General features: G+C 62.2%; 38 protein-coding genes (1 of these 38 running past the window's edge). 17 read left to right on the top strand and 21 right to left on the bottom strand.

Annotated elements, in window-relative coordinates; translation table 11 throughout:
- Positions 1-384 precede the first annotated feature (384 nt).
- Positions 385-3,363: a hybrid sensor histidine kinase/response regulator gene (locus RY831_RS16910; RefSeq protein ID WP_326507555.1), complete on the top strand. Its 2,979-nt coding sequence runs from the start codon at positions 385-387 to the stop codon at positions 3,361-3,363.
- A 30-nt stretch (positions 3,364-3,393) separates the two neighbouring features.
- Here RY831_RS16910 and RY831_RS16915 read toward each other — a convergent pair whose 3' ends face one another.
- Both RY831_RS16915 and glnE read right to left on the bottom strand, forming a co-directional pair.
- Positions 3,394-3,681 (bottom strand): cupin domain-containing protein, encoded by a 288-nt coding sequence (locus RY831_RS16915; RefSeq protein WP_326507556.1) that lies wholly within the window; start codon positions 3,679-3,681, stop codon positions 3,394-3,396.
- 64 nt (positions 3,682-3,745) lie between these two features.
- Positions 3,746-6,487: a bifunctional [glutamate--ammonia ligase]-adenylyl-L-tyrosine phosphorylase/[glutamate--ammonia-ligase] adenylyltransferase gene (gene glnE, locus RY831_RS16920; protein WP_326507557.1), complete on the bottom strand. Its 2,742-nt coding sequence runs from the start codon at positions 6,485-6,487 to the stop codon at positions 3,746-3,748.
- Positions 6,488-6,801: 314 nt separating this feature from the next.
- On the opposite strand from glnE, the gene RY831_RS16925 reads away from it, so the two are divergent.
- The 3 genes from RY831_RS16925 (at position 6,802) to tldD (ending at position 13,439) form a co-directional block, all read left to right on the top strand.
- On the top strand, positions 6,802-11,004 hold the full coding sequence (locus RY831_RS16925; RefSeq protein ID WP_326507558.1) for a YhdP family protein: 4,203 nt from the start codon (positions 6,802-6,804) through the stop codon (positions 11,002-11,004).
- A gap of 4 nt (positions 11,005-11,008) precedes the next feature.
- Entirely contained in the window at positions 11,009-11,824 is an 816-nt protein-coding gene (locus RY831_RS16930; RefSeq protein WP_437126283.1) for a carbon-nitrogen hydrolase family protein, read from the top strand.
- Between the two features lie 154 nt (positions 11,825-11,978).
- Positions 11,979-13,439 (top strand): metalloprotease TldD, encoded by a 1,461-nt coding sequence (gene tldD, locus RY831_RS16935; RefSeq protein WP_326507559.1) that lies wholly within the window; start codon positions 11,979-11,981, stop codon positions 13,437-13,439.
- 344 nt (positions 13,440-13,783) lie between these two features.
- Here tldD and RY831_RS16940 read toward each other — a convergent pair whose 3' ends face one another.
- From RY831_RS16940 to RY831_RS16990, 11 genes are all read right to left on the bottom strand, one after another.
- Positions 13,784-15,718, bottom strand: a complete 1,935-nt coding sequence (locus RY831_RS16940) for a DUF4142 domain-containing protein (protein ID WP_326507560.1) — start codon at positions 15,716-15,718, stop codon at positions 13,784-13,786.
- Between the two features lie 385 nt (positions 15,719-16,103).
- Positions 16,104-16,469: a hypothetical protein gene (locus tag RY831_RS16945; protein WP_326507561.1), complete on the bottom strand. Its 366-nt coding sequence runs from the start codon at positions 16,467-16,469 to the stop codon at positions 16,104-16,106.
- Between the two features lie 136 nt (positions 16,470-16,605).
- The gene (locus tag RY831_RS16950) at positions 16,606-16,788 is read right to left on the bottom strand and encodes a 4-oxalocrotonate tautomerase (protein WP_326507562.1); all 183 of its coding nucleotides are present in this window, start codon (positions 16,786-16,788) and stop codon (positions 16,606-16,608) included.
- Between the two features lie 19 nt (positions 16,789-16,807).
- Complete coding sequence (locus RY831_RS16955) at positions 16,808-17,587, bottom strand: class II aldolase/adducin family protein (protein ID WP_326507563.1); 780 nt, start codon at positions 17,585-17,587, stop codon at positions 16,808-16,810.
- A 246-nt stretch (positions 17,588-17,833) separates the two neighbouring features.
- Positions 17,834-18,937, bottom strand: a complete 1,104-nt coding sequence (locus RY831_RS16960) for a porin (protein WP_326507564.1) — start codon at positions 18,935-18,937, stop codon at positions 17,834-17,836.
- A 245-nt stretch (positions 18,938-19,182) separates the two neighbouring features.
- Positions 19,183-20,532, bottom strand: coding sequence for a guanine deaminase (gene guaD, locus RY831_RS16965; protein ID WP_326507565.1), 1,350 nt, complete (start codon positions 20,530-20,532; stop codon positions 19,183-19,185).
- A gap of 47 nt (positions 20,533-20,579) precedes the next feature.
- Positions 20,580-21,638: a xanthine dehydrogenase accessory protein XdhC gene (xdhC, locus tag RY831_RS16970; protein WP_326507566.1), complete on the bottom strand. Its 1,059-nt coding sequence runs from the start codon at positions 21,636-21,638 to the stop codon at positions 20,580-20,582.
- A 16-nt stretch (positions 21,639-21,654) separates the two neighbouring features.
- Positions 21,655-24,027: a xanthine dehydrogenase molybdopterin binding subunit gene (gene xdhB / locus RY831_RS16975; RefSeq protein WP_326507567.1), complete on the bottom strand. Its 2,373-nt coding sequence runs from the start codon at positions 24,025-24,027 to the stop codon at positions 21,655-21,657.
- Positions 24,028-24,069: 42 nt separating this feature from the next.
- Complete coding sequence (xdhA, locus tag RY831_RS16980; protein ID WP_326507568.1) at positions 24,070-25,539, bottom strand: xanthine dehydrogenase small subunit; 1,470 nt, start codon at positions 25,537-25,539, stop codon at positions 24,070-24,072.
- A 428-nt stretch (positions 25,540-25,967) separates the two neighbouring features.
- Positions 25,968-26,252, bottom strand: coding sequence for a DUF378 domain-containing protein (locus tag RY831_RS16985; RefSeq protein WP_326507569.1), 285 nt, complete (start codon positions 26,250-26,252; stop codon positions 25,968-25,970).
- Positions 26,253-26,436: 184 nt separating this feature from the next.
- Entirely contained in the window at positions 26,437-27,738 is a 1,302-nt protein-coding gene (locus RY831_RS16990; protein WP_326507570.1) for an NCS2 family permease, read from the bottom strand.
- Here RY831_RS16990 and RY831_RS16995 point away from each other — a divergent pair, their 5' ends adjacent.
- The 5 genes from RY831_RS16995 (at position 27,739) to RY831_RS17015 (ending at position 33,380) form a co-directional block, all read left to right on the top strand.
- Positions 27,739-28,332 (top strand): hypothetical protein, encoded by a 594-nt coding sequence (locus RY831_RS16995; protein ID WP_326507571.1) that lies wholly within the window; start codon positions 27,739-27,741, stop codon positions 28,330-28,332. It abuts the gene before it with no gap.
- A 77-nt stretch (positions 28,333-28,409) separates the two neighbouring features.
- Entirely contained in the window at positions 28,410-29,942 is a 1,533-nt protein-coding gene (locus tag RY831_RS17000) for an ABC transporter ATP-binding protein (protein ID WP_326507572.1), read from the top strand.
- Positions 29,935-30,996 carry an ABC transporter permease gene (locus RY831_RS17005; protein ID WP_326507573.1) on the top strand — a complete coding sequence of 354 codons (1,062 nt, stop codon included), beginning with the start codon at positions 29,935-29,937 and terminating at the stop codon, positions 30,994-30,996. Before RY831_RS17000 ends, RY831_RS17005 begins: the two co-directional genes overlap by 8 nt.
- A complete protein-coding gene (locus tag RY831_RS17010; RefSeq protein WP_326507574.1) occupies positions 30,996-31,910 on the top strand; it encodes an ABC transporter permease in 915 nt (304 codons plus the stop codon). Before RY831_RS17005 ends, RY831_RS17010 begins: the two co-directional genes overlap by 1 nt.
- A 381-nt stretch (positions 31,911-32,291) precedes the next feature.
- Positions 32,292-33,380, top strand: a complete 1,089-nt coding sequence (locus tag RY831_RS17015) for a BMP family ABC transporter substrate-binding protein (protein WP_326507575.1) — start codon at positions 32,292-32,294, stop codon at positions 33,378-33,380.
- A gap of 168 nt (positions 33,381-33,548) precedes the next feature.
- Here RY831_RS17015 and RY831_RS17020 read toward each other — a convergent pair whose 3' ends face one another.
- Entirely contained in the window at positions 33,549-34,190 is a 642-nt protein-coding gene (locus tag RY831_RS17020) for a glutathione S-transferase family protein (RefSeq protein WP_326507576.1), read from the bottom strand.
- Positions 34,191-34,585: 395 nt separating this feature from the next.
- Here RY831_RS17020 and RY831_RS17025 point away from each other — a divergent pair, with 395 nt between their 5' ends.
- Both RY831_RS17025 and RY831_RS17030 read left to right on the top strand, forming a co-directional pair.
- Positions 34,586-35,005, top strand: coding sequence for a hypothetical protein (locus RY831_RS17025; RefSeq protein WP_326507577.1), 420 nt, complete (start codon positions 34,586-34,588; stop codon positions 35,003-35,005).
- Between the two features lie 227 nt (positions 35,006-35,232).
- Positions 35,233-35,661, top strand: a complete 429-nt coding sequence (locus RY831_RS17030; protein WP_326507578.1) for a hypothetical protein — start codon at positions 35,233-35,235, stop codon at positions 35,659-35,661.
- Positions 35,662-35,676: 15 nt separating this feature from the next.
- Here RY831_RS17030 and RY831_RS17035 read toward each other — a convergent pair whose 3' ends face one another.
- Both RY831_RS17035 and RY831_RS17040 read right to left on the bottom strand, forming a co-directional pair.
- Complete coding sequence (locus tag RY831_RS17035) at positions 35,677-38,442, bottom strand: protein kinase domain-containing protein (RefSeq protein ID WP_326507579.1); 2,766 nt, start codon at positions 38,440-38,442, stop codon at positions 35,677-35,679.
- A 498-nt stretch (positions 38,443-38,940) separates the two neighbouring features.
- The gene (locus tag RY831_RS17040; RefSeq protein ID WP_326507580.1) at positions 38,941-42,309 is read right to left on the bottom strand and encodes a 7TM diverse intracellular signaling domain-containing protein; all 3,369 of its coding nucleotides are present in this window, start codon (positions 42,307-42,309) and stop codon (positions 38,941-38,943) included.
- A 170-nt stretch (positions 42,310-42,479) separates the two neighbouring features.
- On the opposite strand from RY831_RS17040, the gene RY831_RS17045 reads away from it, so the two are divergent.
- The 5 genes from RY831_RS17045 (at position 42,480) to RY831_RS17065 (ending at position 49,450) form a co-directional block, all read left to right on the top strand.
- Positions 42,480-44,249: a GMC family oxidoreductase N-terminal domain-containing protein gene (locus RY831_RS17045; RefSeq protein WP_326507581.1), complete on the top strand. Its 1,770-nt coding sequence runs from the start codon at positions 42,480-42,482 to the stop codon at positions 44,247-44,249.
- A 124-nt stretch (positions 44,250-44,373) separates the two neighbouring features.
- Positions 44,374-46,119 (top strand): alpha/beta fold hydrolase, encoded by a 1,746-nt coding sequence (locus tag RY831_RS17050; protein ID WP_326507582.1) that lies wholly within the window; start codon positions 44,374-44,376, stop codon positions 46,117-46,119.
- A complete protein-coding gene (locus RY831_RS17055) occupies positions 46,112-47,653 on the top strand; it encodes a hypothetical protein (RefSeq protein ID WP_326507583.1) in 1,542 nt (513 codons plus the stop codon). The genes RY831_RS17050 and RY831_RS17055 overlap by 8 nt, the downstream gene beginning before the upstream one ends.
- Before the next feature lie 123 nt (positions 47,654-47,776).
- Positions 47,777-49,072: an EAL and HDOD domain-containing protein gene (locus tag RY831_RS17060; protein ID WP_326507584.1), complete on the top strand. Its 1,296-nt coding sequence runs from the start codon at positions 47,777-47,779 to the stop codon at positions 49,070-49,072.
- A 117-nt stretch (positions 49,073-49,189) separates the two neighbouring features.
- Positions 49,190-49,450 (top strand): hypothetical protein, encoded by a 261-nt coding sequence (locus tag RY831_RS17065; RefSeq protein WP_326507585.1) that lies wholly within the window; start codon positions 49,190-49,192, stop codon positions 49,448-49,450.
- An 18-nt stretch (positions 49,451-49,468) separates the two neighbouring features.
- Here RY831_RS17065 and RY831_RS17070 read toward each other — a convergent pair whose 3' ends face one another.
- Genes RY831_RS17070 through RY831_RS17085 form a run of 4 tightly spaced genes read right to left on the bottom strand, consistent with a single transcriptional unit; the run spans position 49,469 to position 55,503 of the window.
- Positions 49,469-50,053, bottom strand: a complete 585-nt coding sequence (locus tag RY831_RS17070; protein WP_326507586.1) for a DNA-3-methyladenine glycosylase — start codon at positions 50,051-50,053, stop codon at positions 49,469-49,471.
- 60 nt (positions 50,054-50,113) lie between these two features.
- Positions 50,114-53,437, bottom strand: a complete 3,324-nt coding sequence (locus RY831_RS17075) for a carboxyl transferase domain-containing protein (protein ID WP_326507587.1) — start codon at positions 53,435-53,437, stop codon at positions 50,114-50,116.
- Between the two features lie 18 nt (positions 53,438-53,455).
- Complete coding sequence (locus tag RY831_RS17080) at positions 53,456-54,721, bottom strand: branched-chain amino acid ABC transporter substrate-binding protein (protein ID WP_326507588.1); 1,266 nt, start codon at positions 54,719-54,721, stop codon at positions 53,456-53,458.
- A gap of 41 nt (positions 54,722-54,762) precedes the next feature.
- Positions 54,763-55,503 carry a TetR/AcrR family transcriptional regulator gene (locus RY831_RS17085; protein ID WP_326507589.1) on the bottom strand — a complete coding sequence of 247 codons (741 nt, stop codon included), beginning with the start codon at positions 55,501-55,503 and terminating at the stop codon, positions 54,763-54,765.
- A 242-nt stretch (positions 55,504-55,745) separates the two neighbouring features.
- Between RY831_RS17085 and RY831_RS17090 the strand changes: the two genes are divergently transcribed.
- Positions 55,746-57,347 (top strand): AMP-binding protein, encoded by a 1,602-nt coding sequence (locus RY831_RS17090; RefSeq protein WP_326507590.1) that lies wholly within the window; start codon positions 55,746-55,748, stop codon positions 57,345-57,347.
- Positions 57,348-57,454: 107 nt separating this feature from the next.
- Here RY831_RS17090 and RY831_RS17095 read toward each other — a convergent pair whose 3' ends face one another.
- On the bottom strand, positions 57,455-57,671 hold the 3' end of the coding sequence (locus RY831_RS17095; RefSeq protein ID WP_326507591.1) for an acyl-CoA dehydrogenase family protein. It continues 920 nt past the right edge of the window; only the last 217 of its 1,137 coding nucleotides appear in the window; its start codon lies off the right edge, out of view; its stop codon occupies positions 57,455-57,457.

Below are 57,671 nucleotides of genomic sequence, written 5' to 3' on the forward strand. Positions count from 1 at the left end.
GCCGCCTGGTGAAAGTTTCATCCTGGTACGACAACGAGTGGGGCTTCTCCAACCGCATGCTCGACACCACCATGGCGCTGATGTCGGCGAAATAAGCGCCGCTCAGCTCTGAAGTCAGTCAGCTATACGCTGCTGAAAATTGCCCCGCTGCCCGCGGGGCTTTTTTTTGGACGCGTGCCTGAAAACCCGCCATGAACCGATTGGACCGCAAGTCCCGGGTCGCAGGCGCACGTCGCATATTGTTGCAGTCTGCAGTTACAATTCCTGCTGCTTCACATCAAGCTGATGGGGTTTCATGCGGTTCAATCGGTTCGGTGGTTCGGTGGTTAAATTGATTCCAGGCGAAAGACGCTCATTGTGACTCATGTACTTGCAGGCAGACCCGTGAAGTCCCCATCCGATTTTCTCTCCGGAGGCGGAGAAATGGGCGCCCTGATGCGCGCCCACGACTGGAGCGCGACGCCGCTTGGCCCTCCGGACACCTGGCCGTCCCTGCTCAAGTCCACGATCCGCCTGCTTCTCACGTCCAATCATCCGATGTTTATCTGGTGGGGCCCGGATCTGCTGCAATTCTATAACGATGCCTATCGCGCGACCATGGGGAGGGAGCGTCATCCGTCGGCATTGGGCCAGCCCGGGCGGGAATGCTGGGCGGAGGTATGGGACATCATCGGACCTGAAATCGAGCTGGTCATGTCCGGTAGGGGCGCCACCTGGCATGAGGATGCGCTCGTTCCTCTCACACGTAACGGCAGGCAGGAAAACGTGTGGTGGACTTACGGTTACAGCCCGATCGAAGATGAAACCGGGGTGCATGGCGTACTCGTCATCTGCAACGATGTCACGAAGGACCATCTCAACAAGGAAAGCCTGCGGCGGCTGAACGAGGAACTCTCCGAAGAGGTCCAGGTACGGAAGCAGGCCGAGGCCGCGTTGGCCTCCGAACGCGACCGCATCGATGCGGCGCTGGAAAAGTCCCGGGCCGACCTGGCGGTTCAGATCCTGGATTGGCAGCGATTGCATGCCATGAGCTGCGAATTGCTGCAGGCACGAACCAGGCAGGCGCAGTTCGAAGTCATCCTGAAAACCATCGCCGATCTGCACCGGTCCGGCAAGGGTGTCATTTCCCTGCATGATCCCAAGCGCAATGCCCTTGTCACGGCGGCCAGCATCGGTCTCGGCGCCGATGCCAACGCGCTGCTTGCCTGTGTCCCGCTGGGCAAGGGGGCTTGCGGTACCGCATTCGAAACTCGCGAGCGCATCATCATCGCCGACACCGAAACCGATCCGATTTATGCGGATTACCGCCAGTTCGCAAGAGACGAAGGCATTCGGGCACTATACAGTTCGCCGTTCTATACCCGCAGCGGCGAACCGCTGGGCGTGCTCAGCGTGTACTTCGATGCACCGCGCCGCCCGGAGGCGCGTGAACTGCGGATCAGCGATATCTGCCTGGGCCAGATCGCCCTCGTCGTCGAACGGGAGCAGGCGGAAAGCCGGCTTCACCTGGAGCAGCAGCGCAGCCACAAGATCCTGGAGACGATGAAGGATGGCTTCATCATGTTCGACGCTGCATTCCGCGTGTTGCATATCAACTCCGAGGGCTTGCGGATGGATGGCCGTCCGCTATCGGAGCTTCTCGGCCGCACCCATTGGGAATTGTGGCCGGATACCTATAACCTGCAGGTAGGAAGGGAATTGCGGCGCGTCATGAGTGAACGGGTTCCCGCCAGGTTCACGCATTGCTACGACTATTTCGGACGCATTACCTGGTTCGACGTCTCGGCCTATCCGCACGACGACGGGATAGCCGTCATCTACCGCGACATCAGCGAACAGAAGAAGGTCGAACAGGAACTCGCAAGAGTGGTTGACGAGTCGGAGCGCCGCCGCCGCCTCTATGAAACCTTTCTGGCGAACAGTCCCGATCTGGCCTATGTCTTCGATCTCGATCATCGATTCATCTATGCCAACGAAGTGCTGCTCAAGATGTGGGGCAAGACTTGGAATGAAGCCATTGGCAAGAATTGCCTCGAGCTGGGCTATGAACCCTGGCATGCGGAAATGCATGACCGCGAAATCGAGCAGGTCAAGGCGACACGCAAGCCGATACGCGGCGATGTTCCCTTCCACGGAACCTTCGGCCGGCGCATCTACGATTACATTTTCGTGCCGGTGCTTGGGCCGGACGGCGAGGTCGAGGCAATTGCCGGCACGACCCGCGACGTGACGGAAAGCAGGCAGAATGAAGCGGCATTGCGCGAAGCCAACCAGCGCAAGGACGAGTTCCTGGCGATGCTCGCGCATGAACTGCGCAATCCGCTCGCGCCTATCAGCGCGGCGGCCGAGCTCATGGACATGGTGCAGCTCGACGGTAAGCGACTCAAGGATACCAGCCGTATCATCAGCCGCCAGGTGAAGCACCTGACCGAACTGGTGGACGATCTGCTGGATGTGTCCAGGGTAACGCGCGGCCTGACCTCAATCACGAAGACTCCGCAGGATGTGAAAGGCATCGTCGCCGATGCCATCGAACAGGTCATGCCCCTGGTCGAGGCAAAGCGCCATCACCTGACGCAAGACATTGCCGCCGGTCCGGCGCATGTCATGGGCGACCGGAAGCGGCTGGTGCAGATTCTTACCAACCTGCTCAACAATGCCGCCAAATATACGCCGGAAGGCGGCAGGATTCATCTCTCGGCGCAGAGTGATGGCGCGACGGTGTCGCTTGCGGTGCGGGACGACGGCATCGGCATTGCGCCCGAGATGCAGGCCCGGATATTCGACCTCTTTACCCAGGCCGACCGCACCGCCGACCGTTCGCAGGGCGGTTTGGGCATCGGCCTGGCGCTGGTTCGCAGCCTGACTGAATTGCATGGCGGCAGCGTCACCTGCAGCAGTGAAGGATTGGGCAAGGGCAGCGAATTTACCATCAGCCTGCCGAGGCTGGCGTGCGGCCAGCCAAAAGGGGACGGCAAGGATGCAGCACAATCAACCGCACCAGTCCGGAAGCGGCGCATCCTGCTTGTGGACGACAATGAGGATGCGGCTCGCATGCTCGCGATGTATCTCTCCGCCCAGGGCCATGAAGTCATTACCGAGCAAACATCGCAGCAGGCGTTCGAACGGGCGCAACGGGAAACTCCGGAGATCTGCATTCTCGATATCGGTTTGCCCGAGATCGACGGCAATCAACTTGCGGGAATGCTGAAGGGCCGCAAGGAGACCGCCGAAGCCTTGCTGATCGCAGTCACCGGCTATGGACAGGAACAGGACCGGCAAGCCGCGATGGCCGCCGGCTTCGATCATTATTTCGTCAAGCCGGTCGACCTGGGCAAACTTGCACGCTTGCTGGAGCAATGATTCGATCAGGTCCGCTAGCGGTCAGGGCGTCTACGAAGGCGTGACCGCCGAGTTTTTTCGCCCGACGAGATAAATCACACCATCGGGGCCGTAACTCTCCCGATGCGGCTCGTTGGCGCGCAGGTGGAATACTTCCCCGGCCCGGAACACCTGCTCCGCTTCGCCGATCCGCAAGCGTATCTCGCCATTGAGAATGAGAGCCTTCGCTTCGAACGGATGGGCGTGCAAATCGATCGATCCGTGCGCTTCACGTTCGACGGTGGCCACTTCCGAATAGCCTTCATCGGAAAGAAGACTGAGAAAGTCCGCGCGTTCCATTTCGCTTCCTGTCAGGTATATGAAAGATTGCGCAAGACGCGCCGGATCCGGCTGGCCGGCCGCATCACGTTTCCTGGCTGCGGCCCAGCGTTGCCGCCCACAGTTCCCTTACGCGTGCCGCCTCCAGCTGGACTTTCTCGGCATCGACCCGCGCGCGCTCATGTCCCTGCAGCCGGATCTGGTGCTGCAGCTTGCGCAACTTGCGGTAGGCGTCGGCAACGTCGCCGGCCAGCGTCTTGTCGATCAGTTCCAGCTCGGCGCACAGCTTGAGCAGTGCGATGTTGCCGATGTCCGCCGTCAGCTGCGGGTAGGCGGCGGCATTGCACAGCACCAGATACTGGACGATGAACTCGATGTCGATCATGCCACCGGCGTCGTGCTTGAGGTCGAACTGCTCGGAACGGTTGGGATGCGCGTCATGCAGTTTCTTGCGCATGGCCGCCACTTCGCGCCGAAGCTTGTTCTCGTCGCGCGGCTGGCGCAGCACGTTCTCGCGGATGGTCTCGAAGCGGCTGCCGATCTCCGCATCGCCGGCGCAGAAGCGCGCGCGGGTAAGCGCCTGGTGTTCCCAAACCCACGCACTCCCTAGCTGGTATTTCTCGAAAGCGGCCACACGGGACACCATCAGGCCGCTGGCGCCGTCCGGGCGCAGCGCCACGTCGATGTCGAACAAAATGCCAGACGGCGTATGGCTGGTCATCCAGGTAATGAAGCGCTGCGCCAGCCTCGCATACAGGGCGGGCGCTTCCTGGTCGTCGTCGTCGAACAGGAAGATCACGTCGAGGTCGGATGCGTATCCCAGTTCCTTGCCGCCCAGTTTTCCATAGGCGATCACGGCAAAACGCGGCACTTCGCGATGGCGGTTGTGAATGGATTTCCATACCGCGCCGATCGTGGCCTCCACCAGGATGTCCGCCAGCGATGACAGATGATCGGCCAGGCGCTCGACGGTCAGCGCGCCTTCCAGGTCCTGTGCCAGCAGGCGGAACAGCTGGGCGTGGTGCAGGTCGCGCAGCACGTTCATCTGCAGCTCGGTGTCGTCTTCGGCCGCCGCAAGCTGGCGCTGCACTTCCTGCTGGAACGCCGACCAGTCGGGGGCGGCGTTGAGGCTGCGGTCATCGAGCAGCTCGTCGAGCAGGATGGGGTGCTGGGTGAGATATTTCGCAGCCCAGTCGCTCGCATTCATCATGCGGATGACGCGGCCCAGCGTGGTCGGATATTCGGTCAGCAGCGCAAGGTAGGCGGCGCGGCGCGCGATGGTTTCGAGAAAATCGAGCAGTCGGCCGAGGGTTTCGTTGCGCGAATTGGCGGTGGCCGCGATCAGGGGCAGGGCCGCATTGACAAGCGCCATCAGCTTGCCCCTGCTGGTCTCCGGGAGCGACTGCAGCCGCGGCGACTGGGCCGTTGCCTGCAGGCGCTTCGAGGCGGACGCCGGGTCCTCGAAACCGAGCGTGTTCAGGTGCGCCCGAATGGCGTCGCCGCCATCGGGCTCGGTCAGCGACTGCGTGACTGAAATCGACTGCTCGCTCTCCGGCGTGGCCGAAGCGCCGCAGCTCTTGTCGGCGAATATGGCATCGAACTGTCCGGCGACCACGGCGCGGTGGGCATCGAGCTGCGCCAGCATCGACTCGGTATCCGCGTAACCCATCATCTGCGCAATGCGCAGCTGGTCTTCTTCGCCGGCCGGGAGGTTGTGCGTCTGTGCATCGTCGACATACTGCAGGCGATGTTCCAGGTTGCGCAGAAACGCATAAGCTTCCTGCAGCTGCGCCACTTCCTCGGGCAGCAGCAGATTCTTTTCCGCAAGAGTATTCAGCGTGATCCGGGTCGAGCGGTCGCGCAAGGCGGGATCGCGGCCGCCTCGGATCAGCTGGAAGACCTGGGCCAGGAATTCGACTTCCCGGATGCCGCCGCGGCCGAGCTTCACATTGTTGGCGCGGCCCGGATGGCGCGCTTCCTGCCGCTTCACCTCGGCCCGGATCTGACCATGCATGTTGCGCAAGGCCTCGATGGCGCCGAAGTCGAGATAGCGCCGGTACACGAAAGGGCGCACGATCTGTTCCAGCGCCGCGATGTCTTCCGCGTTGCCCGTGATCGCCCGTGCCTTGACCCATGCGTAGCGTTCCCATTCCCGGCCCTGCACCAGCAGGTATTCTTCGACCATCGCCAGGCTGGCGGCGAGCGGTCCGGAGGCGCCGTTCGGACGCAGTGCCATGTCGACCCGGAAGCTGAAGCCGTCTTCGGCGATCTCGGAGATGGCGCCGATCAGTTTCTTGCCGAGCTTGATAAAGAATTCATGGTTCGAGAGCTGCCGCTGTTCGGCCGAACCGACTTGCGTCTCGCCGTTTTCCGGGTAGATGAAGATCAGGTCGATGTCGGACGAGACGTTCAGTTCATGGCCGCCCAGCTTTCCCATGCCCAGCACGATCATTTCCTGCGGCTGGCCGGACTCCGCGCCGGTCGGCACGCCGTGCATCTGCTGCAATTCGGCCGTGAGTTCCCGCAGGTGCGTCTGCACCACGAAGTCGGCGAAGGCACTGATGGTAGCCAGCACTTCGGCCAGGTCGGCTCGCCCGCTCAGGTCGCGCTCGATCAGGGTGGCTACCACCAGGTTGCGCACGCGCCGCATTGCCCGCGGCAAGGGCATGCCGGCCGCTGTTTCCTTTTGTAAAAGGCGAGCAAAAAGCTCCGGGCTCATGGATAATTCGGCAAGCTCCGCGACCATGCCTGCACGAACCGGATCGGCATTCAGCCATCTGGAATAGAACCTGGAAGCAACGTCGGTGGTCAAAAGGGAGGGAGTCACGGTATGAGGAGTCGTCTGGGGCCGGGGTAGGAGGCCAGGTTATCAGGCTGCATTGACTGCAGGGGAAGTTGCCGCATTATCGCCCATGGCCGGTCATGGATGCCCATGGCTGTCAGATGATATCCGTGCGAACATATGCCTTGCAATCCGATTCATGCGTACCGGGCGGCAAGCGGCATCGACGCTCCCTCGCTCTTCACCGGCCGGGCTCCTGCATGCAGGGGGCTGGGCGCCATGCGGTGCGGGATGCGGAACGGCATCGCTTGTTCGTTCCGAAGCTGTTTTTTATTTTACGCCGCTGGCTCTTATCATTGATGTCGATCGATCCAAACATTCCCCCGCCTTCCAGGACAGCCTTGGGCCAGTGCTGGCAAGCGACCAGGAAATGTTATCGAATCGCCAATGCCCTGACCCATCACGCATTGGGTGCTCTGCTCAAGACCGCTCTCGTCATCTATTTCCTCTTCTGCGCGCTCATTCTCGGTCTGCGCTATGTGGTTCTTCCCAATATCGACGCCTACAAGCCGGAAGTCGAACGCATGGCTTCGCGCGCGATCGGCAACCAGGTATCGATCGGAAGCATCAACGCATCCTGGTCGGGGCTGCACCCGCAGCTGGCGATCGACAGGCTGGTCATCCATGACAAGGCAGGCAATGCCGCCCTGACCTTGCCCGAAGTATCGGCCCGGCTGTCCTGGCTGACGCTGGTGGTAGGCGATTTGCGCCTGGATCAGCTGCTGGTATCCAATCCCGACCTGGAAATCCGGCGCGACGGCGAAGGGCGGATTCACGTCGCCGGCATTCCTGTCGCAAGCGATGCGAAAGGCGGCAGCCGGGGCGCGGACTGGGTGCTGTCGCAGCACCATATCGTCATCCGCGGCGGCAAGGTGCGCTGGACGGATGAGCTGCGCGCCGCGCCCGAACTGCCGCTCGACAATGTCGATTTCGTGCTGCGCAGTCAATGGCGGAGCCATCGGTTCGCACTGAAGGCGACACCGCCGCCCGCCCTGGCCACGCCGCTCGATGTGCGCGGCGTGTTCGAACATCCGCATTTTGCGCGCAGCATTTCCAACCCGGCGATGTGGACGGGACAGTTGTATGCCGACCTGCGCGACACCGATCTGGCCGCATGGAAAACCTATGTCGATTATCCGATCGACATGCAACATGGCAAGGGCTCGGTCCGCGCCTGGCTGGATTTTGATCGAGCCCGGCTGGCTAATTTCACAGCCGACCTTACCCTGTCCAATGTATCGGCCCGGTTGCGTCACGATCTCGAACCACTGAAGCTGGTGAAAGCCGACGGCCGCATTTCGGTGAGCGAACAGTTCAATGCGCAGGCACAGGACGGCAAGCCCACTTTCGGGCAGTACGGCCATGCGATTTCCCTGACCGACTTCTCGCTGCAGACCGATGACGGCGTATTTTTGCCGCGCACCACGATCAGCGAACGCTATCTGCCGGCAAGCGCCGGCAGGCCTGCTCGAACCGAGTTTGCGGCAAAGCTGCTGGACCTGAAGATCATTGCCGGTTTCGTTGAACGCCTGCCCTTGCCCGAAGATCAGCGCAAGATCCTGGCCGACCTCGAACCGCGCGGCATTCTCAAGGACTTTTCCGCGCAATGGCAGGGCAGCTATCCGGAGATCTCCGCATATAGCGTCAAGGGCGATTTCGCGGGGCTGTCGCTCAAGCCCCAGCCTGCGCGCGAAGCCAGGCCAAAGACTGCCGCCGCGCCGGCGCAGGCCGCGATACCGGCGATCCCCGGCTTCGAGAACCTGACCGGGCGGATCGATGCCACCGAACGGGGCGGTTCATTCGAGCTGGCATCCAGCCGCTTGCAGCTGCAGCTGCCCGGCTACTTCGCCAAGCCGGAGATTCCCTTCGATCGCCTGGACATGCAGGCCAGCTGGTCGTTCCAGAGCAATAATCGCCTGCTGATGGACGTGCAGAAGGTGGATTTCGTGCAGGACAAGCTGGTCGGTTCGTTCAGCGGCAAGCACCTGATGCCGCTGTCCCGCCAGAAAGAAAAGTCACCCGGCACGGTGGAACTCAGCGGCAAGCTGAATAGACTCGAACTGAAGGATATCGGCCGCTACCTGCCGTTGCAGACGCCGGAATCGCTGCATTCCTGGCTGGCCGGCGCCCTTGCCGGCGGTACCGTCAATGACGTGCGGCTCAAGCTCAAGGGCGACCTTGCGCAATTCCCCTTTCAGCAGCAGGCGGCCGGCGACAAGCCGAAAGGCGAGTTCAAGATCACCGGCAAGATTGAAAACGGGACACTGAATTACGCACCCGACATGTTTGCCAAGGATGGCAAGACGCCTCTATGGCCGGTGATTCACGATATCGACGGATTCATCGCGTTCGACCGGGCGCGCATGGAAATCACGGCCGACAAGGCCCAGACATCGGGCATGCGCCTGGCGCAGGTGAAGGCGGTCATTCCGGATCTTTCCAGGCACGACATGGTGCTGGAAGTGAATGGCGGCGCGGCCGGTCCGTTCGAAAATTTCCTGCGCTTCACCAACGACAGCCCGGTGGCGAACTGGATAGATCACTTTACCGACGAGACGAAAGCCAGCGGCAACGCCAGCCTGGCGCTGAAGCTGCAGATCCCGCTGAATAACATGCGCGATGCCAAGGTCAAGGGCAGCCTGCAGTTCGCCGGCAATAACATCACCCTGATGAGTGCGCTGCCGCCGCTGCAGAATACCCAGGGCAAGCTGGAGTTTCACGAGAAAGGCTTCAGCCTGGCCGGCATCAGGTCCAACTTCCTCGGCGGACCCGTCACCGTGTCCGGCGGCAGCCAGCGCGACGGCTCTATCCTGGTCAGGGGGGAAGGGACGCTTTCCGCCGACGGCATCAGGAAGACCTATGGGGCGCCGGCCATGCAGGGCGCGCTCGCGCGCATCAGCGGCAGCACCCGGTACAGTACCTCCATCAGGGTGAAGAACAAGGCGCCGGAGATCATCGTCGAATCCAACCTTGCAGGCATCGGACTCGACTTCCCGGCACCCTTGCGCAAGGAGGCCAATGAAAGCCAGCCCTTCCGCTTCGAACTCGCCGGCGTGCCATCCGGCGACGCCGCGGTGGTGCGCGATGAAATGAAGCTGGCACTCGGATCGACCATCTCCGCCCGCTATGAACGGGAAAAGAGGGCCGACAAGGACGCGGCGTGGCGCGTGGTTCGCGGAGGCATCGGCGTGAATGTGCCCGCACCGCTGCCTGATGACGGTTTGATCGTCAACGTCAGCCTCAAGTCGCTGGATATCGATGCGTGGCGGCGCACCATGGCTACCGTTTCGCCGGGGCCGTCCGCAGCTTCAGCCCAGCCCGGCGATGCCGTCAAACAGGGCGATTCCCTCGACATCGAGCAGTACATCGATCCCCAAGTGCTGGCTGCGCGCACGACGGAACTGATCATCATGGACCGCAAGCTCGACAATGTCGTGGTCGGCGCTTCGCATCAGGACGGCTTTTGGCAGGCCAATATCGATTCCGAACAGGCATCGGGTTACCTGTCCTGGAGCGAGCCGCGCTTCGGCCGCAGCCTGGGACGCGTGACCGCGCGCCTGGCCTCCCTGATCATTCCCAAGTCGGCGGCGTCGGATGTCAATGACCTGATCGAAGGCAAGAGCACCGCTACCCAGTTGCCGGCGATCGACATCGTCGCGGAAAATTTCGAACTGTTCGGCAAGAAATTCGGACAGCTGGAAGTCGTCGCACAGAATGCGCGGGTCTCCGGCAACCGGGAATGGCGTATCAACAAGCTGTCCCTAACCAACAGCGATGGAGAGCTGAAGGCCTCAGGTAAATGGAGCAGCCGCAACGGGGAAAACCTGTCGACTCTGGCATACACCCTCAATATCGCGGATGCCGGCAAGCTGCTGGAGCGCTTCGGCTTCCAGCATGTGCTGCGTGGCGGCAAGGGGGAAATGAAGGGCGACATCAGCTGGACCGGATCGCCCTTTGCATTCGATATCCCCTCGATGAACGGTCAGATCCAGTTGCAGATCGCCTCGGGACAGTTCCTGAAGGTCGATCCGAGCGCCGCCAAGCTGCTCGGCGTGCTTAGCCTGCAGTCGCTGCCGCGCCGCCTTGCGCTCGACTTCCGCGACGTCTTTTCCGAAGGATTCGCGTTCGACAGTGTGACGGCCAGCGCAGAGATCGCGCAGGGCGTTGCCCACACCGACAATTTCAAGATGCGCGGCGTGGCCGCCACGGTCTTGATCGATGGCACGGCAGACATCGCACGCGAAGCGCAGGATCTTCACGTCGTGGTAATTCCCGAAATCAATGTAGGCGCCGCCTCGGTGGTCTACGGCTTGGCGGTCAATCCGGTGATCGGGGTGGGCACCTTCCTTGCCCAGCTCTTCCTTCGCGAGCCGCTGATGAGGGCATTTACCTTCGAATACCAGGTGACGGGGCCGTGGAAGGACCCGGTCGTCACCAAGCTGCTGCGCAAGCCCGCCGTGCCGAGCGGCGAGGCTGCCAATCAATCCGGTCCCAATGGGTGATGCGATGACACAATTGAAGCAAGCGATGAAGATTGCCGCGATACAGATGGTATCCACTCCCGCGGTCGAGGAAAACCTCGCCAGCGCCAGCCGCCTCGTCGCACAGGCGGCTGGGCAGGGTGCAGGGCTGGTTCTGCTCCCTGAATACTGGCCGATCATGGGGATGAAGGAAAGCGACAAGCTGGCGCATGCGGAGGAGCCCGGTTCCGGCCCGATCCAGCAATGCATGTCCGAGCTGGCCCGCGAGCATGGCATATGGCTGGTGGGCGGGACCTTGCCCCTCGCGGCGCAGGAATCCGGCAAGGTAATGAACACGTTGATGGTCTACGACCCGCAAGGCCGGCATGCGATGCGGTACGACAAGATCCACCTGTTCAGTTTCACTAAAGGCGAGGAGTCGTATGACGAAGCTCGCACCATCGTGCACGGCGACAGCGTGCGCAGCTTCGAAGCACCTTTCGGCAAGGTCGGACTTTCGGTCTGCTACGACCTGCGCTTCCCCGAGCTCTACCGCGCCATGGGCGACTGCGCGCTCATCGTCATGCCCGCCGCATTCACCCATACGACCGGGCAGGCGCACTGGGAAATCCTGCTGCGCGCCCGCGCCATCGAGAACCAGTGCTATGTGCTGGCTTCGGCGCAAGGCGGCAAGCATCCCAACGGGCGCCGTACCTGGGGGCACAGCATGCTGGTCGATCCCTGGGGCGAGGTGGTCTCCGTGCTGCCGGAAGGCGAAGGCGTGGTGATCGGCGAGCTTGATCCCGAGCAATTGCAGCGGGTCCGTGCCAGCCTGCCGGCGCTCAGGCATCGCAAGCTGTAGCTAAGCGGCGGATAAGCGGACCGGTAATCCGCAGTGCGGCGCGGCGCCCGCCTTTCATGCACTGCCCCGCCACCCGCCGGCGGCAGATGCACTACAATCTACGCAATCGAAAACCGCTGCAGTCCTTGAGATTGCATGCCCCCGGAAGGACATCATGAAGCTATTCGAACCCAATCTCCAATCGCTCGCCATTGCCCGCGACGTGCTGCTGACGCCCTTTGGCCTCGACGAATCCCAGCTGGTCAAGACCCTCGACGCCATCTTCACCCATCGGGTCGACTATGCCGACCTGTACTTCCAGTTCACCAAGAACGAAGGCTGGAGCCTGGAGGAAGGCATCGTCAAGACCGGCAGTTTCTCGATCGACCAGGGGGTCGGCGTGCGCGCGGTGTCCGGCGACAAGACTGCATTTTCCTATTCCGACGAGATTTCCGAGCGTGCGCTGCTTGACGCGGCGGCGGCCACGCGGACCATCGCCCGCCAGGGTGCCGGCAAGGTGAAAGTGGCGTCCTCGGTTCAACCGGTGGGCGGACGTTCGCTCTACCTGCCGAACGATCCCCTGAATTCGCTCGACGCCACCGAAAAGGTGAAGCTGCTCGAAAGGATAGAACGCATCGCGCGCGCCAAGGATCCTCGCGTGGTCCAGGTCATGGCGGGCCTGGCCGGCGAATACGATGTTGTGCTGGTCATGCGCAGCGACGGCGTGCTCGCCGCCGACATCCGGCCGCTGGTGCGCATCTCCGTCACCGTGATCGCCGAGCAGAACGGCCGCCGCGAAGTCGGCTCCAGCGGCGGCGGCGGGCGTTACGACTATGCCTATTTCAGCGATGAACTGCTGGAGAAATATGCGGCCGAAGCTGTCGCCACCGCGATCGTCAATCTCGATGCGCGTCCGGCGCCGGCGGGTCCGATGACCGTCGTGCTCGGATCCGGCTGGCCCGGCGTGCTGCTGCATGAAGCCATCGGCCACGGACTGGAAGGCGACTTCAACCGCAAGGGCTCAAGCACTTTCTCGGGCCGCATCGGCGAACGCGTTGCCGCCAAGGGCGTGACAGTGGTCGACGACGGCACCATCGCCGATCGCCGCGGTTCGCTCAACATCGACGACGAAGGCAATCCGACGCAGTGCACCACGCTGATCGAAGACGGCATCCTGAAAGGATATATCCAGGACACCATGAATGCGCGGCTGATGAACATGCCCGTCACCGGCAATGCGCGGCGCGAATCCTATGCGCACCTGCCGATGCCGCGCATGACCAACACCTACATGCTCGGCGGCGACAAGGATCCGCAGGAGATCATCGCTTCCGTAAAGAATGGCCTGTATGCGGTCAACTTCGGCGGCGGCCAGGTCGATATCACCAACGGCAAGTTCGTGTTTTCGGCGAGCGAAGCCTACATGATCGAAGACGGCAAGATCAGTTATCCCGTCAAGGGCGCAACCCTGATCGGCAACGGTCCGGAAGTCCTTAACCGCGTGAGCATGATCGGCAACGACATGCGACTCGACAGCGGCATCGGCGTATGCGGCAAGGAAGGCCAAAGCGTTCCGGTGGGCGTCGGACAGCCGACGTTGCGCATCGACGGCATGACCGTGGGCGGCACTGCCTGAGGTTCGGGGCTCGCCGCGTTACGCAACTGACATAACAATTCCAGCGACTGCAGCAGGCTCAGCAAGCTCAGCAGATGCACTCATGAAAAAACGCGATGCCGGGTCCTTCGGCATCGCGTTTTTTTATTACTGCCTAATCCTCCGCATTCAGCTCCTTACGCTTTCGGAGTGGATGGGCAGCCAGGCTTGCCACGAATGCGGACCGTCAGGCTGCACGCGATCAGGCCGCTCCTGACCCTTCACAAGTACCGGTAGCAGTTTTGGCGCCGGCCGCACCTGTCGTTCGTACCGGCACCTGTAGCCACTGAGCCGCTGGTGTCCTTTCAGCCACCGGTATCAGGCGTTCAGGAAGGAGTCGTCGTATCCTCCGGAGTTGTCGTGTCCGTCGGAGTTGTCGTATCCGTCGGAGTTGTCGTATCCGTCGGAGTTGTCGTATCCGTCGGAGTTGTCGTAGCCGGCGGAGTTGTCGTAGCCGGCGGAGTCGTCGTAGCCGGCGGAGTTGTCGTGTCCGTCGGAGTAGTCGTGTCCGTCGGAGTTGTCGTAGCCGGTGGAGTCGTCGTATCCGTCGGAGTTGTCGTAGCCGGTGGAGTTGTCGTATCCGTCGGAGTAGTCGTAGCCGGTGGAGTCGTCGTAGCCGGTGGAGTCGTCGCAGCAGGGAGGCTGCTATTGATCTGCGTTGCCTCTTGCAAGTGAGTATTCAGGACCGGCAATGCCGCTCTGGCGAATGCGAGCTGCTCCGGATCCTGTTCATTGGTCGAGCGCTCGGTAAAGAGTGCGACCGCGGCTTCGTGCAGCCTGATATTTTCCTCCATGAAGGATCGGTTGAAATCATCGCCAGTCTTCGGCAGAAGCGTACGATAGGCAACCACGCCTTCGGCAGGGAGCACATTCGGAAGAATGACGTTTTCCTGCACAGCCAGCTGCGCAACCGAGGTGTTTTGCGTCGCGTGATCCGTGATCATGCGCTGCGCAAAAGCACGTACGGCTTCATTGCTTGCGCGCTGCGCCGTGGCCAGGCTGGACACCAGGATTTCACTGACATTGTTCTGGAAAGCCGCTACCAGGGTTGAAGGCTTGAGCCGTACGTAAATTTCATTCGCTTCATTCAGGTGCTCTTGCAGCATCGGCAGGGATGTCGTTGCAAAGGTGCGTACCTCTGCATCAGGGCCGGCGGTGGACTGCGCCTGGGTTGCGCCGACATCGCCGAGATGCACGACGACATTGTGGCTCATGTATGCCTTGTCGAAATCGGCCCCGTTGAGCTGTGTGATGCTGTCCCTGGCGGCGACATGTTCGATCGGCAGCTGGGTATCCGCTCCCAGCGTCAGGCCCTTGCCTTGCGCGATCGTGCGGATTTCCGCATTCATCGCGGTGTGGTGATCGATCATCATGTTGGCAAATGCGCGCACTTCCGCATCCTGCGTTTTCTGCAGCGCAATATTGGCAAGGGCGATTTCACCCAGGCCATCCTCGTACGCGCCTTGCAGGTATGCAATCGGATCGAGGGATGCACCGAGTTCCTTGGCGGTCACCAACTGCAGGTTCAACAGCGGCAAGGCGTTGCTTGCGAAAGCTTTGAGCTGGGTATTCGTGGCGCCTGTCGCCTGTGCCAGGAATCGGCTTACATACTGCCGCTGCTGCTGCAGGCTCTGTTGCAGGAAGATTCGGTCAGATTCCTCGTTCGTGGCGGCGGTTGGATTGGCCAACGGCGTTGCGCCGGTTGTTGCCGGCGTGGTACCGGTGGTGCCGGATGTAGTGCCTGTGTCGGTCGTGGTACCGGTTGTAGTGCCAGTGTTGGTAGTACCGCCGGTCGTGGTGCCGGTGTTGGTCGTGGTTCCGGTCGAGGTGTTTCCGGTTGTGGTGCCGGTTGCGGTATTTCCAGTCGTCGCTATGTTCGCAGGCAGCGTCACGTTGTTGGCTTGGGCAATCTGGGCCAGCGTACTGTTAAGCTGCCTATGATTGTCGATCAGCACCTGGGCAAACTGGCGAACCTGGGCATTAGTCGTACGCGCCGCTGCCGCTTCGGCCTGCTGTACAGTGGTCGTTCCGCTCTGCACTACCTCGGTAAGGAAGGCGCTTTCGGCAGCGGTCACCGTTGCCGATGCCGATGTAGTCGGCTCTGGTGCCGGTATGGTAGGTGCTGGTGCGCTGCTCGGCGCAGGGCTTGAAGGAGACGGCTGTGAGGTTGCTACGGTCGAGTCGTCGCTGCCGCCGCCGCATGCCGCGAGAAGTGCTGTCAGCAACAGGGGTAATGCCTTTTTCGGAAATGCCTTTTTCATTGGGTGCTCCACGTCGAAATTGTTCAGGTCCGTTTCTGACGTGGTGCGGGCGGCACATGTTCGATGGCCATAACGCCTTCTAATCAGCGCTTAATCTGAATCAAAGACGATTCATCCAACATGGGTATCTGAAAATTAAAAAAGAACTTCTTGAGTGCGTGGCTACCATAGTTCAGTTGTGCAGAACCGTCCCACGCTCGTCGCCGTTTTCCAAGGCGGACTGCGTCGCGCCGCCATGGTTCGCGGCAACATGGAATTTCAAGGGCTCAAAAGAAAACCGGCTGCAAGCGAAGCTGGTTTCCGTCATCTACTTTATATTGCGCCGGATGGGCATGGTGGCCACATTCGTCGCCCCGATCATGCAACGCGAGTGGCGCTTGTTCCCTCAACGCCTCAAACTGCTCCGTTCCGGGCCGCGCCCATGGCCGTGCCGGACTCCGTGATGTCGATGCTGGTAATAATACGGTGGCGGCGACTGATACTGGATCACCGGTCCCGGCACCACGTAATGCACCGGAGGCGGCGGCTGGTACTGGTAATGCGTAGGCCTGTCAGGAAATGCCGTTGGCGGGGCACCGTAGATGAATTGAGGTTGCTCGTAGACCACGACGGGCGGCGGCGCATACATCGGGCCACCGTTGCCGACGGAAAGCGACCATTGCACGTTGCCACCGGCAAGGGCCGGCGTGGTTACTGCGCTGAGGGCCAGCAAGGCAATTGCTGCGGTCATTAAGGGCGGGAGGATTTTCATGGCGAGGGCTCCTGTATCCATTCATGATAATGGACAAATTCACCTCTGCAATGCGAAATCCTGGCCGAATGCCTTGCCGGTCAATATGGGTTGCATTCCCGCATCAGCTTGCCGCTGTCTAGCTCATTCAGGTTCTTCAGTCCGACCAGAGCTTGCCGCCGGTAGCCCAGTTTTCCTTCTTCACATCCTGGAAGATGATATCGACCGATTCCGCCTTGCAGCCGAGCGTGGCAACTGCCGCCTCCGTAACGGCCTTGACGAAGTCGCGCTTCTGTTCGGTGGTGCGGCCTTCAAACATTTCAACATGGATAGTGGGCATGAAAACTCCTTGCAGGTGATTAATTAGTATAAGTGGGGGATAGCTGGTCTAGCTGGCGCAGCAGTGCCGGCCACTCCAGCGCACCTTCCGGCGAGCCGTCGGCTAGCAGTTCGCGATGCGTCCTGGCGCAGGTATCGGCATCCGGCATGAGCAGGCTCGCGCCGCCGGACTGGGCTTTCAACTGAACTTCGCAAGCCTTGTCGAGCGTATCCATGAGCACGAAGGCTTCGGCGATCGTGCGGCCACAGATCAGGGTGCCGTGATTGCGCAGCAGCATGGCGGGATAGCTGCCGAGCCGGTCGACGAGGCGTTGCTGTTCATTCACCGACAGGGCCAGTCCTTCGTACGCGTGATAGCCGATTTGTCCATAGAACCGCAAGGCGTGCTGCGACAGCGGCAGCAGGCCGGCTTCCTGCGCGCCGACCGCGATGCCATTGACGTTGTGCAGATGCATGACGCAATGCGCATCGGGGCGGGCGGCATGGACGGCGGCATGGATGGCGAACCCGGTGACATTGATGCGATAGTCGTGGTCGCCAATGATGTTGCCTTGCAAATCGATCTTGACCAGGTTCGAGGCGCAGATCTCGTCGAAGCGATAGCCGAAGGGATTGATCAGGAAGCGGCCCGGCTCGTCAGGCACGGCGGCGGAGATATGCGTATAGACGAGGTCGTCCCAATGCCTCAATGCGCAAAGCCGGTAGCAGGCGGCAAGGTCGCGCCGCACCTGCCATTCCCCGGCGCTGATGTCTCCGGCGGCGAGTGTGCCGCCGCGATGGGTAAAGTTCGATTCCGTCATTCTCACTCTGTCTTGGTGCGCAAGTGCGCCAAAAGCAAACGCCCGGCAATGCCGGGCGGTGTCATGCTGCTCAGCTCGCGAAACGGCCGAGTGGTGCGTGTTAAAAATCTTTTGGTCAAATGCGGACGAAAATCGCGCCGATACTGCGTCAAAAATGCTCGCAAGGCCTCGGCCTGGCTACGCCTTTCTCCTTGTCTCGACACAATTTCGCCACATTTGCCTTCAACAAATTTCTAACTCACCCCACTAGAAGCGGTGACGCACACCCACGCCGAAGCTGTTGCCATTGTTGGTGCGGGTAATGCGATCGTTCATATAGACCGCATACACGTCTGTCCGCTTGGACAAGTCGATATCATAGCCGACAGCCGTGGTGGTGCGCTTGACATCGGCGCCGACCGCCACGCCGTCTCGCCGGGTCTGCGCCCATGCCAGCTGCACCTTGCCGGGACCCGCGGGCACGGTGGCGCCGAGCGAGAGTGTCTTGTCGTCGAGGTCGATGTCGTGCGACGTCTGGCCATAGGTAGCGAACAGTTTCGCCGCGGTCAGGTCGTAACTGCCGCCGACCATCCAGGCAGACTGGCGTGCGGCAAACAGGCCGGATGCGAGCGGGATATTCCCGCCCGGCTGGACATTGCCCACCGGGACGTTGAGCGGATTATTGATTTCGACGTTGTGGTAGAAGGCGGTCAGCGCGAGAGGACCGGCGAAGTAGAGTGCGTTGACGCCGATGTTGTTGCGGCCGGTGCTGCCGGCGATCTCGCCGAACTGATAATGAACGTTTGCGGTCAAGCCGCCAAAATTCGGCGTCTGGTAGCGGATCGAATTACTCCAGCCGGTATCTCCGGCGACGGAATTGGTCCAGCCCGATGCATTGAAAAGCGGCACGTCCGCATGCAGGATCAGCGGCGCGAACTGATAAGAATCGCCGAAGGGGTTGAACAGGATGGTGGGCAGGAAGTGGGGTGCCAGTTCACGGCCGAGCGATACCGCGCCGAAGCCACCGGACAAGCCGACATTGGCGTCGCGCGACCAAAGCGTGTCGCCGGGGAAGCGACCTTGTGTGCCGGTGTCCGCCTGGAAGAAGCTGGTCAGCAGAAAGTTGGCCTTGAGGCCGCCGCCGAGGTCTTCCGAACCCTTGAAACCGAACCAGGAGGTTGTCATGCCGCCGCTGTTGACCACCGAGCGCGAGCGGGCGTCGCCGGCACTGCGCATTTTTCCGGCATAGACATCGACCAGGCCGGTCACGGTGACATTGGTCTGGGCCATTGCCGGTGCTGCCGTTGCGACCGCCGCGCCGGCGAGCGCGGCACTGGTCAGCAGTGTTTTCAATTTGCGACGTTGTTGCATGAGGTCTCCTGTTTTAATGCAGTTTTAATTAACCGGGCAAGAGCCCGGCGTTTCTCCCGGCTGCCATCATTGCTTGAATGAATTATTAGCGGCAGCCATTTTACTGATCATTCCTTCGATGCAGGCAGGAGGAATGACACTAGTAATTCGCGTTGTAGTTTTCTTGCATCATGCGTGACGCTGACCCAGGAATGAGCTCCGAGTCGTGTTCAAATCCGGACTCGGCCTCAAGCTTAAACTTGGGCTTAGGCTTCCACGAGTTCCGGCACATCTTGCCGCGCGTCGCGAACATGGACTTGCCTACCGGCGCTGTAGGTGGCGGCAATCGCACGGTCGTCGCCGAGCAGGGCGAAGGCGAACAGCAATTCTTCCAAGCTCTCGGTGCGTGCCGTGCGGCGCGCCAGAAGTGGCGTGGCCTTGGGATCGAGCACCACGAAATCGGCTTCGACGCCGGGGGCGAAATTGCCGATGGTGCCTTCCAGCTGCATGCTGCGCGCGCCGCCCAACGTGGCCATGTAGAACATCCGCAGCGCCGGCAGGTAGGTGCCGCCCATGCGGCCCACCTTGTAGACTTCGTTCATGGTCTGCAGCATGGAGAACGAGGTGCCGCCGCCGACATCGGTGGCCAGCGACAGCGGCACCTGCGCGGCGTCGGCGCGTGCGAAGTCGAACAGGCCGCTGCCGAGGAAGAGATTGGAGGTCGGGCAGATCGACGCCGCCGATTGCGTTTCGCGCATGCGGGCGCGGTCATGGTCGTCGAGCCAGATGCAGTGTGCATACATCGCCCGCGGCCGCATCATGCCGTAGTGATCGTACACGTCAAGATAGCTGCGCGAGTTGGGGAACAGCGACTTCACCCAGGCCACTTCATCGGTGTTCTCCGCCACGTGCGTCTGCAGGAAGGTATCGGGATAGGCCCGCGCCAGTTCCCCCGCCAGCTGCAGCTGTGCCTCGGTGGAGGTCGGCGCGAAACGGGGCGTGAGCGCATAGAGCTGGCGACCATGCTTGTGCCACTTGTTGATCAGTTCCTCGCTGTCGCGCGCGCCGCCTTCCGCGGTATCGCTGAGGAATTCCGGGCAATTGCGGTCCATCATGATCTTGCCGGCCACCATGCGCAGGTTGCGCTTGTCGCTCTCGCCGAAGAAGGCATTGACCGAAGACGGATGGACCGTGCAGTAGACCATGGCCGTGGTCGTTCCGCAGCGCAGCAGCTCGTCGAGGAAGAAGCTCGCCACTTCGCGCGCATGCTCGCCGTCGGCGAACTTGCGCTCGGTCGGAAAGGTATAGGTTTCCAGCCAAGGCAGCAGGCCGGGCGCCGGCGAGGCGATCATGTCGGTCTGCGGATAATGGATGTGGGTATCGATGAAGCCGGGCACGATCAGCTTGCCGCGAAAATCCTGCACCTGCACGCCCTCCGGCACGGCGTCGCGCAGCTGGCTGTGGTCGCCGGCGGCATGAACGCGGCCGCCGTCGATGATCAGCAGGCCGTCCTCGTGCCAGGCATGGGCCTTGTCGTCAAAGGCCGGATCAGCGGTGAAATGGAGGATGCTGGCGCGGTAGGCCTGGCAGGCGGAGGATGCTCTGGTTGTGTTCATTGACTGCTTTCTATTGCTTTGATGTTGCTGGTATTTGATTCAGAGATTCAGACGGCTTCGGTTTCGGCTTCCCGGGTGGGCTGGCGCTGCAGCTCGTTCCGTTCCTCGGCTTCCCAGACCTGCAGCAGCTGCGCACACACCGCGGCGGCGATCACTGCCGGCTGTTTTCCGGTAATGCCCGGTACGCCGATGGGGCACACCATGTCGGCCAGGCGTTGCGCCGGGATGCCGCGTTCCAGCAACCGGTGCTCGAACTGCATGCGCTTGGTTTTCGATCCGATAAGGCCGAACCAGCCGGCGTCGCTCCTGCGCAGGATGGCTTCCGACAGGCGCTGGTCGAGCGCATGGCTGTGCGTCAGCACCAGGAAGGAGGAACCGGCGGGCACCGCATCGACCACCGCTTCCGGAATGTCGGTGGCTTCCACCTTCACGTTGGCGGGAAGTTCGGCGGGGAACATGTCGTCGCGCTCGTCAACCCAGGTCACATGGCAGGGCAGTTCCGCCAGCGCGCGCACGATCGCCGCGCCGACATGGCCGGCGCCGAACAGCACGAGATGGGGACGGAAGGGCCGGCAGGGATCGGCCAGCCAGCGCTTTCCATTCCCGTCCTGCATCACATGGCAGCCGCGAGTCAGGTCGGTCAGCGGCGGATGCGGCATCCCATCGATGAGGGATTCGCCGCCCGCATCGAGCAATACCGGCGGCTGCGGCTCATCCAGCGACACCATGCGCCAGCTGTCCTGCCGGTCGCGCCAGCGGTCGGCGAGCAGCCTGCCGCAAGCGGGCGAAGAATCCATGACGCGTTCGAAGGCGAGATGCACCACGCCGCCGCAGCACTGTCCGAGGCTGGGGCCGAGCGGAAAGCGCTCGAGGCGCCGGTGTGCGGCAAGCTGATCCGACGCATCGCCGAGCATCTCGCGCGCCACTTCCCAGGCGCGCATCTCGAGATGACCGCCGCCGATGGTGTCGAACTGCGCATCGCGCGTGACCACCATCTTGGCGCCCGGTTCGCGCGGGCCGGAACCCTGCACGGCGGCCACCGTCACCAGTACCGCCGGTGTCGCCTCACGGGTCAGCTTGTCGAGTGCTGCGAGCCAGTTGATCATTGCCGTCCCCGAGTGCTCACGCCGCGCCAGCGCTGCCGCGCACCGCATCCACCGCATTGAGGATCGCCTCGCTGGTGGCGGGCGCGTGCAAGGGCGGATTGACCTTGTAGTTGCCGACGCTGGCTACCGCATCGCGGATCGCGAAGAAGACCGAGAACGGCAGCAGCAGCGGCGGTTCGCCGACCGCCTTGGAGCGGTGGATGCTGTCGGACACATTGCGGTTCTTGAACAGCTTTACATGGAATTCATCCGGGCAGTCCGAGATGCCCGGGATCTTGTAGGTCGACGGCGCATGCGTCATCAGCTTGCCGGCCTTGTTCCACCACAGTTCCTCGGTGGTGAGCCAGCCCATGCCCTGAATGAATGCGCCTTCCACCTGGCCGATATCGATGGCCGGATTGAGCGAATTGCCGGCGTCGTACAGCGCGTCGGCCCGCAGCAGTTTCCATTCGCCGGTCAGGGTATCGACCACCACTTCGGAAACGGCGGCGCCATAGGCGAAGTAGAAGAAGGGATTGCCGGTCATGCTGGCGGCGTCCCAGTGCAGGCCGGGCGTCGCGTAGAAGCCGTCCGACCACAGCTGGATGCGGGCGTTGTAGGCCTTGCGTACCAGCAGCGGGAATTGCTCCGGTATGCCGTCGATGTATACACGGTTGTTGGCGAACTCGATCTTCGACGGATCGACCTTGAAGGTCTGTGCGGCGAACGCGGTCAGGCGCTCGCGGATCTGGCGCGCCGCATCCTGCGCCGCCTTGCCGTTCAAATCGGCGCCGGTGGATGCGGCGGTCGCCGATGTGTTCGCCACCTTGCTGGTATCGGTTGCGGAAACGCGCACATGCGACAGGTCGAGGCCGAGTTCATGCGCCACCACCTGCGCCACCTTGGTATTGATGCCCTGGCCCATCTCGGTGCCGCCGTGGTTGACCAGCACGGAGCCATCGACGTACACGTGCACCAGCGCGCCGGCCTGGTTGAGATGGGTGAGATTGAAGGCAATGCCGAACTTCACCGGCGTGATCGCGAGCCCTTTCTTCAGCACCGGGCTGGCGGCGTTGTAGGCCTGCACCTCGGCGCGGCGCCTGCGGTATTCGCTGGTCTCTTCCAGTTCGGCCACGAGTTCGTGGATGACGTTGTCCACCACCTTCTGGCCGTACTGCGTGACGTTGCGGCCTTCCTCGTCGCTGCGGCCGTAGAAGTTGACCTTGCGCACGTCGAGCGCATCCTTGCCGAGATTGCGTGCGATTTCGTCGATGATGTATTCGATCGCGATCGCGCCCTGCGGACCGCCGAAGCCGCGGAACGCGGTGTTCGACTGGGTATGGGTCTTGCCGCACATGGCGACGATATCGACGTCCGACAAATAGTAGGCATTGTCGAAATGGCAGACAGCGCGTGTCGCGACGGGGCCGGACAGGTCGGCGGAATAGCCGGCGCGCGACACCATTTCGACTTTGGCGGCCATGATGCGGCCTTCATCGTCGTATCCGATTTCATATTCGTAGTAGAAGCAGTGGCGCTTGCCGGTGACCATCATGTCGTCGTCGCGATCGGCGCGCAGCTTGACCGGGCGCTTGAGCAGCGCGGCGCTGATCGAGGCCGCCGCCGCCCACAGCGCCGACTGCGATTCCTTGCCGCCGAAGCCGCCGCCCATGCGCCGGCATTCGACCACGATGTTATGCGAATGCAGTCCAAGCGCATGCGCAACCACGTGCTGCATCTCCGACGGATGCTGGGTCGAGCAATACAGATGGATGCCCCTGTCTTCCTTGGGAATCGCATAGGAGATCTGGCCTTCGAGGTAGAACTGTTCCTGGCCGCCGACATGCAGTTCCCCCTTGACCCGGTGCGGCGCCTGCTCGAATGCGCGCTTGAAGTCGCCGCGCGCCAGATGCATCGGGGGCAGCACGAAGGACTGCGCGTCGCGCGCTTCCCGCGGCGTCAGGATGGCGGGGAGCTCCTCGTACTCGACCTTGGCAAGGCGCGCCGCGCGTCGGGCATTGTCGTGGGTGTCGGCCACCACGATGAACAGCGGCTGGCCTACGTACTGCACCAGCCCGTCTGCGAAGATCGGATCATCATGGATGATGGGTCCGCAGTCATTGGTCCCGGGAATGTCGCGGGCCGTGTACACCGCGACGACCCCGCGCGACTTCCGCACCTCGGCGAGATCGATGCCGTGTACCTTCGCATGTGCCTTCTGCGACAGGCCCAGCGCGGCATGCAGGGTACCCTGCAGTTCGGGTATGTCATCGGTATAGGTTGCCTCACCCAGCACATGCAGCACCGCCGATTCATGCGGCCGCTGCTTGCCGACTTCCGCCCAGCTGGCGGGAGCGGCCTCGGCGCCGGCTTTGTCTTGCTTGAGGAAGGCTTCGGTCTGTGTATTCATCTTGATCTCTCTTTCGCCTATGGATTAGGCTCAGGCTTGCGCTCAGGCGCAGGCAAATGCATTGACGGCATCGGCGGCCAGCGGCGCGTCGGTCCGGGTCTCGAACCAGAAGCGGCGCAGCAGGTTCTGCGCGGTTTTCATCCGATAGTTGCTGCTCGCGCGCATGTCGCTCAATGGTGTGTAATCCTGCGCCAGCGCCGCCACGGCGTCATTCAGCGCCGCTTCGTTCCATTCGCGTCCGTTGAGCGCCGCCTCGGCCCTCGGCGCGCGGCGCGACGTGGCCGCCATGCCGCCGAAGGCGATGCGCGCTTCCTTGACCAGATTGCCGTCGAGCGTGATGCAGAAGGCCGCGCATACCGCGGAAATATCCTGGTCGAAGCGCTTGGCCAGCTTGTAGGTGCGGAAGCGGCGATCTGCTTGCGGAAGCGGCACGCGCACGGCTTCCACGACTTCCTCCGGAAGCAGGTCCTTTTTCTGGTAATCGAGATAGAAGGCTTCCAGCGGCATGCTGCGCTGGCCGTCCTTGCCGCGCAACACGATCTCCGCGCCGAGCGCGATCAGCCAGGGCGCGGAATCGCCGATGGGCGAGCCGTTGGCCACGTTGCCGCCGAGCGTGCCGGCATTGCGGATCGGCAGCGAAGCGAAACGCTGCCAAAGTTCGGACAACTCCTGCGGATAGTGTTTGGCCAGCGCCGCGTAGGCATCGTTGAGCGTGACCGCAGCGCCGATTTCGAGCCGGCCGTCTTTCTCGGCCAGGGACTGCAGTTCGGCAACCTGGTTGATGTAGATGATGTCGCCGAGATCGCGCATCTGCTTGGTTACCCACAGTCCGACATCCGTGGAGCCGGACAGGATGGTCGCCGTGGGTTTTTCGGCACGGATGGCGATCAACTGTTCGAGCGTGGCGGGCACGTGGAAGGACTGGCCGTCGAAGGTATAGGTCAGCATTTCATTGCGCTGTATGGCTTGCAGAGAGGAGGCGAGCGCTTCGCGGTCGAACTGCACCTTGGGCAGTTCGAGCATGCGCTGGGCGGCATCGATGATGGGACGGTAGCCGGTGCAGCGGCACAGGTTGCCCGACAGAGTGTCGTCGATCTCCTTGCGCTGCGGTGCGCAGGACTTGCCCTCCTGCTTCAGGTACAGGCCCCAGAGCGACATCACGAAACCTGGCGTGCAGAAGCCGCACTGGGAGCCGTGGCATTCCACCAGCGCCTGCTGTACGGGGTGCAGTTCGCCTTCGGCCTGCTTCAGGTCTTCCACGGTGAACAGCGCCTTGCCATCGAGCGTCGGAACGAACTGTATGCAGGAATTGACGGACTTGAGTTCGACGGTATTGCCCTTGAGCTCCCCGAGCACGACGGTGCATGCGCCGCAGTCACCCTCGGCGCAACCTTCCTTGGTGCCGGTGCAGTGATGGTGCTCCCGCACATGCTGCAGGATGGTCTGTGTCGGCGGAACATCCGAGATGGTCTGAACTTCACCGCGATAAAAGAAACGTATGGGTTGTGACATGCTCTCTCCGCCTTTGCGTATTGGATGCAGAATTTTGTAACGCTAGGTTAGCATCGGTCATCGGCAAGGCTATAAGGGGATGCTGATGTTGAGTATCCGAAACCTGCAATATGATCAACCACGCAACGTCCGTCTTTGCCAAATGTTTGTGTTATATACAAGGGCATTCGCAAATTTTGCCTGTTTGGCAGGTCGTTGTTTCGGCTTTTATCATGCAAGAACGCGGCCTGCCCATTAGTGTGCAGCGCGCATAGCGGGTATATCGGCACGCATATAGAGCGCCAGCCAGAACGCCAGGCGGGGGAGCGCAGGGAAAGAACGGGTGTGACGATAAAGTGTTGCCTGCGAAGCAAGCAGGGCGGAGGAAGGCGTGCGCCTGGCCAATCGAAGGGAAGGATTGGCCAGGCACCGCTGATGCCGATTGTCATCTACACGTGGCTGCTCGACATCCTTGTGCTTAGATACAGCGAATACAGGGCCGACAAACCGACCAAGGCATAGACGATGCGCGAAATGCCGCTTCCTTCGCCGAAAATCATCGCCACCAGGTTGATGTCGAACAGCCCAACCAACCCCCAGTTGATGCCGCCGATAATCAATAGCAACATCGGAATCCATTCCAGTGCTTTCATCCTCTTCGCACCCTGCACGTGCGCTGCGCCGTTCCTGCGATCGGGGATATGGCGTCTTTCGCCATGCGACAACGTAGCCATTTCGAACTCCTTGTAACAAAAACATTGAGAAACAACCAAGCATTGCAGACCCGGCTGCCATGCAGGCCGCCGGGTGTAAGGTCAGGCTGGATGCAAGCTCCATGCCGAAGAATTCGAAGTTGCGTGTAAATGAAAAAAGCCGGCTTTCATGGCCGGCTTTCATGGCGCCGCGGTGATGCGGATCTTATTCCGCGCCGAGATAGACGTAACGGAAGATGAAGATCGCCGCGATGATCCAGACGATCACGGGTACCTGCTTGCCGCGGCCGGTCAGCAGCTTGAGGCCGGCGTAGGATATGAAGCCGAAGGCAACGCCGTTGGCAATCGAATAGGTAAAGGGCATCAGCAGGGCGGTAATCACGGCGGGCACGCTTTCGGTAGTGTCGTCCCAGTCGATGTCGGCCAGTTCGCGCAGCATGAGGCAGGATACGTAGAACAGGGCGGGTGCCGTTGCATACGCGGGCACCGCGCCTGCCAGCGGCGCGATGAACAGGCAGGCCAGGAACAGGATGGCCACGGCCACCGCTGTCAAACCGGTGCGCCCGCCAGCCTGCACGCCGGCGGCGCTCTCGATATAGGCGGTTGTGCTCGAGGTGCCGAGGAAGGCGCCACCGACGATGGCGGTACTGTCGGCCATCAATGCCTTGTTGAGGCGGTCCATTTTTCCTTGCTTGAGCAGGCCCGCGCGGTTGGCCACGCCCATGAGCGTGCCGGTCGCATCGAACAGCTCGACCAGGAAGAACACCAGCACCACGTTGAGGATGCCGATGGACAGCGCCGCCGAAAAGTCGAGCTTGAACAGGGTGGGATCGATCGACGGCGGAGCCGAGACGATGCCCTTGAACGTGTTCCCGCCGAAGAAGAAGCTGAGCACGGTCACCACGATGATGCCGATCAGGATCGCGCCGCGAACCTTCATGCGATCTAGGGCGACAATCAGGAAGAAGCCGACGATGGCCATTACGGCCGCCGGCGCATGCAGGTTGCCCAGGGTGATGTAGGTGGCCGGATGCGGCGCGATGATGCCTGCGTTCTTGAGCGAGATGATGGCGAGGAACAGTCCGATGCCGGCGGTGATGGCGGTGCGGATCGAATGCGGAATGCCGTTGACGATCATTTCCCGTATGCGCAGGATGCTGATAATCAGGAACAGGATGCCGGAAATGCAGACGGCGCCCAGCGCCGCTTCCCAGGTATAGCCCATGCCATTGACCACGCTGTAGGCGAAATAGGCATTGAGCCCCATGCCCGGGGCCAGCGCGATCGGATAGTTCGCATACAGTCCCATGATCAGCGTGCCGAGCGCAGCCGCGACGCAGGTGGCGACGAACACAGCATCCTTGGGCATGCCGGCGTCGCCGAGGATGGAGGGGTTCACGAAAATAATGTAGGCCATCGTGAGGAAGGTGGTGAGGCCGGCCAGCAACTCCGTCTTTACATCCGTCCCCTGTTCCTTCAGCTTAAAGAACCGGTCCATCAAACTCATTTGTCTTCTCCTGTTGGTATTTCTGTCCGTATTGCTGTTGCATTATTGTCATTTCCCGGCGTTGCCCGCGTTGCCCGTGTTGCAATAGGGCAGTGTGCAATGCGCCGAGCGGCAGCGTCATTGCGCATTTCATGCACGCCGACCGTCTGGCTTGAGTCAGATCATATTGGAATGCGTATATTCGCAGGCCACGAAGCTTACATGGAGCTAATAAAGCCCATTAAAGAAACATTATCAGAGCGGACACATCACCAGAGCGCGAACAGTAATGTCCTACAGAAAGACGCGGACGGGATATCGCTTGGCCGATATCTTGCATATCGCCCCGCAAATATGGGCCTGCGGATCGAGGCGTTCGAAAACTTGAAGATTGGCATTCAAAAAGTGCATGCAAGCATGACTGCATGCATCGATTTATACTTCTGCCCCGCTGCGGTGCATATGGGCATATTGTGCATATGTGCATATGTACGCAGCAACAACCAAGGGCCTGGAGATCCGGGAGAGCGCAGACAGAGTTTGCCGGCGCTATATCGCTTTTTCTATAACAGCCATACCCTGACCGCTATATTGACCGAACTTTTTTTCCTGTAATTTTTGTGGACAATAAAAATATTGATAAGAGAGCTACTAACATGATGGTTTTTAGCAGCTCGCATAAAGAGTGAGACATGGACACGCGCCTAACCCTAAGCGGGATTACCAAGAGATACCCCTCCGTCGTGGCCAATGACGGCATCGATCTGAACGTGCTTCCTGGGGAGATTCATTCCATCCTCGGCGAGAACGGCGCGGGCAAGTCGACCCTGATGAAAATCATTTACGGCTCGGTCAAGCCCGATGCCGGCCGGGTTTTCTGGAACGGCAGGGAAGTCAACATCGCCAATCCCGCCGAAGCGCGCAAACTCGGCATCGCCATGGTGTTCCAGCACTTTTCGCTGTTCGATACCCTGACCGTGGCGGAAAACATTGCCCTTGGCCTGCCCAAGGATACCAAGCTGGACGAACTCAGCCGGCGCATCGAAACGACTGCGCGGCAGTACGGCCTCGATCTCGAACCGCAGCGCCACGTCCATACCCTGTCCGTCGGCGAGTGCCAGCGCGTCGAGATCGTGCGCGCGCTGCTGGCCAAGCCGCAGCTGCTCATCCTGGACGAGCCGACCTCGGTGCTCACGCCGCAGGCCGTAGAAAAGCTGTTCGAGACCCTGCGCAAACTGGCCTCCGAAGGCTGCAGCATTCTTTACATCAGCCACAAACTCGACGAGATCCGCGCGCTGTGCGACAAGTGCACCGTCATGCGCGGCGGAAAGGTGACCGGCATCTGCGACCCGCGGCAGGAAACCGCGTCGAGCCTGTCGCGCATGATGATCGGCGCCGATCCGCCGGCCATCAAGGCTGTCGACCGCCTGCCCGGCGAACGGATGCTGTCGCTGCGCAACCTGTCCCTCGAAAAAAGCCATCCCTTCGGCACTTCGCTGGAAGGAATCAGCCTGGATCTGCACGCCGGCGAGATCGTCGGCGTCGCCGGCGTATCCGGCAATGGCCAGCAGGAGCTGCTGGCGGCGCTGTCCGGCGAAGACCCGCGCGCCCAGGCCGGCATGATCGTGCTCAGGGACGAGCCGATCGGGCGCATGAACGCGGCGCGGCGCCGCCAGCGCGGCCTCGGCTTCGTGCCCGAGGAGCGACTCGGCCGCGGCGCGGTGCCCGATCTCTCGCTGGCGCAGAACATCCTGCTATCGCACCAGAATCCATCCACGGTCAGCCGAGGCCTGATCCGCTTCGGCGCGCTCCATGACCTCGCCGCGTCCATCATCGGCCGATTCAAGGTCAAGGCACCCGGCCCGCAGGCCACCGCCGGCAGCCTGTCGGGCGGCAACCTGCAGAAATACATCGTCGGCCGCGAAGTCATGCGCAATCCGAGGGTGCTGATCGTGGCCCAGCCCACCTGGGGCGTGGATGTGGGCGCGGCCGCGCAGATCCGGGCCGAACTGGTCGCGCTGCGCGATGCCGGCTGCGCGCTGCTGGTGGTCTCGGAAGAGCTGGATGAATTGTTTGAAATCTCCGACCGCCTGGTCGTGATCGCGAAAGGAAGAATGTCGCCCTCCATCAAGCGTACGCATGCAACGGTCGACCTGATCGGCCAATGGATGAGCGGCCTGTGGGAAACCCCGGCGCCGGCAAGGCAGGAGGTCGCCAATGCTTAAGCTGGAAAAACGGCCCAGCCCGTCGGCGCTGATGTCTTGGCTTTCACCGCTGTTCGCGGTGCTGCTCACCGTGCTGTGCGGCATCGTGCTTTTCCTCGCGCTCGGCAAGAATCCGGTGACCGGCCTCGGCGTCTTCTTCATCGAGCCCATCCGGAACCTGCAGGGATGGGCCGAGGTCGGCGTCAAGGTGACGCCGCTGCTTCTCGTGGCGGTCGGCCTGGCCATCTGCTTCCGCGCCAATGTCTTCAATATCGGCGCCGAGGGGCAGCTGGTGGTGGGCGCCATTGCCGGCGGTGCGGCCGCTCTGTTCTTCGACCAGGGCGAGGGCGGCGGGCCGCTGCTGATTGCCGTGATCATGCTGGCCGGCGCGGCCGGCGGAATGGCCTGGGCAGCGATCACGGCTTTCCTGCGCGACCGCTTCAATGCCAACGAAATCCTGGTATCGCTGATGCTGGTGTATGTCGCCCAGCTGCTGCTGAGCATGCTGGTGCACGGCGCCCTGCGCGACCCGGACGGATTCAACTTCCCGCAGTCGCGCATGCTGTCCGACGGCTACCTGCTGCCCAATATCGTCGACGGCACCCGGCTGCACCTGGGTATCGTGATGGCGCTGGCCGCCTCGCTGCTGGGATGGCTGTTCCTGGCGCGCAGCTTCGCCGGCTACCGGCTGCAGGTTGGCGGCATGGCGCCGGCGGCGGCGCGCTACGCGGGATTTTCCTCGCGCAAGGCGCTGTGGACCTCGATGCTGGCATGCGGCGGCCTCGCCGGCCTGGCAGGCACCGCCGAAGTGCTCGGGCCGATCGGGCAGCTCACGCCGACCGTCTCGCCGGGCTACGGATTCGCCGCCATCATCGTCGCCTATGTCGGCCGGCTGCATCCGATCGGCGTCGTGTTCTCCAGCTTCATCATGGCCCTGTTCTATATCGGCGGCGAATTGTCGCAGTCGCGGCTGGGCATGCCCAATGCGATCACCGGCGTGTTCCAGGGCATCCTGCTGTTCTCGCTGCTGGCCTGCGACGTGCTGATCCACTACAAACTGAGCTGGAGGAAATAATGGACGCCTATGCGCCACTGATCGCCGCGTCCATCAACGCTGGCACACCGCTGATGCTGGCCGCGCTCGGCCTGCTGATCAATGAAAAATCCGGCGTCGTCAACCTCGGCGCCGAAGGCATGATGCTGGTGGCCGCCGTGATTGGCTTCGCCACCGCGATCAATACGGAAAGCGTTGCCCTCGGCTTCGTTGCCGGCGCGGCAGCCGGCATGCTGCTGGCCGGCTTCTTCGCACTGATGACGGTATGGCTGGGCACCAACCAGTATGCGACCGGCCTGGCACTGTCGTTGTTCGGAGGCGGTGCGTCTGCGTATATCGGCATCAACTATGTCGGCAAGAGTTTGGACAACCCGAAGTTCGCGGTGCCTTTTCTGTCCGACATTCCCTTCGTCGGCACCGCGCTGTTCCGCCAGCATCCGATGGTTTACCTGTCGCTGCTGCTGTGCGCCGGCATCATCGTCTTCCTTTACCGCACCCGCGCCGGACTGGTGCTGCGCGCGGTCGGCGAGTCGCCGTCTTCTGCGCATGCGCTTGGCTACAGCGTGCGCCGCATCCGGCTTGCCGCATTGCTGTTCGGCGGCGCATGCTGCGGCCTGGCGGGCGCCTTCCTGTCTCTTGTGTACACGCCGCTTTGGGTGGAAGGCATGGTGGCGGGACGCGGCTGGATCGCACTGGCCCTGACCACCTTCGCCACCTGGCGTCCGGCCCGCGTGCTGGTCGGCGCCTACCTGTTCGGCGGGGTTACGATCATGACCTTCTATGCGCAGGGTTTGGGCGTGTCGATCGATTCGCAGCTGCTGTCGATGCTGCCCTATCTGGCGACCATCCTGGTGCTGGTGCTGATCTCGACCAACGCCAACTGGATCAAGCTGAACATGCCGGCGTCGCTGGGCAAGAACTTCAATCCGAACTAGCCATCGGAACGAAGGCGCTATTGAACAAGGAACGGAGCGCATGTGGCGGTACTGCCCGTTGCGCTCCGGAGCAACAGCCGGCGCAGGCGATATGAAAAACAGTATGTATACTATCTGCGTATACATATAATGCTCCCCGCTGACCTGTTCATAATTCGACAAGCATTTGTACTGCAGATGCATGTTTGACAAGCGGTGCACGACACCGGCAGCGAGTTGTTTTCGAAGTTGGCATTATCGATCCGAATGCATCGCGTTCGTATCCGGACCGGACTTTTGGCGCAGGGTTTTCCCGGCGTCCGGACAATCCCGCTGTCTTACCCACCGGCGTGGCTTGACGTCCATTGATCAGCAAGTGGGAGTCACATGTAGAGGAAAACCATGTCGAAAACCTTCATGCGGGGCGCACTGTCCGCCATCGCCGTCCTGCCGGCACTTGCGGCCGCACCGTCCTTCGCAGCCGACCCCGCGCCCCTGAACGCCGGCTTCGTCTATATCAGCCCGATCGGCGAAGCGGGCTGGACCACCCAGCACGATATCGCGCGCAAGGAAATGGAAAAAAGCCTGGGCGGCAAGGTGACCACCAAGTTCGTCGAGAATGTGCCCGAAAGCGCCGATGCCGAGCGCGTCATTCGCGACCTGGCGCAGCAGGGAAACAAGCTGATCTTCACCACCTCGTTCGGTTACATGAATCCGACGCTCAAGGTTGCGAGGCAATTCCCGGATGTCAAATTCGTGCACGTGACCGGTTACAAGACCGCGCCCAATGTCGCCACCACGAATGCACGTTTCTATGAAGGCCGTTACCTCGCCGGCGTCCTGGCCGGCAAGATGACCAAGACGAATGTCGCCGGCTATGTCGGCGCGTTCCCGATTCCGGAAGTCCTGCAGGGAATCAACGCTTTTACCCGCGGCATGCGCAGCGTCAATCCGAAGGCTGAAGTCAAGGTGGTCTGGGTCAACAGCTGGTTCGATCCGGGCAAGGAGCGCGATGCCGCCATGACCCTGCTGGGACAGAACGCCGACGTGGTAACCCACCATACCGACTCCACCGCCATCGTCCAGGCTGCGGAAGAGAAGGGCAAGTACGCGGTGGCTTACCATTCCGACATGAAGAAATTCGGTTCCAAGGCGCAGATCGGCGCGGTGACCCATCACTGGGGTGCTTATTACACCAAGGCCGCTCAGCAGGTTATCGACGGCAAGTGGAAAACCAGCAGCACCTGGGGCGGCATCAAGGACGGCATGGTCAAGCTGGAAGCGATCGGCAGCGCCGTACCCGAGGATGTGAAGCAGCTCGTGGCCGCCAAGGAAAAGGAAATTGTCTCGGGCAAGCTGACGCCGTTCGACGGTCCGGTCAAGGATAACGAAGGCAAGGTTCGCCTTGAAAAGGGTTCGCTGAACGACGACGCACTTAACAAGATGGATTACTACGTGGAAGGCGTGGCCGGCAAGCTCCCGGGCAAGTGATCGTGTAGCGGGAGCCGGCGGTGTTGGTCCTGGCTCTTCCCGGCTACGGCGTTTGACTTCGACAGAAACGGCCTGCATCGCGCAGGCCGTTTTGCTTTCACTCCGCCTTCATTGCACCTTGTTCCGCTTCATTCCCCCAGGATCACAGGAAGAGTGCGCTACCGCGCCTCAAGCCATCAGCGTCCAGTCGGTCAATCCCTCGATTTCCACCATGCGCTTCCAGCTTTCACGCTGCCGCACCAGCAGGGCCAGCCGGTCGAGCGCCGGCCAGCTGGTGGCCGGGCGCGGCATGTTGCGCGACCAGCGCATGTACATGGTCAGCAGCAGGTCGGCGGCGGAAAAATGCTCGCCGAGCAGATAGGGACCGTTCGCCGCCAGTTCGCCGTCGAGCCGGCTCCACACGGATTCGATCTTGTCCTGCAATGCCTTGCGCACATGCGGCGGATGCTCGTCCGCACCGAGGTCGCCCGGGTAAAACCAGTAGCGGAAGGTTGCGCCTAGGTTATTGGACAGATACACCATCCATTGCTGCCACGCCGGGCGAAGCGGGCTTCCCGCCCTTGGACCGAGCTCCGACTCGGGATGGCGCTCGGCCAGCGCGAGCATCAGCGCCGCGGATTCGACATATGCGGCGCCGTCGATGATGAGCGTCGGCACGGTGCCTTGCGGATTGATTCGGAGGTAAGCCTTGCTGCGCTGTTCTCCGCGTTCGAAATCGAGCATTTCCAGCGAATAGGGTGCGCCGGCTTCGATCAGTGCGGCGTGGACCGCCATGCTGGCGGAACCAGGCGAGTAATACAGGGTGTACATGGAATCTCCCGGCCGGCATCGAAACCGGCCCGATGGTTGTCCGCGAGCGCTGGCGGATTCAAAACATAAGCATACACAATGCGGCAGCACTCTTGATTAAAGGGCTTGCAGGGCCATTTATTTGATAAATGGCAAGAGGCGGACGAGTCATGTTGCCATGTCATTAACCCGAAAGAATTGCATCGCTAGAATCACAAAAAATCTCTGCGGGCCGTATAAATAAAGGCTAAAATGCGACGTACTGTATGAAACAACAGTATGCAGTTTAGAATTTCCGAGGATTAATAATCCTGGTGTCGATTGCTTGATTGCATATGTTTAAGAAGCGCAACTTTCATGTTTTCAGCGTGGGAATCCGTCAGGTTCCTGCCAGTGCTTAAACAAGGAGATCAGTCATGTTCAAAACGGGTACTTGGGTTGGCGCAGGTCGTTGGCCAAATCAGCACGCCCATCCTGACCAGTGGCATAAACCCCTGCGCGGCCAGGTGATCGACTTTTGCGATGTGCGGGCCTGGGCTAATTCCCTGCAGTTTCCGGAAGATGTACCGCATGCGGGCGATGTCATGACGGTAGCGTTGCGCATGAAGAACGAGGGCAAGCTGAACGGACTGACGCCGGTATGCTGGGATTTCGTTACCCATCGCCGCGTGCTGTGGGAAAAGACCGCGGCGCTGCGCAGCTATGAAGACGACGTGCTGCTGTGGAAGGCCGCCAGGGCCATGCGCACCGATGAGATCCAGCACCCACGCCGCCGCAAGCCGCGCGATATCCGCGAATTTCTGCCCCAGCAGCAACAGCACCTCGCATTGGTCTGAGATCCTGCTTGACGCGCTGTTGCTCCCTTTGAAGGCGGCTTCGCACCGGCTTTTCTACTTTCGGGCTTGCACTTTCGCCATTGTTTCGGTGGCAACCGTGTACACGCCGCGTGCCGGCAGAGTGCGGCGCGGTCGATGACGAGGCGATGACGCGCCGATAGTCGATAGGTGATAAACGCGCGCAGGTCCGAATGAGTGCTCCCCACTAGTCCATGGAAAATGCGCTGATGGATATTGAATTTGGGCATCTTGGCAATCTCGATACCCGTGGCACGGGCTGGTTTCTCGGTCATAGCGACTGGACCCGTGAAAGTTCAGGCCAGGGCAGCCCGCTTCGCTACATGCCCATGGAACTGCGCTCCCACACGCTCACGATGAAATGGATGGCCCATGTCGCGGGAGATCCGCGCGGCAATGGCAAGCCGGTCAGTGAAGGACGGACGCTTTCCATCCTGGTCGGTACCCCGGGCCGGTTCCGTCTTCAATTCTCCCGCCATGCGCACTTTCCCGAGCAAGATACCGTGGAGCACGTGCTGGAGAGTGTCGGGCATTTCTCCATCTGGGGCGCGGGCATTCATCATCGCTACGAGGTGGATGCGGATTGCACCATCCTGACGCTGCGCTGGATTCCCGAACCGATAACTACGATAGGATGAGCGGCACCACTGGCACTACTGTTTCGTCACGATTTCGTCGCGGCCTGCACCCGTCGGCCCGCCGTCCGCAGTTCCGCCCGCCGAGCCGCCGGAACTCATCGCCGAGCGGCTCATTGCGGTCAGCATCCTGCCGTTGTCGGTGCGCTGGCCGTCGCGGAATTCTCCTTCCCAAGCCGTGCCGTTGCTCCAGCTGAAGCGGCCGTGCCCGTTACTGCGGCCTTGCGCCACCGCGCCGACATAGACATCGCCGTTCCTGAAACGGGTGACGCCCTGGCCGTGGGGCATGCCGTTGCGGATGTCGCCTTCGTAGCGCGTGCCGTCGGGGAAAACCATGGTTCCCTTGCCACTCGGGACACCACTTCTCACATCGCCTTCATAGCGGGTCTTGTCGGCGAACACCAGTGTCCCCTTGCCATTGGGAAGTCCGTTTTTCACTTCGCCGTCATAGCGATTGCCGTTGGAAAACACGATGGTTCCCTTGCCGTTGGGCTCGTTGCCCGCCCAGTCGCCGCTGTAGCGCTGGCCGTTGCGCCAGACGAACTGGCCCTTTCCTTCCTTGGAGCCGCGCACCAGGGTGCCGTCGAAGCGGTCGCCGTTGGACCATTCGATGCGGCCGGTGCCGGAAACGACGCCGGTGGACGGGTCGGCGGTGAAGCTGCCGGTCATGGTTTGGCCGTCCAGGCGGATCACTCTTGCAGTGCCGGCGTTGCCCGAGTTTCCAGCAGCGGCAGTGGCCGGTGCCGGTGCCGCAGTATCGTCATCGCCGCCGGCGGACACGCGTGAATCCGGGCGATCGGTTCGGCTGGCGGAGATGCCGGACGTGCCGGGTGCGCTGGATGCGGAGACGGTCGGCGCTGGCGTGATCGTCGTTGCCGAATTGTTCGCGGCCGCGACGGGCAGGGCAGGGCGCTCCGGCGCTGCGGCGACAGCAGCCGTGCGCCGCAGCGATGCCAGCTTGTCCCGCGCGGCGTCCGCGTAGCGGCCATTGGGATAACGGCTCAGATACGTTTCGTAAGAGACGGGTTGGTCCACGTAATTGGCAATGCGCCACTGTTCCTGGTCCTGAGCAGCCAGGCGGGCAGCATCCTTCGCGTCGGCCGGCGGCACAGCCTTTGCAGGATTGCCTGCGCTTGCGGCTTGCGGCGCAGGCGGTGGAGCTTTGGCGACTGACGGGGGCACCTGTGCCGCCGCTGCAGCCGGAGTTGCCGGAGTTGCCGGAGATGAAGCGGATGCGTTCACCCGCTCGGTGGCGGAGGCAGTCGCCGGCGTCGGCGTCTGTGCGCCTGAGCCGGTAGCTGCGCTGGCAGCAGCGGGGGGAGCCGCAGCAGCTGGCACTGCAGGCTCCTTGCTCGTTGACGCTGGTGCCGCAGTGACCGGCATCGGTATCGCTGCCAGCGCCGCCAGCGCTTCCTTGTCCGGTGCCGATCCGTTCACCTGGCGCTTGCCTTCCGTGGCTTCCGCCTGCGGTGCTTCGCCGTCGGCGACGAAATGAAGGTAGCCGGCACCCACACCGACGCCCACGCCGGCCAGCAGCATCAGGCCGGATGCCCATAGTGCGGAACGCCCGGGCTTGCGCGAACGCCCGACGCGATATTCGTCGGCAGGCATGGGCTTGCGCCAGTTATCCGGTAGCGCGGGCAGGGCATGTGCCTGCAACTGCATTTCCGACAGCGGAGCCGGTGCGGGTTGCATTGCAGCGGGATTGATCTGGGTAGGCTGGACCTCGGCGGCAGCGCTTGCGCCTATGTCGGTGCCTGTGCGTACCTGTGCGGCGCCAGCCAGTGTCTCGCGATGCGACTGCACGGCGGCGCGGGCATTGTCGGCACGCAGGATCGAGGGCGCCGCCGGCATGACGATCTGGGGATCGGCATTCAGTGCAGCCCGCATTTCCGCCACCGTCTGAAACCGGTGTTCCGGATGTATTGCAAGCGCGCGGCCGATGGCCGCCAGCAGTCCGCGTGAATGGCTGCTGCGCGCCGAGTGCAGCGCCGGCAGCATGCCTTCATTGGCCAGCCTTTGCATCGCATACGGAGGTGGATGCCCGGTCACGAGAAAATAGGCGGTGGCGCCGATGCCGTAGATGTCGGTCCAGGCGCCGATATCGCGGTTCCTGGCGTTGAAGTGCTGCTCCATCGCCGCGTATCCGGTAGCGAGAATGCCCGTCGGGGTATGGATGATTTCGCCGATGGTGGCCTGCGCCGCATCGAATTCCAGCAGCAGCGGCGTGCCGTCGCGGCGGATCAGGATATTGCCGGGCTGGATGTTGCCATGGCAGGATTGCGCGCGCTGGACCGCTTCCGCGGCGTCCAGCAGGCGGGCGACCAGCATGCGGATCCAGGTTTCGTCGGGCGTGAAGTCCTGTTCGGTGACGGCGCTGTCGAGCGTGCTTCCTTCATGGAAGGGCATGAACGCGTAGGCGGTGCCGTTCAATTCGCTATAGCGGTCGAAGCTCAGCAGCGAAGGCGAGGACAATCGCGAAAGCACCAGCGCCTCGTTGATGAAGCTGCGCAGGCCCGCGGCATATACGGCGGCTTCCTGTTCGCCGGACGGACGTATGACGCCGTCCCTCGCGCGGGAAGCCAGTCCGTGCGGCATGTATTCGCGCAGCGCAATGCGCCTGCCGGTGGCTGCCTCCTGGGCCAGGTAGACCGCTGCGGCGGGGCTGCTGCCTATCAGGCTCACGATTTCGGCATTGTCGATCCGCGTGCCGGCGCTGGGGGCATGGGTTCCGGACGAGCCGGCCTGGCGTGCTCGATGGGATTGATGAGATTCCTCGTGCATATCAACCGTTCTGGAAAAGTGACACTTGCTGGTTTTCTGGATTTGCCTCGCACACCCTGAGCGTTGCGGCATTACGGTATTACGACATTACGGAGAACCCGTGAGGGCGGCATGCTGTGCATGTGCGTCGACGCGGCATCCGGATTTCAGGGCTTCAGTTTGGCAATTAACATTGCGCTTTAGGATAGACGGGACATCCTTCGGCATCTGGATATTGCGCAAACAAACTTCCCTAATCCAAATTTCTTACAAATGATCACGGTCGAAACAAAGTTTCATCGAGAAAAGATTGAAGCAGATCAATAACATGCCAAAAGGCAATGTGTCCGACAGTCTATGCGCCATTGCCGGCGTGTTCAGTGGCTCCGGCAACTCCGATGGTTCCGGCATGTTCGTACAAGCGAAAAGGAGAGATTAAGGCGCTGGGCTGGCAACGTCGATATGCCAATTAGGGCGCCAGAATGGGATCAAAGGAAGTACTTGCCCGATAAGAGCGGGTCAGGCCGCCTTGCGTTCTGCCAGGCCCTGTTCAACATGGCGCAATGTCTCTTCCACCATGCCGCGGAACCGCTGCAAATATTCAGGAGGCGCCATTCGCGAGTTCAGCATGGCTTCCAGTTCGGCGGCGTGCCTGGTAAGCGAAGTTGCGCCCACGTTGGCAACCATGCCGCGCACGGTATGCACCGCCGAACGGGTCGCATCTACGTCGGAAGCGGCCACCGCCGCGTTGAACTTGGCCAGCGTTCCCGCCAGGCTGGGAATCAGCATTTCCAGTACCCGGTGATAGAGGTCGACATCGCCCGACAGCCGCTCTATCGTGTCCACGGTATCAAAACCGGGAATTTCCACCGGCAGCGCTTGCCCCCCTGGCGGGGCCGCCGCGCGCGCCAGGGCGGTATGGTCACCCGGGCGAGGAGCATGAGGCATGGCATCGCCTCGCGCCTGCTCAAGCCAGCGCGCCAGCGTCGAATAGAATGCCTCGGGATCGATGGGCTTGGTAATGTGATCCTGCATGCCGCTCGCGATGCAGGCTTCGCGGTCGGCGGCGGATGCGTGCGCGGTCATGGCAATGATGGGCAAGTCGATGAAGCGCTCGTCCATCCGGATTCGCCGCGTCGCCGCATGGCCCCCCATCTCCGGCATCTGGATATCCATCAGCACCAGGTCGTAGCCGCCGGGGCCGGCGCCGAATACCTGCTCCAGCGCGATCCAGCCATTGCCGGCGATATCGACCTGGAGTCCGGCGGCGGTCAGCATCTCGCGCGCGATCTCCTGGTTGACGTCATTGTCCTCCACCAGCAACACGCGCCTGCCATCGAAGCGTGGAAGGGGGCGTCCGTGCAGCCCCGGAGCACGGACCGGCGCATCGCTTGCAAGCACCTTGACGAATGTGTCGTGCAGCAGCGACTGGTCGATCGGCTTGAACAGAACGGCGGCCAGCGGCGCATGCTCGGCCTGGCGCATGACGTCATCGCGGCCGAACGCGGTAATCAGGATCACCTTGGGAGGCCGGCTCAATCCGCCGTCGGCGATTTCCTGCGCCAGCTGCAGTCCATTCATGCCCGGCATGCCAAGATCGGCCAGCACCAGGTCGTAAGGTTCGCCACCGTCGGCTCGCCGCAGGGCGGCCAGCGCATCGAGCGCGTTTTCCTCACTGTCCGCACGCAGGCCGAAGCCCTCGACCAGGTCGCAAATGATTTCCCGTGCCGCCGGATTGTCGTCGACCACCAGCACACGGCTGGCCTTCAAGCGTTCAGGCAGGCTTGGCAATGCGGCCTTCGTCAGCGCGCCGAAGCCGAGCCTGACCGTGAAGGTGAACACGGAACCCACTCCCGGCTCGCTGTGCAGGCTGATGCCGCCGCCCATCATTTCCACCAGGCGCCGGCTGATCGCCAGGCCAAGGCCGGTGCCGCCGTACTTGCGGGTAGTCGAGGTGTCGGCCTGGCTGAAGGCCTGGAACAGCCGCGCCTGCTGCTCGGGCGCCATGCCGATGCCGCTGTCCTGGACTTCGAAGCGCAGGTCCACGCCCGCTTCGTCGATGGCATGGACCCGGCAGCGCAGCCGCACCTCGCCCGCATGCGTAAACTTGATCGCATTGCTCATCAGGTTCACAAGCACCTGTCCCAGCCGCAGCGCATCGCCGTTCAGGTGCACCGGCACGTCTTCGCCGATGTCGAACACATAGCCGAGCTTCTTGTCGCTGGCGCGCTGGCTGGTGACCGTGCTTACATGGCCGAGCAGGTCATGCAAAGAAAAATCGTTGTTGTCGATCGCAAGCTTTCCGGCTTCGATCTTTGAAAAATCGAGAATGTCATCGATGATGCCCAACAGCGATACCGCTGCGCGGTGAATCTTTTCCACATAGTCGCGCTGCTTGCCGTTGAGGTCGGTGCGCAGGGCCAGATAGGCCATGCCGATCACGGCGTTCATCGGCGTGCGGATTTCATGGCTCATGTTCGCGAGGAAGGCCGATTTCATGCGCGAGGCATCTTCCGCGCCCTGCTTGGCGATTTCCAGGGCCCGTTCATGTTCGCGCAATTCCTGGTTGATGCGCGACAGTTCGGCGGTGCGCTCCAGCACCCGCTGTTCCAGGATGCGTTCCGAACGCTTCAGCGCATCCACCAGCTGCTGCTGCGCAAGTTCCTTTTCCCGCCGCATCTGGTTGAAGCGGTCGGCCAGCGCGAGCGAAAGCAGCAGCATTTCAATGGCCGAGCCGATCTGCATGCCGTAGACCGTCATGAAATTCGGTATGTCCGGAACGCCATAGCTGCGCAATGCGGTCAGGATTGCCGTGAACACGAGGCAGCTGAATGCCAGCAGGAAGAAACGCGCGCTGCGCTGGCCGCGCAGCTTGCATACCACGCCGACGATCAGCGCCAGCAGCATGTTCGCCGCATCCAGGCCGATGGCAATGGCGATGATCCGGTGATAGGGGAAGACGAAAAATGCGATTATCTGCAGGATATTGAGCGCCAGGAAGACGCGCATGACCCGGTCCAGCCAGGGCACGGTGTCATAGGTGGCCAGCAGCCGCCGCTGGAACAGGAGCAGCGTGATTCCGGTGAGGGCGAAGCCGATCATCGAGGAAATCATCGACCATTCCGGCATGTTCGGCCACAGGAACTGGAACCCCAGGCCGCTGAAGGCAATGATCGACAGGGCGTTCGCGCAAACGAAGAGTACGTAGTAGAGATAGGTGCGATCGCGCAGCGAGGCGAACAGCAGCAAGTTGTACAGGCCGAGCGCCAGCTGCATGCCGAAGTACAGCGACTGGCCGATGTATTCGTGCATGCTCTGGCGGTTGAAGGTTTGGGGCTCCCACAGCTTGGTCGGGATGTCGAGCGAGGTGCCGGAGGCTACCCGCAGAAAATAAACCCCGCTGGACTCGGCCGCCACATGGACCGGGAAGACGAAATGGCGGTGGTTGATCGGCCGCTCGGCGAACGGGCGCGAATGCCCGGTGACGATGCGGTCATAGCCCCCGGCGCGCGGCGTATAGAACTCCACCGAATGCAGGTGGGTGAAGGAAACTTCCAGCAGGCGCTCCACCTGCTGTGGCGATGCATTGCGCAGCTGGATCCGCAGCCAGATGGCCGAGGAACGCGGACCGAAATTCAGCGAATCCGAGCGCATGTTTGATGGCTTGAAGCGCGCTGCCATGTCCGCGGCGGTCACTTCGGCAATGCCCAGTCGTTGTTCGCGGTCTTCCAGCACATCCCAATAGGGCGTCAATACCAGCGGCGCGGCGAGGCCCTTGTCGTCGATGCGCAGGTCGCCGGCCTGCACCTGAGCACACAGAAACGCGCACAGAGCGAGTAAGGCGCGCAGGAACCCAGGCGGTCCAGAGACGTTAAAAAGAAGAAACATTGCTATCCCAGCCGCTTGAATGCCAACAAGAAGATGTGGTTCATTGGCAACTAATGGTCACATTTGTTATAAAGTGCATATTTCTGAAGAGAAATAATATCCGAACGCGGTACCGGCGCGGCACAAATATATCCCGCTTTTGCATGCAAAAGCCTACGTCAGGAATGATCATGAGCATACCAGTCCAGTATGACGTGTTGATTATTGGTAGCGGTTTCGGCGGCGCGGTCATGTCCGCCCGGCTGACCCGGCGCTGGCCGGGGCGCGTACTCCTGCTAGAGCGCGGTCGCCAGTACGCGCTCGGCGCCTATCCGCGTAGTCCCCATGACCTGGCAGACAACGTCTGGTGCCCGCAGGAGGATATGGCGAGGCGGCCGCGGGCGGTGCGCAAGCGCAAGGAACAGCGCGTACAGCTGACCGGCATGTTCGATATCCGGCATTTCGACAAGATTGATACCGTGACTTCCGCTGTCTACGGCGGCGGCTCGCAGATCTACGCCAACGTCTTCCTGCGCCCGCCGGCCGCGGTGTTCGAGCAGGACTGGCCTGCCGGCCTCAACCGCGACACGCTCGCGCCTTATTACGATGTCGCCCAGCAGGTGCTCGGCGCCCGCACCGTGCCGCCAGCCGCCGGGCCGGACGACCGCCGCCACATCCAGCGCACCGTGCAGTTCCAGTCCTTCGCCCGCGAAGCAGGACTGCCGACCAGGCTTGCCGACATTTGCGTCTACTTCGGCAACGACTACAGCTACAAGGGCAACGGCGAGCCGCTGCCTCTCGGCGTCCAGCAGCCCAACCGCTACGGGGCGCTGCAGACTTCATGCACCTATTGCGGCGAATGCGATATCGGGTGCAATGTCCAGGCCAAGAATTCGGTGGATCACAATTACCTGCATGTCGCCCGGGAACGCTACGGCATGGAGGTGCGAACGCAGTCTCTGGTGGAACGTATCGTGCCGCTCAACGAACGGCAGGCGGATGATCCGCAGGCCGACGGCAGCCACGGCTACCGCATCTACTACCGCGATCTTGAGCACGGCAAACCGTGGGAGGTGACCGCGCGTCGCGTCGTGGTGTCGGCCGGCACGCTCGGCACCAACGAACTGCTGCTGCGCTGCCGCGATGTGCATCGCAGCCTGCCGCGCATCTCTTCCCGGCTGGGCCGGCATTTTTCCGGCAACGGCGATTTTCTTGCTTTCGCGGTCGACGGCAAGAAGGAAGTGAATTCGACCTACGGACCTGTCATCACCCAGTACACCGACCATCACCTGTTCGAGAATCTCGATCGCAGCCAGGCTTTCCTGCTTGAGGACGCCAGCTATGCCACCCAGGTCGGCTGGGCTGCCGCCGCCATCGGTCCGATGATGAATCCGTTCCAGATGCTCTGGCAGACCTGCAGGCAGGTGCTCGGCTACGCATTCGACCGCTACTATCCGGGACGCAAGCAGAGCAGCGTCGGCTTCATGGTGCAGAAGCTGTTTTCCCGCGATCTGTCCCAGTACAGCGCCGTGCTGCTCTGCATGGGACTGGACAATGCGCGGGGCGTGCTGCGCCTGAACAAGGATGGCTATCTCGACATCGACTGGCCGCAGGAGAGCAATCGTCCCTTGTATGACGCGATCCTGGCGCTGGGGGAGCGCTTTACGCGCTTCATCGGCGCCAGTCATTTCGTCCCGATGCCGACCTGGCTGTGGCCGGTAAAGAACAATGTCACCGTGCATCCGCTCGGCGGCTGCGCGCTGGCCGCATCGCCGGAGCAGGGCGTGGTCAGCTCGCTCGATGGCAGCCGCGGCCAGGTATTCGGTTATCGCAACCTGTATGTCGCCGACGGTTCCTTGATGCCCACCGCGCTGGGCGCCAATCCGGTCGCGACCATCACGGCCGTGTCGGAGTGGATCGCGCATGACATCACCGGCGACATGCCGGATGCGGCGCTGTGATGCGGCACTGTGAAACGGCGCGCCGTTTCCGCGCCGGTCCGGCGCTTGCGACGTCAATCATCAAATCAATACAGCACCGCCCGGCGCGCTCCGCCGCGCGTGCATGCCTGAGGGAGTGCATCGCATGTCCGAAAAACTGAACGGCGTCAGCATCCAGTTCGCCGAAGTCATGAAGGGATACGTCAGCGCCGAAGCCACCACTTTCGCGGACGGCTATGCCGACGGGGAGCGGGCAGGACATGCGCTGGCCTTGCATGTAACGGTCCGCATCCCCGATCTCGGCGAATTCCTGGCGGAGGGCGAGCATGCCGGCACGCTGTCCGGCCATATCAATTGCCCGCTGCTCGGCGGAGTCTGCCCGGTCCGGTCCGGCACCTTTCGCCTGATGCCGGACACCGCCGACCGCGACCGCAAGGTGATGTACTACCAGGTCTACTGCACCACGCCCGGCGGAGAAGAGTTCACCTTCGTGGGCAACAAGCAGGTGCAGCATGATGCGCCGCTCGACGCCTGGAAAGACACCACGACGCTGTTCGTGAACGTCTATCGCGGCCATGCGGACCCCGGCACGCCCGCGCGAGACCGGTTATGGGTGACCGGCATCATCAGCCTCGGCCTGATGGATTTCATGCAGGTTCTGCGCGGGCTGAGCGCCACTGACGTCCAAGGCAAGACCAGCGTGACCGGCCTGATCGCCTTCGGCCGCTTTTTTGCCGGCAAGCTGTGGGACGTTTATGGACCACACCTGCCGCCGGCTCCCAACCAGCCGCAGCGGCGCTACGCGAAGTTCACCACCGAAGGCGTCGCCGGCGCCGCGATCAGTACCCATCCTTTCCTGACGGCCGACGGCCTGCGGCTCGAACTCACCCGCTTTTGCCGCGTGCCGAGCGACGACGTGGTGCTGGTAGTGCATGGCCTGACCAGTTCCTCCGACATGTTCATCATGCCCGAACACCGGAACCTGGTGCAGACCCTGCTGGATGAAGGTTATGGCGACGTATGGACGCTCGACTACCGCGGCAGCTGCCGCTTCCCCTATAACCTTGCGCGCACCCTCTATACCTTCGACGACATCGCGCTGTTCGACCATCCCGCCGCGCTGCAGGAGCTGCGCCGGCATGTCGGCCCGCGGCGCCGGGTGCATGTGGTGGCCCATTGCGTCGGTGCGCTGACCATGGCGATGGGCCTGTTCGGCAAGACGGTGGAAGGCATTTCCAGCGCCGTGCTCAACAGCGTCGCCCTGACGCCGCGCGTGCCGGCCTGGTCGAAAACCAAGCTCGGCGTTGCGCCCTGGGTGTCGGACAATCTGCTCGGTATCGAATACTACAATCCGTCGTGGCGGCGCGAGCCCGGACTGTCGGTGGGCAAGCTCATTGCCTGGGGCGCCGACCTGGTGCACCAGGAATGCGACTCGCCGGAATGCCACATGCTCAGCCTGATGTGGGGCAGCGGCCGACCCGCGCTGTTCAATCACGCCAATCTGCTGCCGGCGACCCACGACCGGCTGGGCGACCTGTTCGGCGGCGTCGGGGTGAACTACTACCGGCACGTGCACAAGATGGTGGAAAGCGGCAACCGGGCAGTCAAGTACGACCAGTCCGATCCGCGTTTTGCGGCGCTGCCGGATGACTACACCACGCACATCGCCGCGCAGCCGACGCCCATCCTGCTGCTGCAGGGACAGGACAACCGGGTGTTCGCCGATTCCAATATTCAATGCCATGAGCTGTTCGAGCGCCACGCCCCCGGCCGCCACCGGCTGCACGTGGTTCCCGGTTACGGGCACCAGGACATGTTCATGGGACGCGACGCGGCGCAGGACGTATTTCCCCATCTGCTCGGCTTCCTGAAGGAGCATAGCCATGACTGAGGCGGGCAAGGCCATCCTCCCTCCCGGCCTCGTGCCGTGGCCGGCCGATGCGGATCCCGGCAACCGGCTATGCGTGCTGATCAGCGACATACATTGCACCGATTGCACCGTCGGCAACCAGACCGCTTCCGAAAGCGACTGGCAGCTATTCTTCGAGCAGCTGGAATTCGCGGTTCGCAATCCCGGCGACAAGGCGCATACGCCGCCGGAGCAGCGCATTGATGAACTCATCCTGATCCTCAACGGAGACATCATCGACCTGATCCGCACCAGCAAATGGGCGCAGGCCGGCGTTTATCCCTGGCAGCGCGACGATCCGCGCTTCGGCCGGATCGTGCTCGACATCATGCGCGATATCGTGCGCATCCATGCGCGCGAACGGCCGGACGACAGCCGTTTGCCGTATTCCGGCTTTTTCTACTGGATGCGGAAAAGCCTGGACGGCCTGCGCGGGAGCGGGGTCAGGGTAACCATCGTGCCCATCGTCGGCAACCATGACAAGGAGCTGCAGGTGGTGCCGGTGGCACGGCAAATGTTCTACGAAGAATGCCTTGGCCTCACCGCGCTCGACATTTCCGATTCTTACCGCGCCTGGGTCGGCGCCCAGATGGGCAGCGCCCGCAACGAGCTTTATCCACTGCTACCTTTCTACATTGCCGACGTCCGCTTGCGGCTGCTGGCCACCCACGGCCAATGGCGCGATGCCGACAACTCGCGGGCAACCGCCGGCTGGCGGCCGTGCGACGGATGGACGCCGAAGAAGTGGCAGCAGGAGGGCTACCGCGCGTTCAGCGACCCCTGCTTCGGCGACACGGTCGCGGCCGGCATGCTTTCGCATTTCATCTGGTGCGCAGCCAGGCACATCGATCCGAAGTTGCCAGGTGCGCAGCGGCTGTGCAATCTGCTTGACGAAATGGATCTGTACAGGCCGTCGGTAGCTGCCGTGGTGCGCCTGCTGTCGGAATCGAGACGAATGGCGCGCAAGGATTCGCAGGCCATGGACTTGCACGATGCCATGCTCGGCTGTTTCCGTGATAGTCTCGTTCTCTGGCTAAGCCATGCCGAAACATGGAACAGTGCCTGGCGCAGCACCCGGATGGGGCTGCATCTGCTGTCGGTACTGACGAAACTGCAATGGTACTGGCTCGACATGGCGCTGATGCGGCTCATGGCGAAAGTGCAGGAACCGGAGTCCGATATCTCCACCAGGACGCTGTTCGGGCTGCCGGCATTTTCCGAGCGCTACCGTGAGCTCGGACTGCGGTTGCACGTGGAAGGGCATACGCACGTGGCGCTGGAAGCGGATCTGCAGTGCCGTCCACCTGTTTCGGGTCGCAATAATTTCACGTATATCAACCTCGGCGCATGGCGCGATGCCATCCTGCGCAAGCGCAGCCCGGGATTCCGCCGACGTGCGATCGGCCGGGCATTGTTCATTTTCGATCTGCCCAGGCTGGGAGCGGGCCATCCCGACGCCTACCGCTTCTACACCCGGGACATGATCAGCTGGGGGGATCGTCTCGACAGCTGGTAAGGCAATGTGCGAAACCACTGGCGTCCACGATGCTGGCGGCGTATTGTTGAGGTAAAGCAAGTTTTGCCGGCGATACGACGAGACCTGGTCGATAACCGATAGCGGACCGGCAAGGAGGAGCAGATGAGCATCAGCGTCACTTTCAGCAGTACCCACAGCATAGCCATTGGATCCGACTTTTTCATGGCGCGCCGTCCCGTAGTCGACCGTGGGCGAAACCTGATTGCCCATGAATTGCTGTTTCGGCAAGCCGGAGCGGAAGGAGCAAGCGGGTCGAATGGCGCGAATGGGGCGGTGGGCGAATTGCCGGCCAGCGCTTCCGTCATCGCAGACGTGATCCAGTATGGCATGACCCGCGTACTCGGCGATCTGCCCGGCATGCTCTGCATCGACGGCGCCGCACTGGAAAACGAACTTTTTACCTTCCTGCCCGCGGACCAGGTCACCCTGGTACTCACGGAGATGCCGGGGGCCGGGGCTGGGGTGCGCGAGCAGCTCGCGGCACTGCGCAGGCGCGGCTTCCGCTTTGCGCTCGCGGTCACTCACCGCGCGCAGGATATCGCCGACCTGCTCGACCTCATCGATGGCGTGCGCATTGACGTCACCGGCCGCTCCGCCGAGGAATTGAGCCGCTTCTGCGCAGGTTTCCGCATCCATCACAAGAAGCTGCTGGCCGAACGTGTCGACACCCCCGATCAGTTCGATCTGTGCGCCAGCCTGGGCTTTGATGCCTTCCAGGGCTATTTCTTCACAACGCCGCGGATGGAGGGCGGGGCCGCGCTGTCGCCCACCCAGGCGGCCATCATGGAGCTGCTGGAAATGCTGGCATCGGATGCCGAAGACGCTGTGATCGAACACAAGATCAAGGCCGATATCGCGCTCGGGCTCAACCTTCTGCGCCTGGCCAATACGCCGGCCATCAGCACGCACCGGATCGATTCGCTGCGGCAGGCGATGAAGGTGCTGGGGCGCAACCAGCTGCAGCGCTGGCTGCAGCTGATGCTGTATGCGGACCACGGCAAGGCTGCCGCCGGAGCCGAGGTGCTGGCGCGGCAAGCCACCACGCGCGGTAGGCTGATGGAACTGCTGGCTCACAAGACACGGCCCGGCAACCGCGGACAGGCGGACACGGCTTTTACCATCGGCATCATGTCGCTGATGGATACCCTGTTCTCCATGCCGATGACGGACATCCTGGAACAGATCCCGGTGGCCGAGGAAGTGAGCGCCGCATTGCTCCGGCGGGAGGGATATTTCGGCCGGCTGCTGGATGCCGCCGAATACACCGAATGGCGTCAAGCCAGCGATGCGGCGCTGGGCGGGGTACTCGCTGAACTGCAGGTATCCTGCAAGGAGCTTTACCTGATGCAACTGCTGGCCTTCGAATGGAGCGACGAGGTCGCGGGCAACTTCCGATAGCGCCGCTTCCGGGTGCGGTGTCCGTACATCGTCTGTAGTATCCGCACGGAGACCTGCTTCGAACTATTCCACTTGCATGCCATCCTAACAATATCCGTACCGGTTCAGGAGTTCATCATGCAAGATGCCAACACGCCGCCGCAGTCAAAACCGTCACAGCAGTCACAGCCCTCGGCCGACAGGCCGGCGCCGGGCAGCCTGGAAGATCTCAATGTCACCGCGCCGTACACCTCCGACGCGGCAGGCAGCGACGAAGCCGACCGCACTCGCGGCCAGCCCGCCCAAGACGCGCAGGACGCCAACAACCGCGATCGCCACGGCCTGGAAAACCAGAGCGTGACCAAGCCGGCGCCGATCGACGTGGAGCAACGGCATTAGTCCGCATACCCCGCTCGTTCATTTCTTCGATACCCAGGGATTGCCTTCGATATAAAAGCGCAAGTCCGCCTCGGCCCATTCCCTGGCATAGGCGACACCGATGCGAGGCCGCGTCACGATATTGAAATCCCGCGCCTCGCCGGAATCCACGATATGGAAGTCCTCGCTCAGCAGGTCATGGCCGTTCAGGCTGCGGTCGATGCCCAGCGCGCGGCACAGCAGACCCGGCCCCTTGGTATTGCCCTCCACATGCTCGACCGGCTCCAGCGCACGCAGCAGCACGGCCGCACCGTGTCCTTCCGTCTCGGTGACCACGTTCATGCAGTGGTGCATGCCATAGATCAGGTACACGTAGGCATAACCCGGCGGACCGTACATGATCGCGGTGCGCGGCGTAACGCCCTTGGACGAGTGCGAAGCGAGATCGTGCGCACCAAGATAGGCTTCGGTCTCCACGATACGGCCGCGCATCGCGATGCCGTCGCGCACGTGCACGAGATGCTTGCCGAGCAGCGCGCGTGCCACCTCGACGGTATCGCCGGCATAGAAATCGCGCGGCAGCTTTGCGCCGCGCGTGCGGCGGGATCGTGTTGTCGGGTTCATGCGCATGAGACCGCGCGCGCCGCCCCGAGTTGTCGAAGCTGAGCTCGCGCAAGCCGTCGCTTACCAGGTATCGATGAAAGAGCGTTTCTTGCCGGTCCGTGCCGGCGCCGGCGGACATGAACGCAGGCCGCGCAGCAGCCAGCGACGCGATTCCCGGGGATCGATTACATCGTCGATTTCCAGGAAGGACGCCATGTTGATGGCCTTGCCCTGCTCATACGACTGCGCCACCATCCTGTCGAACATGGCCTTGCGTTCATCAAGGTCGGCAATCGCTTCCAGTTCCTTGCGGTAGCCGAGGCGCACCGCGCCTTCCAGTCCCATCGCGCCGAACTCGCCGCTGGGCCAGGCCACGGTAAAGAAGGGTGCATGGAAGCTGCCGCCGGCCATGGCCTGCGCGCCGAGGCCGTAGCCCTTGCGCAGCACGATGGTGAAGAATGGCACGTCGATGCTGCCGGCGGTGACGAACATGCGCGAAACATGCCGCACCATCGCCGTGCTTTCCGCGTCCGGGCCGACCATGAAGCCGGGCGTGTCGCAAAGCGACACGATGGGAAGGTCGAATGCATCGCACAGCTGCATGAAGCGCGCCGCCTTGTCGGCGGCATCGGCATCGATGGCGCCGCCGAGGTGCATGGAATTGTTGGCGATCAGGCCGAAGGGCCGGCCTTCGATGCGCACCAGCGCCGTGATGATGCCGACGCCGAACTGCCGGCGCAGCTCCAGCACCGAATCCCTGTCGGCCAGGGTATCGATCACCTTGCGGATGTCATAGGAGCGCAGCCGGTTTTCCGGTATCAGCCGGCGCAGCTCGCGCTGGTCGGCGCATTCCCATTGCGTGAGCGGGCCCTGGAAATAGGACAGGTACCGTTTCGCCGCGCGCACCGCTTCCTCTTCATTGCTGACCACCACGTCGATTACGCCGTTCGGGGCCTGCATGCTGACCGGACCGACTTCCTCCGGCTGGAAGATCCCGAGGCCGCCGCCTTCGATCATCGCCGGGCCGCCCATGCCGATGGTTGCGTTTTCGGTGGCGATGATCACGTCGCAGCAGCCGAGGAACGCAGCGTTGCCGGCAAAGCAGCGGCCGGAAACGATGCCCACTCGCGGCACCAGCCCGCTCAGGCGGGCGAAATTGATGAAGGACATCACGTCCAGCCCGGCGACCAGCATCGCATCGGTATCGCCGGGGCGTCCGCCGCCGCCTTCGGCGAACAGCACCACCGGCAGCTTCCACTCCTGTGCCAGCTGGAACATGCGATCGGTCTTCTTGTGGTTCATCATGCCCTGGGTGCCGGCGAATACCGTGTAGTCATAGGACATCACCATGCAGCGGGAGACATCATCGGCGAACTGGTCGCCGTTGACGCTGCCGACCCCGGCCACCAATCCATCGGCGGGGCTGATGCGTATCAGTTCATCGATCGAGCGGCGGCGGCGCTGCGCGGCCAGCGCCAGCGCCCCGTATTCGATGAAGCTGCCGGCGTCGCACAGGTCCTCGATGTTTTCGCGGGCCGTGCGCTGCCCCGTCTTGCGCCGCCTGGCCACCGCGTCGGGACGCTGGGCGTCGAGGCCGATCGCATGCCGCATCAGCGTTTCTTCCAGGTCGGGCCGCAGTCGGTCGAGGTCGGCCTCTTCCTGGTCGCCATGATGTGCCGCATCGACTTCCATCGGCTCCAGGTAAAGCAATGGCTGGCCGTGCGCCACCACGTCGCCTCTGGCGACGGCAATCATGCGGACGATGCCGCTGCACTCGGCCTTGACGATATGCTCCATCTTCATCGCTTCCAGCACCGCGATCTGCTGTCCGGCATGTACCTGCGCGCCTTCGGCGACATCGATGCCGACCACCGAACCCTGCATCGGCGCAACCGAGGCTATCGTACCCGGCGGCGCATCCGGTTCGGCCTGCCTGCGCGCCGAACCGGCTTGGCCTGCCGCGGCCTTGACATACAGCGCGCGGTGCATTTCCCGGTTTTCGGCCAGCAAGTCCGACAGCCGTGTTTCTACAAAACGGGTATCGACCCTGTTGGCGATGACGTCGGGATGCCGGAGCAGGTTTTGCAGGAAGGAGATATTGGTGTCCACGCCTTCGACCCGGAACTCACACAAAGCACGGTAGGCTTTTGCCACCGATTCCGCAAAACTGCCGGATGGCAGATGAGTGATCTGCTTGGCTAGCAGGGAATCGAAATTGGGGCTGGTGGTGTAGCCCGCGTAGCCGAAACTGTCCACCCGGATGCCGGGGCCGGAAGGCGGTTCAAACACGCTCAGCATGCCGCCGGCAGGGTGCGTTCCGCCGTCGGACGTCATGGTTTCCATGTTGATGCGCAGCTGGATAGCATGCCCGCGCGGCGCGGGAATCGAGTCCTGCAGCAGGCCGAGTTCTCGCAGCGAGTGTCCGCCGGCAATGCGAAGCTGTGCCTTGACGAGATCGATGCCCGTCACTTCCTCGGTCACCGTATGCTCGACCTGCAGGCGCGGGTTGGCCTCCATGAAATTGAAGGCGGCATCATCGCCGGCGTCCTCGGCATCGGCGTCCACCAGGAATTCGAAGGTTCCGAGACCGCGATACTCGACCGCCGCCGCCATGCGCAGCGCTGCATCGATGATGCGGCCGCGCAGCCGCGGTGCCGATGCCAGCGACGGGCTGGGTGCAATCTCGACCAGTTTCTGGTTGCGCCGCTGCAGCGTGCATTCGCGTTCCCACAGGTGGCTCACGGCACCGCTGCCGTCGCCGATCACCTGTACCTCGATATGTCGGGCGCGGCTTACCAGAGCTTCGGCGTACAGGTCGCCATTGCCGAAGGCTGCCTGCGCTTCCGAGCGGCAGCGGGTATAGGCATCGCCGATCTCCGCGATGTCATGCACCGCGCGCATGCCGCGCCCGCCGCCACCGGCCAACGCCTTGATCATGATGGCCGCGCGCGGGCCGAGGCCGGCCATGAAAGCGCGAATTTCCTCAATGCTTGCTCCGCCCGCGGTGCCTGCGACCACCGGCACATGTTGCTGCGCTGCGAGTTCACGGGCGCGCGCCTTGTCGCCGAACAGTTCGAGTACTTCCGGCGTTGGGCCGACGAAACGCAATCCCGCTTCGGCGCAGCGTCGGGCGAAGGCGGCATTTTCGCTGAGGAACCCATAACCGGGATGGATGGCGTCGCAGCCCGCATCGCGCGCCAGCGCGACGAGCTGTTCCATGTCGAGATAGGCCGCAACTCCCTTGCCGCGCAGCGGCCGCGCCTCGTCCGCCTTGCGCGGGTGAAGCGAAGCGGCATCGTCTTCGGAATAGACGGCAACGGTGCGGATGCCGAGTTCGGCCGCCGCGCGGGCAATGCGGATGGCGATTTCGCCGCGATTGGCGATGAGCAGTGTGTTGATGGTCATTGTCGATGTGTGGTCGGATCAGGCACCCGCGGGACGGCGCATCTTGCATTCGGTCGGCAGCGCGAGGTCCTTGCCGTCCACCGTGGTTTCGGTGCGGAAGCCATAGCTGGTGCCCTCGACTCCGGATTTCACCGTCGTGCCGTCCACCGGCGCCACGGTGGAGACGATCTGCGGCAGCAGCAACTGGTGATCTTCCTTGCGCATGGTGACGTCGCCGATCACCGACGCATAGGTCATGCCTTCCAGCGCCAACGCAATCTTCAGCGGCGCGCTCGACCCGGCCGTGTTGATCGCGGCGGCGACAATGCGCGGCGTCATGTCCATGCGCGGCGCGAGGAAAGGCTTGTTGAAGCGCTGCTTGTATGCGGTGGCAAGCGGAGTCACCTTCGGGCTTTCGATGTTCTGGTGCCATTCGCCGACCCAGGTCAACTGGCCCAGCTTGGCCTGAGAAACGGCGAATACCGCGCCGGGCAGGGCGCCTGCACTGTGGTTGATGTAGCGCAGGTTCATGCCGGAATCGGCGGCCGACTTCAGCAGCAAGTTCAGATCGCTGCCCCAGTTGCCGGAAATGACGGTATCGGCGCCGCTGGCCTTGATCTTTGCGACATAGGGGGAGAAGTCCTTGACCTTGCCGATTGCATGGAAGTCCTCGCCGACGAACTGCACGTCGCTGCGCGCCGTGCTCAGCATTTCCTTGCCCAGCCTGGCCCAGACGCGGCCATGCGCATAATCCTGGTTCAGCAGGTAAACTTTCTTGATGTCCTGCTTCTCCTTCATGAAGCCGGTCAGCGCCTTCATCTTCATCGCGGTGTTGGCCTCGGTGGTGAAATGCCAGAAGCTGCAGTTCTTGCCGGTCAGATCCGGATCGATCGACGAGTGGTTCACGATCAGGATTGCTTTTTCGGGATTACGCTCGTTGTGCTTGTTGGCCGCCTCGACCATCGCGCTGACCGCCGACGAACCGGAACCGCCGGTGAACACCACCTTTGCGCCGGCATCGATCGCGGCCTGCAGCGCGGTGAGGCTTTCCTGTGCCGATAGCTTGTTGTCCAGCGTCATGAGCTCGAGCTTGCTGCCCTTGAGCACGCCGCCCTTGGCGTTGATGTCATCGATGGCGAAGCGGATATGCGACAGCATGATCTCGCCGACATCGGCGAAGGGACCGCTCAATGGATCGATGAAAGCAAGCTTGATGCTTTCCTGGGCAATTGCCTGCGCACTTGCTTGTGAGCTGCCGAGAATGCCGAATGCCGCGACCGCGAACCCTGCCATTATCCGTTTCATGACTGTCTCCTTGGCGTTGTGCCGTGCTGTATCTGTTCCGATTACTTCGATGCCGTGCGGGCCTTTTTCGCCTTCAAGGCGCGGATTGAACCCTTCTGCACGCGCACGCCTGCAATCTTGAGCAGGATGCGCGTCATTTCTTCCACCATCTCGTCAGGGGAAAGGCGCCCCTCGGGCTTGTACCAGGTGTACATGAAACCCGCGATGCTTCCGATTGCCAGCGAAGTCAGCTTGGCATCGTCGAATTCCAGGTCGCCATCGCCGCGCGCTTCCTCCAGCAGGGCGCGCAGTTCGCTGTAGAAGCGCCGCGCCATCGTGCGCAGCTTCTTCAGAAACGCCGGTTGCAGGGCGCCGCCTTCGCGGTAGGCGAAGGTGCCGGATTTGAAATAGGTGACGTTGGCGCTGGCGAAGCGATGCAAACCCTCGCGCAGCCGCTCGATCGCAGGCCGGGAATCAAGCGCATCGAAATGCATCGCGGTCAGGCAGGCATGCGAAGCGCGCCAGCACAGGGTTTCGAAGATATCGTTCTTGCTCTGGAAATAGTAATAGAGGAAAGGCTTGGTGACCCCGAGTTCATGCACGATGTCTGAAATGGTGGTGACCGCGAATCCGCGGCGGTAGAACAAGTCTTCCGCGATGCGCAGAATGTGTTCCCGCTTCTGGTCATGCACGTCGACCGCCATTGAACGGCGTTTGCTTGTTTGTGCGGGCGCAGGCGTATGCGCATCCGCGCGCGGTTTCACCGCCTTCTTCATTGGCTGTCCTTCAATTTGCAGGTCCATGCTTGGGCTCATTTTGCGGATTCGAGCAAGAATATACCAGGCGGTATAAAGTTTATACCGCCTGGTAGCATGATTGCGCAAGCCGGTGCCGGATTGACGCAGATCAAGACACGGCTGGTAGCGTGGCGACATGCTTTGAAGATTAGAATACGCCTGCCTCGAGGTCTTCGAAGTCACCGAGGCCCGAGCAGCAGTAGCAGTAGCAGTAGCAGTAGCAGTAGCAGCAGGAGAGGAGACAAGGCATGGATAAGATTCCCTATTTTCAGGAAGAAAAACCGCTGCACGAATATCTGCGCCAGCATGCGCGCGCGCAGCCAGGCAAGCCGGCTTATGTCTGGTACGGCGCGAGCCTGACTTACCGGCAAGTGGACGACATGAGCGACCGCTTCGCCGCCCGGCTAGCCGGGCTTGGGGTGAAGAAGGGCGACCGCGTCGTTCTGTTTCTCAACAATTGCCCTCAATATGTGATCGCGCACTTCGGCATCCAGAAGCTCGGCGCGATCGTCAGTCCCTGCAGCCCGCTGTTCAAGAAGCATGAGCTCGCATACCAGGTGGCCGATGTCGGCGCCGAAGTGATTGTTGCGGCCGACACGCTCTATCCGGTCGTTCAGGAAGTCATGGACAAGACGCCGCTCAAGCATGTCTTCCTCACATCCTACGGCGACCTGCTGCCGCAGGAGGCGACGATCGATGTGCCGCCGGAGCTTCGGTCGCCGAAAAACCGGGTCGCAGATACGATGGACCTGCTGGAAGCGCTCGAAGGCATGTCGGCTCCGCCGCAGCCGGAACTGTCGATGGACGACGTGGTGCTGATGACCTATACCTCCGGCACGACCGGCATGCCGAAGGGGGCAATGCTCACCTATCGCAACGCGCTGTTCAAGACCGCCAGCGCGACGTTTGCCGCCGGCGTGGACGACACCACCGTTACGCTGGCGATCGCGCCGCTCTATCACATCGCCGGCATGCTGATGGGATTGAACGTGACCATTTACAGCGGCGCCACCGCCATCCTGATGCATCGCTTCGATCCACGCTCGGTGCTGCAGGCGATCGACCGCTACAAGGTCAGCCACTGGTACAGCATCGCGCCGATGAACGTGGCCGCAATGCAGGTTCCGGATGCGAAGAGCTTCGATCTGCATTCCCTCAAGGTCAATCCCTGTACAAGCTTCGGCATCACGTTGACGCAGCCGCTGGCGGAACAGTGGCGCGACTTCACCGGCGGCTGCCAGACCTTCGAAGCGGCATACGGACTTTCGGAGACCCATACCTGTGACACGTACACCCCGCGCGATGCGGTCAAATGGGGAACGCAGGGACGGCCGATGCCGGGCGTCGAATGCCGCATCGTCGATCAGGATAGCAGAGCGGTCCTGCCGGTCGGTCAGATGGGCGAAATCACGCTGCGCAGCCCGGGCAACTTCAAAGGCTACTGGAACAAGCCCGAAGCGACAGCCGCAACGCTGCGCGACGGCTGGGTGCATACCGGTGACATGGGCAAGCTCGACGAGGACGGCTACCTGACCTTCAGCGGGCGCTTTAAGGAAATGATCAAGGTGTCGGGCTACAGCGTTTTCCCGGAAGAGGTCGAAACCATCCTCATCAAGCATCCGGCCGTGCGCCAGGCCGCGGTGATCGGCATTCCCGATCCGGCCAAGGGTGAAGTGATCAAGGCGTTCATTGTGCTGAAACCGGAGGCGGCGGACACCTCGGTGGAAGACATCATCCAGTGGAGCCGCGAACAGATGTCGCCTTACAAGGTACCGAAGTCGGTCGAGTTCCGCGCCGAGATACCCGCCACCGGCACCGGCAAGGTGCTTCGGCGGCTGCTGAAGGATTAACCGGGCGGCATTCCGTGGAACATGGATGAGAAAGATTGCGGCCCGGTTCGATCATCAATGATCGATACCGGGCCGCAATGCTATCAGCGCGGTCGGCTGCCAGAGTATCAGGCCAGTTGCGCCGCGTACTGCTCCAGGTGATGGTCGCTGTTGCCGAACTGCAGCTCGATTGCCATCAGTCGCTTGAAGTAGTGGCTGACGTCGAGTTCATCGGTCACCCCCATGCCGCCGTGCAGTTGCACTGCCTGCTGGCCCACGTACCGGCATGCCTGGCCGATCACGACCTTGGCCGCAGACATCGCGCGCGCGCGGGCCTGCAGATCG

The organism is Noviherbaspirillum album (assembly GCF_035916955.1).
GTDB classification, from domain to species: domain Bacteria; phylum Pseudomonadota; class Gammaproteobacteria; order Burkholderiales; family Burkholderiaceae_D; genus Noviherbaspirillum; species Noviherbaspirillum album.

Excerpts from the sequence above, each read along its gene's own strand:
- xdhA (WP_326507568.1), bottom strand. The coding sequence starts at position 25,539 with ATGTCACAACCCATACGTTTCTTTTATCGCGGTGAAGTTCAGACCATC.
- RY831_RS17080 (WP_326507588.1), bottom strand. The coding sequence starts at position 54,721 with ATGAAACGGATAATGGCAGGGTTCGCGGTCGCGGCATTCGGCATTCTC.
- guaD (WP_326507565.1), bottom strand. The coding sequence starts at position 20,532 with ATGAACACAACCAGAGCATCCTCCGCCTGCCAGGCCTACCGCGCCAGC.
- RY831_RS17025 (WP_326507577.1), top strand. The coding sequence starts at position 34,586 with ATGTTCAAAACGGGTACTTGGGTTGGCGCAGGTCGTTGGCCAAATCAG.
- RY831_RS17045 (WP_326507581.1), top strand. The coding sequence starts at position 42,480 with ATGAGCATACCAGTCCAGTATGACGTGTTGATTATTGGTAGCGGTTTC.
- RY831_RS17030 (WP_326507578.1), top strand. The coding sequence starts at position 35,233 with ATGGATATTGAATTTGGGCATCTTGGCAATCTCGATACCCGTGGCACG.
- RY831_RS17090 (WP_326507590.1), top strand. The coding sequence starts at position 55,746 with ATGGATAAGATTCCCTATTTTCAGGAAGAAAAACCGCTGCACGAATAT.
- RY831_RS16930 (WP_437126283.1), top strand. The coding sequence starts at position 11,009 with ATGACACAATTGAAGCAAGCGATGAAGATTGCCGCGATACAGATGGTA.
- RY831_RS16985 (WP_326507569.1), bottom strand. The coding sequence starts at position 26,252 with ATGGCTACGTTGTCGCATGGCGAAAGACGCCATATCCCCGATCGCAGG.
- RY831_RS16960 (WP_326507564.1), bottom strand. The coding sequence starts at position 18,937 with ATGCAACAACGTCGCAAATTGAAAACACTGCTGACCAGTGCCGCGCTC.
- RY831_RS16940 (WP_326507560.1), bottom strand. The coding sequence starts at position 15,718 with ATGAAAAAGGCATTTCCGAAAAAGGCATTACCCCTGTTGCTGACAGCA.
- RY831_RS17050 (WP_326507582.1), top strand. The coding sequence starts at position 44,374 with ATGTCCGAAAAACTGAACGGCGTCAGCATCCAGTTCGCCGAAGTCATG.
- RY831_RS16990 (WP_326507570.1), bottom strand. The coding sequence starts at position 27,738 with ATGAGTTTGATGGACCGGTTCTTTAAGCTGAAGGAACAGGGGACGGAT.
- RY831_RS16955 (WP_326507563.1), bottom strand. The coding sequence starts at position 17,587 with ATGACGGAATCGAACTTTACCCATCGCGGCGGCACACTCGCCGCCGGA.
- RY831_RS17075 (WP_326507587.1), bottom strand. The coding sequence starts at position 53,437 with ATGACCATCAACACACTGCTCATCGCCAATCGCGGCGAAATCGCCATC.
- RY831_RS17040 (WP_326507580.1), bottom strand. The coding sequence starts at position 42,309 with ATGTTTCTTCTTTTTAACGTCTCTGGACCGCCTGGGTTCCTGCGCGCC.
- RY831_RS17005 (WP_326507573.1), top strand. The coding sequence starts at position 29,935 with ATGCTTAAGCTGGAAAAACGGCCCAGCCCGTCGGCGCTGATGTCTTGG.
- RY831_RS17060 (WP_326507584.1), top strand. The coding sequence starts at position 47,777 with ATGAGCATCAGCGTCACTTTCAGCAGTACCCACAGCATAGCCATTGGA.
- RY831_RS17000 (WP_326507572.1), top strand. The coding sequence starts at position 28,410 with ATGGACACGCGCCTAACCCTAAGCGGGATTACCAAGAGATACCCCTCC.
- RY831_RS17065 (WP_326507585.1), top strand. The coding sequence starts at position 49,190 with ATGCAAGATGCCAACACGCCGCCGCAGTCAAAACCGTCACAGCAGTCA.
- RY831_RS16950 (WP_326507562.1), bottom strand. The coding sequence starts at position 16,788 with ATGCCCACTATCCATGTTGAAATGTTTGAAGGCCGCACCACCGAACAG.
- tldD (WP_326507559.1), top strand. The coding sequence starts at position 11,979 with ATGAAGCTATTCGAACCCAATCTCCAATCGCTCGCCATTGCCCGCGAC.
- xdhC (WP_326507566.1), bottom strand. The coding sequence starts at position 21,638 with ATGATCAACTGGCTCGCAGCACTCGACAAGCTGACCCGTGAGGCGACA.
- RY831_RS17010 (WP_326507574.1), top strand. The coding sequence starts at position 30,996 with ATGGACGCCTATGCGCCACTGATCGCCGCGTCCATCAACGCTGGCACA.
- xdhB (WP_326507567.1), bottom strand. The coding sequence starts at position 24,027 with ATGAATACACAGACCGAAGCCTTCCTCAAGCAAGACAAAGCCGGCGCC.
- RY831_RS17020 (WP_326507576.1), bottom strand. The coding sequence starts at position 34,190 with ATGTACACCCTGTATTACTCGCCTGGTTCCGCCAGCATGGCGGTCCAC.
- RY831_RS16915 (WP_326507556.1), bottom strand. The coding sequence starts at position 3,681 with ATGGAACGCGCGGACTTTCTCAGTCTTCTTTCCGATGAAGGCTATTCG.
- RY831_RS16945 (WP_326507561.1), bottom strand. The coding sequence starts at position 16,469 with ATGAAAATCCTCCCGCCCTTAATGACCGCAGCAATTGCCTTGCTGGCC.
- RY831_RS17085 (WP_326507589.1), bottom strand. The coding sequence starts at position 55,503 with ATGGACCTGCAAATTGAAGGACAGCCAATGAAGAAGGCGGTGAAACCG.
- RY831_RS17070 (WP_326507586.1), bottom strand. The coding sequence starts at position 50,053 with ATGAACCCGACAACACGATCCCGCCGCACGCGCGGCGCAAAGCTGCCG.
- RY831_RS17015 (WP_326507575.1), top strand. The coding sequence starts at position 32,292 with ATGTCGAAAACCTTCATGCGGGGCGCACTGTCCGCCATCGCCGTCCTG.
- RY831_RS17035 (WP_326507579.1), bottom strand. The coding sequence starts at position 38,442 with ATGCACGAGGAATCTCATCAATCCCATCGAGCACGCCAGGCCGGCTCG.
- RY831_RS16925 (WP_326507558.1), top strand. The coding sequence starts at position 6,802 with ATGTCGATCGATCCAAACATTCCCCCGCCTTCCAGGACAGCCTTGGGC.
- RY831_RS17055 (WP_326507583.1), top strand. The coding sequence starts at position 46,112 with ATGACTGAGGCGGGCAAGGCCATCCTCCCTCCCGGCCTCGTGCCGTGG.